We start from the raw sequence: 56555 nt of genomic DNA on the forward strand, positions 1-56555 counted from the left end.
GGGCGTCGTGGCGGCGTGGTCGAGGTAGACGGGGTCGGGGCGGGGCATCGAGCACCTCCTGACCGGGAACCGGTTCCCCACGAACTACTGTAGTTCGCATGTCCCCGCCCGATCCGCTCCGCGACCTCGGCGTGCGCACCGGCCCGGGCGAAGGGACGATCCGGGTCTGGTCCGAGCACGCGACCTCCGTGGACCTCGAGGTCTTCGGCGCGGAGGACCCGGACTGGGCGATCGAGCGGGTGGCGCTCGAGCGCGACGCGCACGGCGTGTGGGAGGCATCCTCGCGCGCGCTCGTCCCGGGCGCGCTCTACGGCCTGCGCGTCGACGGGCCGGTGGGCCTCGAGTACGCCTTCAACCCGGCGCACACGCTGCTCGACCCGTGGGCGAGGGGCCTGCATGCGGCGGCCGACGGGTCGTGGCGCGGGGTCGTGCTCGACTCGCTCGCCTCGGAGGGGTTCGACTGGGGCGGCGCCCGCAAGCCCCGCGTGCCGCTCGATCACACCGTGATCTACGAGACGCACCCGAAGGGATTCAGCCGCCTCAACGAGCGCATCCCCGAGGCATTGCGCGGCACGTACGCCGGGCTCGCGCACGACGCGTCGCTCGAGTACCTCACCGGCCTCGGCGTCACGACCGTCGAACTGCTTCCGGTCCAGGCGTTCGTCGCCGAGGAGCGGCTCGTGCGCCAAGGGCAGGTCAACTACTGGGGCTACAACACGCTCGGCTTCTTCGCGCCGCACGCGCCCTACGCGAGCGCGGAGGCGCAGGCCGCCGGACCCGCCGCCGTCCGACGCGAGTTCGCGGGCATGGTCAAGCGCCTGCACGAGGCGGGTCTCGAGGTCGTGCTCGACGTCGTCTACAACCACACCGCGGAGGAGGGCCGGCAGGGGCCGACGTACAGCTTCCGCGGGATCGACAACGCGACGTACTACCGCCACGACGCGCACGGCCGGTACGTCGACACGACCGGCTGCGGCAACACGCTCGACTTCGGGCGGGATGCGCCGGTTCGGCTCGTGCTCGACTCGATGCGCTACTGGGCCGAGGAGTTGCAGGTCGACGGGTTCCGCCTCGACCTCGCGGCGACGCTCGGCCGCGACGCGCTCGGTGCCTACTCCCCCGACCACCCGCTGCTGCGGGCCATGCTCGCCGACCCCGTGATCGGGGCGTCGAAGCTGATCGCCGAGCCGTGGGACGTCGGTCCGTTCGGCTGGCAGACCGGCAACTTCGCGCCCGGCTTCAGCGAGTGGAACGACCGCTACCGCGACCGCATGCGCGACTTCTGGCTCGGCGACCTGCGCCGCGAGCGCCACGGCGAGCAGGGCAGCGGCATCGGCCGCTTCGCGACGCGCCTCGCGGGGTCGTCGAACACGTTCGCCGCCGAGCGCGGCCCGCTCGCGAGCCTGAACTTCATCACCGCGCACGACGGCTTCACCCTCGCCGACCTCACCGCGTACGACGTGAAGCACAACCTCGGCAACGGCGAGCACAACCGCGACGGCTCCGACCACAACAACTCCTACAACCACGGCGTGGAGGGCCCCACGGACGACGCCGCGGTCGGCGCGGCGCGCCGCCGCAGCATCCGGAACCTGCTCGGCACCCTGCTGCTCTCGGCCGGGGTCCCGATGCTCACGGCGGGCGACGAGTACGGCCGCAGCCAGCGCGGCAACAACAACGCGTACTGCCACGACTCCGACCTGACCTGGCTGGCCTGGGACGCCGCGGGGCGCGACGCCGCGCTCGAGGCGACCACCCGGCACCTCGTGCGGCTCCGCCGCGAGAACCCGGCGCTCAGGCCCGTGCGCTACGGCCGCTTCGGCGAACGCGTGCCGAGCGCCTCGCAGATGGACTGGTACAACGCCGCGGGCGAGACCATGACCATCGAGCACTGGCACGACCCGTCGCAGCGGACCCTGCAGTTCCTCGCGGCGTCGACGCCCGAGTTCGAGGACTACAACCGCATCCTGCTCGTCGTGCACGCCTCCGAGCGGGACGTCGAGGTGATGCTCCCCGCACACCCGGGCGTCGACGGCTACGAACTGCTGTGGGATTCCGCGATCGAGGAGCCGGGCGATGAGCTCGGCGCCCGTTACGAGCCCGGCACGCGCCTGGCGATGACGCCGCAGTCGATGCGGCTCTACCGGGCGTCGGGCGAACCGGCGCCGGTGCTGGTGGACGCCGCGGCCGGCTCGCTCGGCGCCGGGGCCGACGAGGCCGACGTCGCGGACGACGGGCGGCAGGCGACCGGGCCGGCGCGGCCCGACGCCGGCGCCGTCCCCGGCCACGCCGGCGCAGCCGAGGCTCCGGCCTGATGGCGAAGCGAGCGGATGCCTCGGCCGGCACGCCCGCGACCGTCGCGCTGACGCGCGCGGGCGTCCGCTTCACGGTGCACCCGTACGAGCACGACCCGCGCGCGGCGGCGTACGGGCTCGAGGCGGCCGAGAAGCTCGGGATCGAGCCGGAGCGCGTGTTCAAGACCCTGCTCGCGAGCGTCGACGGCGCGCTCGCCGTCGGCATCGTCCCGGTCGCCGACCAGCTCGACCTCAAGGCGCTCGCCACCGCGCTCGGCGGCAAGCGCGCCGAGCTGGCCGACCCGTCGGTCGCCGAGCGGAAGACGGGCTACGTCGTCGGCGGGATCAGCCCGATCGGGCAGAAGGTCGCGCTGCCGACCGTGCTCGACGAGACCGCGATCCTGTTCGAGACGATCCTCGTCTCGGGCGGGCGTCGGGGCCTCGACCTCGAACTCGCGCCCGACGACCTCGTCGCGGTGACGTCCGGCCGCTACGCGCCCATCGCCCGGGCGCGCTGATGCAGTTCGTCGTCGACTTCCTGTCCTGGAGCCTGGTCGTCGGCATCGTGCTCTGCATCCCGCTGTTCATCCGGGCATGGCGCGCCGAGGTGGTCCGCGGCGACGACCCGCAGTTCCGCCCGACCGGCGTGTTCCCCCGCCTCGTCCGCGCGCTGCGTCGCGGGCGCTGAACCGCGGCGGCCGTCGGCTCAGCCGGCTGCGGCGACCAGCCCGAGTTCGGCCGGCGAGACGAGCAGCGGATGCCGCGGCACGACCCGCACGGTGTAGCCGAACGCTCCGGCGCGGTCGAGCGTGACCGTGCCGACGTAGACGCGGGTGGCGGCATCCGTCGTCGATGCCCCGTCGGGCACGAGCTCGTCGATGCGCGCGTCGTCGATCCGGTCGTCGCCGTGCGAATGGCCGGAGACGACCTCGACCGACACGTCGGCCTCCGTCAGCGCGCCGAGCGCGACGTGCGCGCGCAGGTGCAGTTCGTCGCCGACGTGCGGGGTCGACTCGAGACCGCCGGACTCGACGTGCGCCACCTGCACGCCGGGCCAGCCGGCGCGCACACGCGCGCCCCACGCGGCGAGCTCGCGTGCGGGCTTCGCGCCGTCGGCGCCCACGCGCGCCGCCTGCTCGGCAGCGGGGCGGTACAGCCGCTCGACGTACTCGCGCACCATCCGGTCGGCGCCGAGCTCCGGCGAGAGGTGCGCGAGCGTGCGCCGCACGCGCGACATCCACTCGGCGGGCACGCCGTCGCGGTCGCGGTCGTAGAAGAGGCGCGTGATGCGGTGCTCGAGGAGGTCGTAGAGGGCGGATGCCTCGAGGCGGTCGCGCTCGGCCTGGTCGCCCGCGGCATCCGCCGTGGGGATCACCCAGCCGTGGTCGTCGGCCGCGTACTCCGCCCACCAGCCGTCGAGGATCGACAGGTTGAGGGCGCCGTTCATGGCCGCCTTCATACCGGAGGTGCCGCAGGCCTCGAGCGGGCGGAGCGGGTTGTTCATCCAGACGTCGCAGCCCGGGTAGAGCCGCTCGGCCATGCCCATGTCGTAGTCCGGGAGGAACACGATGCGCTCGCGGAGGTCGGGTCGCTGCGCGAACTGCACGAGGCGCTGGATGAGCCGCTTGCCCTCGTCGTCGGCCGGGTGCGCCTTGCCGGCGATCACGAACTGCACCGGGCGGTCGGGGTTCGTGAGGATCGCGGCGAACCGCTCCGGGTCCTGCAGCATGAGCGTCAGGCGCTTGTACGTCGGCACCCGGCGCGCGAACCCGATCGTCAGCACGTCGGGGTCGAGCACGCGACGCACCCAGTCGGGCGCGACCGCGCCGCCGTGCTGGTCGGCCCAGGCCACGCTGAGGCGGCGGCGCGCATCGTCGACGAGCTGCAGTCGCATCGCGCGCTTGACGCCCCAGAGCTCGGCGTCGCTGACGGCGGGGCTCAGCCAATCGGCGTGCTCGGTGTCGCCCGTGCCGAGTCGCTCCTCGGCGAGCGCGAGCAGTGCCGGGTCGGTCCACGTGGGCGCGTGCACGCCGTTCGTGACCGAGGTGATCGGCACCTCGTCGGCGTCGAAGCCGGGCCAGAGGTCGCCGAACATGCGCCGGCTGACCTCGCCGTGCAGCCTCGACACGCCGTTCGCCCGCTGCGCGAGCCGGAGGCCCATCATGGCCATGTTGAACGCGCTGTCCTCGGCCGGGACGCCCGGTTCGAGTCCGAGCGGCAACGCGTCGGACGGATCGATGCCGGGCAGCAGTCCCGACTCGAGGTAGCTCGCCACGAGCGCGCGGTCGAACCGATCGATGCCGGCCGGCACCGGCGTGTGCGTGGTGAACACCGTGCCGGCGCGCACGAGCTGCAGCGCCTCGGCGAACGAGAGCCCGTCGCCGATGCACGCCGAGATGCGCTCGAGGCCGAGGAACCCGGCGTGGCCCTCGTTCATGTGGAAGACGTCGGGGAAGTGCCGGCCGGACAGCTCGCTCCACGCGCGCAGCGCGCGCACGCCCCCGATGCCGAGGAGCAGCTCCTGCTGGAGGCGGTGCTCTCCCCCGCCGCCGTAGAGCCGGTCGGTCACCTGACGGAGGTCGTCGTCGTTCGCGGGGATGTCGGTGTCGAGGAGGAGCAGCGGCACGCGGCCGACCGCCGCCTGCCAGACGCGGGCGTGCAGGCTCCGTCCGCCGGGCACGGCCAGCGTGACCTGGACGGGCGCGCCGTCGGCTCGGCGCAGCACCGACAGCGGCAGCCCGTCGGGATCGAGCGCCGGGTAGCGCTCCTGCTGCCACCCGTCGGGCGCGATCGCCTGCGAGAAGTACCCCGCCTTGTAGAACAGCCCGACCGCGACGAGCGGGACGCCGAGGTCGGAGGCGGCCTTCAGGTGGTCGCCGGCGAGGATGCCGAGGCCGCCGGAGTACTGCGGCAGCGCCTCGGTGATGCCGAACTCGGGCGAGAAGTATGCGACGGTCCGCGGCGTCTCGGCCTCGAGCGACTGGTACCAGCGGGGCTCGGCGATGTAGGCGCGGAGCGCGTCGCGCTCCCGTCCGGCCCATCCCGTGAAGCCGTCGTCGTTCGCGAGCTCGCCGAGGCGACGCGGATCGACGTCGCCCAGGAACGAGATCGGATCGCGCCCGGACCGCCGCCAGCCGACGGGATCGATGTGCTCGAACAGGCGACGCGTGGGTTCGTGCCACGACCAGCGGAGGTTCGCGGCGAGCTCCTCGAGGGCACCGAGCTGCGGCGGGACGACGGCCCGGACGGTGAACTTGCGGATCGGCTTCACGGGTCCACCCTACGCAGCGTCGTGTGTCCGGAAGATGAACGGATGCCACGGGGCGGGACGCGCGCGCAGCGCCGCGCAACCCGGTGTCGATCGCACCCCATCCGCGCTACGGTCGGAACGTGACGAGCCGACCAGTCCGTGCCGGCCGGATCCCCGTGACCCGGCTCACGCCCGCCCTGCCTGATCCGCGATGGAACCCGAAGGCGTTCTCCGGGGAGGTGGTGCCGTTCCGCGCCACGGTCTTCCGCGAGGGGCACGACCTCGTCGGCGCGATGCTCGTCCTCACGAGCCCGTCCGGCGTGCGGCAGCGGCACCGGATGACGGCGCTCGCCGCGGGCACCGACCGATGGGAGGCGAAGGTCCGGCTGGACGAGCTCGGCACCTGGCGCTGGCGGGTGACGGGCTTCGGCGACGAGGTCGGCACGTGGGTGCACGACGCCGAGCTGAAGATCGACGCCGGCGTCGACGTCGAGCTGATGTACGAGATCGGGGCGCGGCTCGCGGAGCGCGCGGCGAAGGAGGCCGGGCGACCTGCGGCGGTGCGCAAGCGCCTGAAGGCGTACGCGGCGGCGCTTCGCGACACGGAGGCCGCGGCATCCGATCGTCGTGCCCTCCTCGAGGACCCGCTGCTCGAGGAGTTCCGCTCGCGCCCGCTCGCCCGGCTCACGACCGACTCGGAGGAGCACGACATCCTCGTCGAGCGTCGCCGCGCCGGCGTCGGATCCTGGTACGAGTTCTTCCCGCGCTCGGAGGGTGCGCGGCAGCTGAAGAAGGACGGATCGTGGCGGTCGGGGACCTTCCGCACCGCGCAGCGCCGGCTCGACGGCGTCGCCGCGATGGGCTTCGACGTCGTCTACCTCCCCCCGATCCATCCGATCGGCTTCGCGTTCCGCAAGGGCCCGAACAACACGCTGACGCCGGGGCCCTTCGACCCCGGGTCGCCGTGGGCGATCGGCGCGGCGACCGGCGGGCACGACGCCGTGCATCCCGATCTCGGCACGCTCGCCGACTTCCGCGCCTTCGTGCGCCGCGCCGCCGCGCTCGGCATCGAGATCGCGCTCGACCTCGCACTCCAGGCCTCCCCCGACCACCCGTGGGTGACCGAGCACCCGGAGTGGTTCACGACCCTCCCCGACGGCACGATCGCCTACGCCGAGAACCCGCCGAAGAAGTACCAGGACATCTATCCCGTGAACTTCGACGACGACTTCGAGGGCCTGGTCGCCGAGGTGACCCGCATCGTGCGGCACTGGATGAAGCAGGGCGTGCGGATCTTCCGCGTCGACAACCCGCACACCAAGCCGCTCGCGTTCTGGGAGCGGCTGATCGGCGACATCAACGCGACCGACCCCGACGTGGTCTTCCTCGCCGAGGCGTTCACGCGCCCGGCGATGATGCAGGCGCTCGCGATGGTCGGCTTCCAGCAGTCGTACTCGTATTTCACGTGGCGCAACACCAAGGCGGAGCTCGAGGAGTTCCTCACGAGCGTCTCGCAGGAGACCGCCGACTTCATGCGGCCGAACCTGTTCGTCAACACCCCCGACATCCTCACCGAGTACCTGCAGTTCGGCGGGCCGGCCGCCTTCACGGTGCGCGCGACCATCGCGGCGACCGCCGGTGCGACCTGGGGCGTCTACTCGGGCTTCGAGCTGTTCGAGTCGGTCGCCCGGCCCGGCGCCGAGGAGGCGATCGACAACGAGAAGTACGAGTACAAGCCCCGCGACTTCGAGAAGGCCGAAGCGGATGGCAGGTCGCTGGCCCTCTACCTCGGCATCCTCAACCGCATCCGCGCCGACCATCCCGCGCTCGGCCAGCTCCGCAACATCCGCTTCCACTACAGCGACGACGACTCCGTGCTCGTCTACTCCAAGCACCTCGAGGGTCGCTTCATCGAGGGCCACGGCCCCGACGACCACGACACGATCCTCGTCGTCGCGAACGTCGACCCGCACTCGGTCCGCGAGACGACCGTGCACCTCGACCTGCCGGCGATCGACCTGCCGGAGGGCGCCGCCTTCGACGTGGAAGACCTCGTGACCGGCGAGCGCTGGCAGTGGGGCGAGCACAACTACGTGCGCCTCGACGCGTTCACGCAGCCGGTGCACATCCTCCGAGTGATTCGAGGCGCGGCATGACCGACACGACCCCCGTCCAGGCCCCGCCCGTCTCCGACGAGCTCCTCCGCGCCGTCGCGGAGGGCCGCTACCACGACCCGCACCGGGTGCTCGGACAGCACGGGTTCGACGCCCCCGGCGAGGGCGGCGCCCGGACGGTGATCCGCGTGCGGCGACCGCTCGCGGCATCCGTCACCGCGGTGCTCGACGACGGCGGCGAGCTCGCCCTCGAGCACGCGGGCCACGGCGTGTGGGCCGGCGCGGGCGCGTTCGGACCGACCGGGTACCGCATCCGCGCCCGCTACGACGACGGCGCCGAGTGGCTCGCCGACGACCCGTATCGGTACGCGCCCACGATCGGCGAGCTCGACCTGCACCTCATCGAGGAGGGCCGGCACGAGGAGCTCTGGACGGTGCTCGGCGCGCACCACCGCGAGTACCCGTCCATCACCGGCCCGCTCCGCGGCGTCTCGTTCACCGTCTGGGCGCCCCGCGCCCGCGCGGTGCGCGTCGTCGGCGACTTCAACCGGTGGGACGGCGTCGGGCACGCGATGCGCAACATGGGCTCGAGCGGGGTCTGGGAGCTGTTCGTCCCCGACGTCGAACCGGGTGCGGCGTACAAGTTCGAGATCCTCGCCCAGTCCGGCGCGTGGCTCATGAAGGCCGACCCGATGGCGCGCCGTGCCGAGATCGCCCCGGCGACGGCGTCGATCGTGACGACGAGCGCGCACGACTGGGCCGACGGCGAGTGGATGTCGGGGCGTGCGCACCGCAATCCGCACGAGCTGCCGATGAGCATCTACGAGCTCCACCTCGGCTCGTGGCGTCCGGGCAAGGGATACCGCGACGTCGCCGACGAGCTCATCGAGTACGTCCAGTGGCTCGGGTACACGCACGTCGAGTTCCTGCCGCTGGCCGAGCACCCGTTCGGCGGTTCGTGGGGGTACCAGGTCACGGGCTACTTCGCGATCACGTCGCGCTTCGGCAGCCCCGACGACCTGAAGTACCTGATCGACCGGCTGCACCAGGCGGGCATCGGCGTGATCATGGACTGGGTGCCCGGCCACTTCCCGAAGGACGAGTGGGCACTCGCGCGCTTCGACGGCGAGCCGCTCTACGAGCACCCCGACCCGCGGCGCGGCGAGCAGAAGGACTGGGGCACCCTCGTCTTCGACTACGGCAACCCGCGCGTGCGGAACTTCCTCGTCGCGAACGCCCTGTTCTGGCTGGAGGAGATGCACGTCGACGGCCTGCGCGTCGACGCCGTGGCATCCATGCTCTACCTCGACTACTCGCGCGAGGAGGGCGAGTGGCTGCCCAACTGGTACGGCGGCCGCGAGCACCTCGAGGCGATCGGATTCCTGCAGGAGGCGACCGCGACCGCGTACAAGCGCAACCCCGGCACCGTCATGATCGCCGAGGAGTCGACCTCGTGGCCGGGCGTGACGGCCACGACCTCGTCGGGCGGGCTCGGGTTCGGCTACAAGTGGAACATGGGGTGGATGCACGACACCCTGCAGTACCTCCAGCGCGACCCGATGTACCGCTCGCACCACCACGGCGAGCTCACGTTCTCGTTCCTGTACGCGTTCAGCGAGCACTTCATCCTGCCGATCAGCCACGACGAGGTCGTGCACGGCAAGGGCTCGCTCGTGCGCAAGATGCCCGGCGACCACTGGCAGCAGCTCGCGAACACGCGCGCCTACCTCGCCTACATGTGGGCGCACCCGGGCAAGCAGCTGCTCTTCATGGGGCAGGAGTTCGGGCAGCTCTCCGAGTGGAGCGAGGAGCGCGGCCTCGACTGGTGGATCCTCGACCAGCCGAGCCACCGGCAGCTCGCCGAGCTCGTCGGCCGGCTCAACCGCACGTACGCCGAGACGCCCGCGCTCTGGCAGCTCGACGACGACTCGGCCGGGTTCGACTGGGTCGAGGGCGGCGCCGCCGACCTGAACGTGATCGCGTTCCTCCGCTACGACCGCGACCGCCGGCCGCTGCTGTGCGTCGTCAACTTCGCGGGCACCCCGCACGAGGGCGTGCGCCTCGGACTCCCCACGGCCGGCCGCTGGCGCGAGGTGCTCAACACGGATGCCGCGGAGTTCGGCGGGTCCGGAGTCGGCAACCTCGGCGGGGTCGACGCGACCGACGAGCCCTGGGCCGGCAAGCCCGCCTCGGCGACCTTCACCCTGCCGCCGCTCGGCGCGCTCTGGTTCCAGCCCGAGTGACCCCCCGCCGTCGAGGAGCACCGGCGAAGCCGGAGCGTATCGAGACCTAGTACAACAGCATCGCCAGCCGCCGCCGTGCCGCGGCGACGCGCGGGTCCTCGACGCCGGCGACCTGGAACAGCTCGAGCAAGCGCTCGCGCACCCGGTTCTTCCCCGCGGCATCGAGCGCCGGGAAGAGCTCGAGCAGTCGCGAGAACGCGTCGTCGACGTGGCCGCCGGAGAGGTCGAGATCGGCGACGTCGAGCTGTGCGTCGAGGTCGGAGGGCGCGGTCGCCGCACGGTTGCGGATCTCATCGAGCGTCTTGCCCTGCAGTCGCCCGAGCAGGTTGGCCTGCGCGAGCCCGGCCACCGCGAGGTCGTCCCGCGGGTCCTGCGCGATCGCGGTGCGGTACGCGGATGCCGCGGCGTCGTAGTCGCCGCGGCTGATCGCGTCGAACGCCTCCTGGTGCAGCGGCGGCAGCGGCTCCTCCACGGGCTCGCCGGCAACGCCCTCGCCGTCCTCCGCACCCTCGGCGCCGGGCACGCGCCCGGTCACGCCGTTGCGTTCGGCCACCTCGAGCAGCTGGTCGAACACCTGCTCGATCACGTCGTCGGGCTGCACGCCTTGGAAGAGCGGAACCGGCTGGCCGGCGACGAGCGCGACCACCGTGGGGATGGCCTGCGCCTGCAGCGCCTGGACGAGCTGCGGACTGCGATCGGCGTCGGCCGGGGCGAGCACGATGCGGCCCTCGCGCGCGTCGACGAGCCGCTCGAGCGATGCCACGAGCTGGGTCGACTGCTCGCTCCACGATGCCCAGAGCGCGAGCACGACCGGGACCGTGCGCGAGAGCTCGAGCACCTGGCCGAAGGTCTGGTCGTCGACGGCCGCGACGTAGCCGCCGGTCCCGCCGACGGCCGGCGCCGCGGCATCCGTCGCCCGGCGCTCGTCGCGGTGGACGAGCGAGGACAGGTCGACTGCACCGCGAAGGCTCGCGGGCTCGTGGGGTGGGAACGCGTTCGTCACTTGACCTCCGATGCGCCGATCAGGGATTCGGACCATCCGAGCAGGCGGATCTGCTCGTCGGAACCGACCGCGGGAACGTAGAACATGAGCTGGATGCCGATGACGCGCTGGACGCCCTTGGCGCTCTTCTCGTCGAACCCGGAGAGCGCCGCGCCGGGCTGACCCTCCTTGAAGCCGATCGTGCCGCCGTCGTTCGGCGTGACCTTCTCGGTCTGCGTGATCGAGACCGTCACGAGCGCGCCCGAGTCGTTCGTGGCGAGCGCGACGGTCGGGCTGTCGCCCGGCTCGTTCGAGAACGCCACGTCGGCGGTATCCGGGAGGTCGGCGGCGATCGCCTTCTGCCCCTCGACGCCGAGCTGCTGGCGGATGACGTCGCCCTCCGGGTCGAAGAACTCGGCGTACTCGGACTCGTCGCCCTTGAGCAGCACGTCGGCGTACGCCGGCGCCACCTGCCCGGTCGGCATGATCAGGCCCTTGAACTCGGGGTTGATGGGCGGCGCGCCGATCGAGGCCGGGGCGACCTCCGGCACGTCGGCGTCGGGGACGAGCGCGGTCGCGTAGAGCACCTTGTAGTTCTCGCGCGGCGACTCCTGGCGGAGCACGAGCGCGGTGGGTGCGACCGTCTCGTCGTCCTCGTTCTTCGCGATCGTGAGCACGGTGCGCGGCCAGCCCGTGACCTGCTGCGGCAGGGTCAGCGTCAGCGGGGCCGCCGGGATGGCGGGCAGTGCGGCGTGGTCGGGCAGGGACTTCCGGATCGCGTAGTTGGCCTTGCGGGCCTCGTAGGCCGGGCCCGTGAAGCGCTCGGCGAGCCGCTTCGCGTCGGCGTCGGCGTCGACCTCGGTGGTGAAGACCGCGATGCGGCGCATGATGCGCTCCATCTGCGGCACGGTGACCGCGGGGACCACCGCGGGCGTCTCGGACTCGGCCGGCTCGGCCTCCTCGCCCTCGGCGTCGCCGGCGGCCGTCTCGACGGGGGTGGCGGGTGCCGTCGTCTCGGGGGCCGACGAGAGGTCGGGCCAGTAGTCGGCCGAGCACCCGGACAGGGCGATCGCCGGCACGAGCAGGGCGGGCACCAGTGCGACGCGCCGGGCGCGGCCCCGGGACCGGCCGGGCGAACCCGAGCCGAGGGCGGCACGCTGCGATCGCGGCTTGGGCGCGCGCATGAGCTTGCCCTTCGGCCCCTTCGGGAGGTTGCGGCGCGGACCGCGCGAACGGCGGTGGGCGAAGACCCCGGAGATCACGAGGATGATGCCCGCGAGGAAGAGGGCGGCGCCGCCGGCGATGAGCGGACCCGCCCACGGCGTGGCATTGTCGAGCGGCCACGCGACGACGATCCGGCCGGGGGCGGGCGCGGTGCCGTCGGAGGCGATCAGCACGGCGATGCCCTCGGGGACGTCGACGGTGGTCGTGAGCGTGCGGTCGCCCGTGAACTCGTCGAGCCACAGGTCGCTCCCCGCGGGCGACGCGGCGGGGTCGGGCTCCGCCTCGGCGCCCTCGGACTCCTCGTCGCCCTCCGGCTCCTCGGTCGCCGGGGTCGTGGGCGTCGAGTCGTCGACCGGCTCCGCCACGACGACCTCGCTCGTGAGCTCGACCGTCTCGGCGTCGTAGCCGACCGAGACGTAGGGGTCCTCGCCGATCCAGCTGAGCACGTCGTCGGTCCGCCCATAGGAGAGGTAGACGGGACCGCCGCCGGAGACCGTGATCGTCTGCTTGCCCTCGTTGGCGGCCAGCGCCTCGGGGGTGAGCACGGTGTAGCTCGCCTGGTTCTCGACGACCGTCCCGAGCGAGACCCGGTCCGGCTCGAGGAAGACGGTCCGTTGGGCGATGCCGATGCCGACCAGGACGGCGGCAGCGGCGAACGCCAGAATGGCGAGGACGAATCGCACTCGGTTAACCTCCAGGCCGTGGGGGCGGCATCCGACAAAGACACCCCACACTACCGACGGTGTCTGGGAGTCTCCTAACCGATGTCTGGATGACATCCGCCTCCTGACGCGAGGCGCCGGGCCGTATGATCGGAGGCGACCCGCGCGCCCCCCACAACCCCCCACAACGCGGGACACGGACCCCGGAGGAAGAATTGGCCGTCGAAGAGACCGAGTTCACGCAGGTGTTCCGCGGATACGACAAGGACGAGGTCGACCGCAGCATCAACCAGCTCCGTCGCGAGATCATCGCGGCGAACAACGCGTCCGGCGACGCGCAGAAGGAGAACAAGCGGCTCCTCGCGCGGATCGAGGAACTGACCGCCGAGCTCGAGGAGGTCGGCAGCCCCACGTTCTCCGGCCTCGGCACGAAGCTCGAGAACACGCTCCGCGTCGCCGAGGAGCAGTCGACCCGCCTCATCGCCCAGGCCGACATCGACGCGGAGAAGCTGCGTCGCGCCGCCGAGGATGAGGCGCACCTCATGCGCTCCGACGCGCACGAACTGGCCGAGCGCACCCTGAGCGAGGCCCGCGCCCAGGCGAACCGCCTGCTCGAGAACGCCCGCGCCGAGGCCGACGACATGGTCGCCCGCGCACACGAGTCGAGCGAGCAGGCCCGCGACGACGCGAACCGCGACGCCGCGTCGATCCGCGGCACGGCGTCGACCGAGGCCGCCGAGGTGCGAGCCACGGCCAAGCGCGAGTCCGCCGCGGTCGTCGCAGAGGCCGAGCGCAAGGCGGCCGAGATGCTCGTCGCCGCGAACACCGAGGCCAACGAGGCCCGCGCGGCCGCGGCCGGCCTGCAGGAGGAGACCGAGCAGACCCGCGCCGAGGTGGCCATCGAGCTCGACCAGAAGCGCGCCGAGCTCGCGAAGGAGACCGAGCAGGCCCGCATCGACCTCGCCAAGCAGACCGAGCAGGCCCGCCTCGACCTCGAGCGCGAGACGGCCGAGGCCCGCGCGGCGATCGACGCCGAGATCGAGGAGCGCCGCGCCGTCCTCGAGCACGAGCTCGAGCAGGCCCGCACCGACCTTCACCGCGAGCTCGAGTCGGAGCGCGCCAAGCTCGCGCAGGAGCGCGAGCAGGTGGCCGTCGACCTCGAGCGCGAGTCCGAGACCACGCGCCTGAAGCTCCAGCACGAGCTCGACCGCATGCGCGCCAAGCACGCCGCCGAGCTGGAGCAGATGCGCGCCGACCTCGCACTCGAGCAGGAGCAGGCCCGGGCCGACTTCGAGGCCGAGGCCGAGCAGGCGCGCATCGACCTCGACAACCAGCTGACGTCGATGAAGAAGAAGACGACGCACGAGGTCGACCGGATGCGCCGCGAGATCGAGCGTGCCCGCATGGACCTCGAGTCCGAGCTCGCGACCAAGCGCGACGAGGCCGAGCAGGAGCTCCTCGCCGCCCAGCAGGAGGCCGCGGACCAGACGAAGAAGTTCCTCGAGGACGCCAACGCCGAGCTGGCCGAGGCCGTCGCCCGCACGACCGAGGCCCGCGCCGAGGCCGAGCGGCTCGAGACGCAGGCCCGCACCGAGATCGCCGACGCTCGGGACAAGGCCGACGAGGAGGCGCGCGAGCGCGTCGCCGCGGCCCACTCGCAGGCGCGCAAGCTCATCGCCGACGCGGAGGAGCGCACGCGCGCCCTCGTGGCGGACGCCGAGGACCGCCTGGCCCAGATTAGGATCGAGCGAGACGCCGTCGCCGGCTACTTCGAGAGCCTGCGCGGCGTGCTGACCCAGGCGGAGCAGGTGGCGAACAAGTAACGCGAGACGAGGGAGCGCGGGGATTGAAGATCCAGAACGCGTTCCGCATCGCGCTCGTCGGCACGCTCGGCGTCGGCACGGGGCTCGTGATCCTGTCCGCCGTGTCGAGCCTGTCGACGATCCTCACCTACATCGGAGCAGCACTGTTCCTGGCCCTCGGCCTCGAGCCCGCCGTGAGCGGGCTCGAGCGCCGGGGGCTTCCGCGTTGGGGCGCCATCCTGCTCGTCATCGCGGCGGTCGCCGCGGTCGTCGCCGCCCTGCTCGTCGCGGTGATCCCGATCATCGTCGACCAGGTGGCCGAGCTCGTCGCGCAGATCCCGGGCATCATCGCCCAGATCAACCGCGTCGACTGGATCGCCTGGCTGCAGGAGCAGTTCCCGCTGCTCAGGATCGAGGAGATCAGCGAGCAGGCCGGGGCGGCGCTCACCGACTTCTTCACCAACCCCAATCGGCTGAGCGAGTTGCTCGGCGGCGTGTGGGCGGTCGCGATCGCGATCGGCGGCGGGGTCTTCGCGGTCATCGTCGTCGCGGTCCTCACGATCTACTTCACCGCGTCGCTCGACACGATGAAGCGCGCGACCTACCAGCTCGTCCCTGCCTCCCGGCGGGCCCGGTTCGCCGACCTGACCGAGCAGATCACGCAGTCCGTCGGTCGCTACGTCATCGGACAGGTGTCGCTCGCGGCCGTCAACGGGTTCCTGAGCTTCACGTTCCTGTCGATCATCCGGGCGCCCTTCCCCGCCGTACTCGCCTTCATCGCCTTCCTGTTCTCCCTCGTGCCGCTCGTGGGCACCCTGACGGGTTCGGTGATCATCGTCCTGCTCTGTCTGATCCCGGGCCTCGGATCGCCGCTCACGGCCCTCGTCGCGGCGATCTACTACCTCGTGTACATGCAGGTCGAGGCGTACGTGCTCTCGCCGCGCATCATGAGCCGGGCCGTCAAGGTGCCCGGCGCCCTGGTGGTCGTCGCGGCACTGGCCGGCGGTGCGCTCCTCGGCATCCTCGGCGCACTCGTGGCGATCCCCATCGCGGCGGCGATCCTGCTCCTCATCAAGCAGGTCGTCATCCCGCGCCAGAACGAGCGCTGAGGGCCGCTCAGGCCTCCGGGGCCGAGACGGATGCCGCGGGCCACTCGCTCGCGAGCGGCAGCGCGCCGGGGTTCACCGCGCGCACGATCTCGTCGAGCACGCGTCGCGTCTGCGACTCCCCCACCCACAGGTGCTTGCCGCCCTCGACGTCGATGCGCGTGAGGTTCGGCAGCCCCGCGAACCGCTGGGCCGCCTCGGCGGGCTTCAGGTAGTCGTCGTGCTCGGGGATGAGTGCGACCATCGGGACCGTCGCCGACCGCCACCGCGCGAGCTCCTCGTCGCTCGTGCGGTGCAGCGGCGGCGAGAGCAGGATCGCACCGGCGATGCCGTGCTCCAGGCCGTACTTCAGCGCGAGCTCGGTCCCGAACGACCAGCCGACGAGCCACGGGTTCGGCAGTCCGCGTTCGGCGACGAAGCGCATCGCCGCCGCGACATCCGATCGCTCGGTCACGCCGTGGCCGAACTCGCCCTCGCTCGTGCCGCGGTCGGAGCTCGTGCCGCGCGTGTTGAAGCGCAGCACCGCGAGTCCGGCGAGCGCCGGCAGCCGTGCGGCCGCCTTCCGGAGGATGTGCGAGTCCATGAAGCCGCCCGCGGTCGGCAGCGGATGCAGGGTGACGAGCGTCGCCACGGGCGCGCTGTCGAGCGGCGTCGCGAGCTCGCCCACGAGGCGGAGCCCGTCGTCGGTGCGCAGCTCGATCTCCTCGCGATGCGCGGGCAGCAGCACGCCGGCGCGGATCTCGGTCGTCTCGGTCTCGGTCTCGGTCTCGTCGGTCATGGTCTCGTCGGTCACGTCGGTCCGATCCTCCAGCAGTGGGTGTGCCAGTGCCGACGCGAGGCCAGGTCGGCGGCGTCGCCCAGGACGCCGTCGGCCCGCCAGGCCACGAGGTGCGCGACACCCGGGTCGATCTCGAGTCCGCAGCCGGGACAGAGGTAGGCCTTCACGGCCTGCGCCTCGGACACCGGCTGCACGTTCCATTCCCGCCCCGCGCGCACCTCGGTGCGGCGCCACCCCGCCGTCATGCGGGCGACGTCGAGCTCCGGGTGCGGCTCGCGCGCCTTCGCGGCGCGACCACGGGAGCGGTTCGAGCGGGCCATCGGTCCAGTCTACGGTCGGGGCGGAGTCGGGCTCGGGCGGCGGCTTCAGTACCAGCCGACGCTCTGCGAGTGCGCCCAGGCGCCGCAGGGCGTGCCGTAGCGTCCCTGGATGTAGCCGAGGCCCCACTCGATCTGCGTGGCGGCGTTCGTCTCCCAGTCGGCTCCCGCGGTGGCCATCTTCGACCCGGGGAGCGCCTGCGGGATGCCGTACGCCCCGCTCGACGCGTTGTAGGCGTTCACGCGCCACCCCGACTCCTTGTTCCACAGGGCGACGAGGCAGTCGAACTCGGTCGTGGGCCAACCGCGCGCGGCGACCGCCTGCGCTCCGTACGCCTGCGCACTGCCCGGGTCCGGGACGACCGCGGGCGGCGCCCAGCCGGCGGCGGCCGCGGGCTCGGGCTCGTCGGGCTTCGCCTCGACGACGTACCCCTCGGACGCGACGGCGAGCGACGAGTACCCGTCGGCGAGCTCGACCGCCTGGGTGGCCTCGCCGCCGAACCGGTCGACGGGCGTGTACGTCGAGGTCGCCGTGGCACCCGAGTACGGGTCGACGACGTTGACGAGCAAGAAGCTGACGGATGCCGCGAAGGCGAACACCACGGTCGCCGCCTGCTTCACCGGACCCGTGACGCTCCGTCGCTCGGCCGCGCGCGGGGACGGGAGCGGCGATCGGGGCGCCGTCGAGGTCGGCATCGGCCGGGCGGTCGGCTGCGCCGCCCGGAACGAGCGTGCCTCGGCCGCAGCGTCGTCGCGGGCCCAGCGCTCGCGGACGGCATCCATCGGCATCTCGTCGTATCCATCCGAATGCCTGCCCACGATTGGTCGAGTGTATCCGAGGGACTCCCCCCGGGCGAACCCCCGGCCGCTCAACGGACCGCGAGCATGACGTCGACCACGGCGTCGAGCACGAGGTCGACCTGCGCCTCGCGATACCCGCCCCGCTGTGCGGAGAACACGACCGAGCGCACGTCGTCGATCGCGATGGGCCAGCCGTCCCGGAAGTAGCGGGTCAGCCGGTCGGCGAACGCGTCGACCTCGTGCACGTCGTAGCCGACCGCGAGGCGGCTCACCCGGTCGAATCGGGCACCCTCCGGGCGCGCGAGGCGATTCGCGACGACCTGGGCCGTCGTCCGGGCCTCGGCGAGCCAGGCCTCGTCGCCGTGCAGCCGCGACGCGATCTGGCGCTCGCGGAACGCGAAGGCGTCCTCGAGTCGCTCCATCGCCGCATCGACGTGCGACGTGGAGTAGCCGCCCTTCTGCATCGAGAAGGCCGTCAGTCGGATGCGCTCCGCATCCAGGCCCTCGTCGTCTGCTGCAGCGCGGCCGTCGTACGCGCGGCGGGCGCGCTGGAGGAACTCCTCGACCTCGGCGGTCTTGTAGCCCAGCTGGTTCCTGCGGGCACGGGGGAACGTGGCATCCACCGCACCAGTATCGCGCACGCCCAGCGCTTCGCCGCGCACGCTCAGCCGAACAGCTGGAAGGCGGCGAAGGCGACCGCCGCGGACGGGAGGATGGAGTCGAGCCGGTCGAGGAAGCCGCCGTGTCCCGGGAGCCAGGAGCTCATGTCCTTGATGCCGAGGTCGCGCTTGATCAGCGACTCGGCGAGGTCGCCGAGGGTCGCGGAGAGGAAGATCGCGACACCGAAGACCATCCCGAACCACCAGGGTTGACCCAGCATGAACAGCGCGAGCAGCACGCCGGCCACGAGGCTCGCGAGCGCGCCGCCGGCGAATCCCTCCCAGGTCTTCTTGGGACTGATCACCGGCGCCATCGGATGCCGGCCGAAGGCGAGCCCCGAGGCGTAGGCCCCGGTGTCCGCGGCGACGGCCGTGATGATGAACGCGAGGGTCCACCACTGGCCGCCGTCGGCGGCGGTGAGCACGACGGCGAACGTGGCGAGGAAGGTCACGTAGCCCTGCACGAAGACCCCGGCCGCCAGGTCGCGCGCGAGGCCGGAGGTCTCGGCGCGCACGGTCGCCGATGCCTGCTCCGCGAGTCGCCAGACGGCGACGAGCAGCATGCCGCCGAGGACGGCGACGAGCTGGCCGGACGGCCCGCCGTAGTACGCGACCGGGACCGCCACGACGGCCGCCACGACGGTCGGGATGCGCGGGACCCGGTAGCCGCCGTGCTTCAGCGCCGTCGCCAGCTCGGAACTGGAGAATCCGGCCACGACGACCGCGAACACCATGAAGAGTTCCTTGAACACCAGCAGGCTGAGCAGCAGCGTGCCGCCGAACGCCAGGCCGATCAGGATCGCGAGGAGGAGGTTGCGCCCCGTCCTGGCGTTGATGCGCTCCTGCGCCTCGTCGAACTGCGCGCGGGACGCCTCGAACTGCCGTTCGAGATCCACCCGCCGCGCATGCATCTGCGCGCGGAGCTCATCGCGCGTCGAATGCCGCTGGTCGTCGGCGTCCGACCGTTCGCCCTCGGGGACGCCCGTCATCGTGTCGCCTCAGACCTCGAGGAGTTCGGCTTCCTTGCGCTTCAGCGCCTCGTCGATCTGGTCGACGTGGGACTTGGTGACGTGCTCGAGCTCCTTCTCGCCGCGAGTCACCTCGTCGTCGCCGACCTCGCCCTTGAGGGCGTCGAGGTCGTCCTTCGCCTTGCGACGGATGTTGCGCACGGACACCCGCGCATCCTCCGCCTTCGCGCGCACGATCTTCACGAACTCCTTGCGGCGCTCCTCGGTGAGCTCGGGCAGCGTGACCCGGATGATGTTGCCGTCGTTCGACGGGTTCGCGCCGAGGTTCGGCGTGTCGCGGATCGCCTGCTCGATGTCCTTCATGGCGCCCTTGTCGTAGGGCGTCACGACGAGCGTGCGCGCCTCGGGGTTGGCGAGCGAGGCGAGCTGCGCGAGCGGGGTCGGCGTGCCGTAGTAGCTCACCATGATCTTCTGGAAGAGCTGCGGGTTGGCACGGCCGGTGCGGACCGAGGCGAAGTCGTCCTTGGCGACCTCCACGGCCTTCTGCATGCGTGCACTTGCTTCGGACAGTACATCCGCGATCACGGGGACTCCTTCTCTCGGGCTCGGGACAGTCTATCGATCGGCGGTCGGCTCGCCGTTGCTGACGACGGTGCCGAGCTGCTCGCCCAGGATGGCCTTGGTCACGTTGCCCGCGGGCTGCATGCCGAAGACCTGCATGGGCATGCCGTTGTCCATGCAGAGGCTGAAGGCGGTCGAGTCGACGACCTTCAGGCCGCGCTGCAGCGCCTCCTGGTAGCTGATCCGATCGATCTTGTGCGCATCCGGGTTGGTGCGCGGGTCGTCGGAGTAGACGCCGTCGACGCCGTTCTTCGCGACCAGGACGACGTCGGCGCCGATCTCGAGCGCGCGCTGCGCGGCCACGGTGTCGGTCGAGAAGTACGGCAGACCGGCGCCGGCGCCGAAGATGACCACGCGGCCCTTCTCGAGGTGCCGCTCGGCACGGCGGGGGATGTAGGGCTCGGCGACCTGCGTCATCGAGATCGCGGACTGCACGCGGGTCTCGGCACCCGCCTGCTCGAGGAAGTCCTGGAGTGCGAGCGAGTTCATGACGGTGCCGAGCATGCCCATGTAGTCGGCACGGCCGCGGTCCATGCCGCGCTGGCTGAGCTCGGCGCCGCGGAAGAAGTTGCCGCCGCCGACCACGATCGCGACCTCGACCGTGCGGGCCGCGTCGGCGATCTCACGGGCCAGCGAACTGACCACGTCGGGATTGACCCCGAGTGCGCCGCCGCCGAACGCCTCGCCCGACAGCTTCAGCATCACCCTGCGCGTGTGTTCCGTCATCCCCGACCGATCCTTCCCCTCTGGGAGTCAAAACTAGTGGTTCCCGGCCCGCGCCGCAGTGCAGGCGGGTCCGTGCCGCGCCCGGGACGCGTCGCCGCACATCCGGACACAGCAAAGGAGTCCGGACCGCGCGAAGCGGTCCGGACTCCCCTGGCACGTGTTACGCGCCGACCTTGAATCGAGCGAAGTCGCTCACGGTCAGGCCGGCGTCCTGGACGACCTTGCCGACGGACAGCTTGTTGTCCTTGGCGTAGTCCTGCTCGAGCAGCGCGACCTGCTTGAAGAACGCGCCGAGGCGACCCTCGACGATCTTCGGGAGGGCGGCCTCGGGCTTGCCCTCCTCGCGGGTGATCTGCTCGACGAGCGCACGCTCCTTCTCGACCGCCTCGGCCGGGACGTCCTCACGGGTGAGGTACTCCGGCGCGGCGAACGAGATGTGCTGCGCGATCGAACGCGCGGTCTCGGCGTCGTCGCCCGCGTAGCCCAGGACCACGCCGACCTGGGGGGGCAGGTCCTTCGAGGTCTTGTGGAGGTAGATCGAGAAGTGCTCGCCCTTCACGAGGCGGACGCGGCGGAGCTCGACCTTCTCGCCGAGGATCGCGGCCTCGCCGTCGATGAGCTCGGCGACGGTCCCGCTCTCGGCCGGCGCGGCCAGGGCGGCCTCGACGGTCTCGGCGCGCGACGCGGCGACGGCCGCAAGCACGCGGTCGGCGAGGCCGACGAACTTCTCGCCCTTGGCGACGAAGTCGGTCTCGCAGGCGAGCTCGATGAGCGTCGCGGTGCCGTCGCCGTTCTCGACTGCGGCGACGAGGCCCTCGGAGGTCGAGCGGTCGGCGCGCTTGGCGTTGCCCTTGGCACCCTTCAGGCGGAGGATCTCGGTCGCCTTCTCGATGTCGCCGTCGGCCTCGACGAGCGCGTTCTTGGTGTCGGTCATGCCGGTTCCGAGCTGCTCGCGGAGCGCCTTGATGTCGGCGATGCTGACGTTGGCCATGTGGAATGGACTCCCTGTCGTTTCGGAGTTGGGGTGAGGGGTGACGATTACTCGGCGGCGGCCGCGGCCGCGGCGTCGGCCTCGGACTCGGTCGCGGCGACCTCGGTGGCCGCCTCGTCGACGACCTCGGCGGCCTCGGCCTTCGCCTCGGTCTCGCTCTCGGCGACCTTCTCGGTCTCGGCGGAGGACTGCTCCGGCGTGGTCTCCGAGCCGGCCTTCAGGAGCTCCTGCTCCCACTCGGCGAGCGGCTCCGCCTCCTGGCCCTCCTCGGGCTTCTGGTGGCGCTGGATGAGGCCCTCGGCCGCGGCGTCGGCGACGATGCGGGTGAGCAGGCTCACCGAGCGGATCGCGTCGTCGTTGCCCGGGATCGGGTACTGGACCTCGTCGGGGTCGCAGTTGGTGTCGAGGATGCCGATGACGGGGATGCCGAGCTTCTTGGCCTCGTCGATCGCGAGGTGCTCCTTCTTGGTGTCCACGACCCAGAGCGCCGACGGCGTCTTCGAGAGGTTGCGGATGCCGCCGAGCGACTTGTGCAGCTTGTCGAGCTCGCGCTTCTTGAGGAGGAGCTCCTTCTTGGTGAAGCCCGAGGTCGTGCCCTCGAAGTCGAGCTCCTCGAGCTCCTTCATGCGCGCGAGGCGCTTGGAGACGGTCGAGAAGTTGGTGAGGAGGCCGCCGAGCCAACGCTGGTTGACGTACGGCTGGCCCACGCGCGTGGCCTGCTCGGCGATCGACTCCTGCGCCTGCTTCTTGGTGCCGACGAAGAGGATGGTGCCGCCGTGGGCGACCGTCTCCTTGACGAAGTCGTAGGCCTTGTCGATGTAGGCGAGCGACTGCTGGAGGTCGATGATGTAGATGCCGGAACGCTCGGTGAAGATGAAGCGCTTCATCTTCGGGTTCCAACGGCGGGTCTGGTGCCCGAAGTGCACGCCGCTGTCGAGCAGCTGGCGAATGGTGACGACGGCCATGGCCGTTCTCCTTCTGTTCTCAGTTGACGCTCCGACCGGCGGCCGGAAGCCCTGGTGCCCGGCACGGCTCCGCCGGCTCGCGCTTCGATGAGCGCGAGCTGGACTGAGTGGAGTCGGTGGCCGAATGGGCACGCGTAGTCGCCCCGACAGGCGGGGCGCTCCGGACATGCTATCACGGCGGTGCCGCGCGGCCCTCCTCCCCAGCCGTCGTGCGCACGCCGGACCGCACGTCTCCGGCGCCCGGCGGCGTGCCGCCGTCGTGGTCCGGGATGCTCGTCGCATGCACTCGCCTCCCCCGCCCGACCGGGTCGTCACCGCGGTGGCGGCGGGCCTGCTCACGGCGCTGCTCATCGCCCTCGGACCGGCCGCCTCGGCCTCTCCCGCCGTCCCGGTCCCTGCCGACGCCGTCCCGGTCGAGCGCTGGGCCTGGCCGGTCGGCCCGCCGGTCGTCGTCATGGCGCCGTTCCGCGCACCCCCGACGCCGTACGCGGCCGGGCATCGCGGACTCGACCTCACGGCGACGGCAGGCGACGTCGTGGTCTCGCCGGCCGACGGCGTGGTGTCCTTCGCCGGACCGGTCGCCGGGCGCGGCGTGCTGTCGATCGATCACGGCGACGGGGTGGTCAGTTCGATCGAGCCGGTCGCGGCCGACGTTGCGACGGGCGACTCGGTCAGGGCCGGCGAACGGGTCGCGACGGTCGGCGCCGGAGGGCACTGCGACGCCGCCTGCGTCCACTTCGGGGTGCGCGTCCACGGCGAGTACGTCTCGCCGCTGCTCATGTTCGGCGGCGTGCCGCGCGCCGTCCTGCTGCCGATGGGGCGGTGACCACGGGCTCGCCCCGAGGCGGCTCGCGGCGCGAGGCCGTCCCGACCCGGACGCGTCCACCGCCGGCGCCGCGGATCAGGCCCGCGGGTGCGCAGTGCGGTAGGTCTGCTTCAGGCGCTCCGCCGAGACGTGCGTGTAGATCTGCGTCGTGCCGAGGCTCGCGTGCCCGAGGAACTCCTGCACGGCGCGCAGGTCGGCTCCGCCGTCGAGCAGGTGCGTCGCGGCGCTGTGGCGGAACGCGTGCGGGCCGGCGGGACCCGACCCCGGCAGGTCCGCGAGGAGTGCGGCGACGAGGCGGTGCACGCTCCGGACGCCGAGCCTCCCGCCGCGGACGCCGATGAAGACCGCGCGTCCGGCTTCCGCGCTCCGCGGGCCGATCGACGTGGCCGGGTCGCCCGCGCCCGAGGGGGACGCCGCCGTCAGCAGCTCGGCCCGCGCGGACGCGAGGTACCGTTCGAGCGCCGCCGCGGCCGGCGCGCCGTACGGCACGACGCGCTGCTTCGAGCCCTTCCCGGTGACGCGCACCGTCCGGTTGCCCCGATCGACGTCGTCGACGTCGAGGCCCACGAGTTCCGACACCCGGAGGCCGCACGCGTAGAGCAGCTCGATCAGCGCGAGGTCGCGCACCGCGACCGCATCGCCGTCGTCGGCGCGCGCCTGCAGCGCGTCGAGGAGCGTCGCGACCGCCGGCGCAGCGACGACGCGCGGCAGCGTGCGCTTCGCGCGCGGTGCGCGCAACCGGGCGGCGGGGTCGGTCGGCAGCGCGCCGGTGCGTTCCAGCCAGGCGCAGAATCCCCGGGCGGATGCCGCGCGCCGCGCCACGGTCGCACGTGCCAGCCCGCGCTCGGTGCCCTCCCACAGCCAGTCGCGCAGGAGGTCGAGCTCGAGGTCGTCGACGCCGGACGCGGTGCGCGACTCGGCGAAGCGCGCGAGGTCGGCGAGGTCGGATCCGTACGCCGCCGCCGTGTGCTCCGAGTAGCCGCGCTCCAACCGGACGTGCTCGAGGTACCCGTCCGCTGCGGCACGGATCCGAACCGGTCGGGCGCCGCCGTCCACCAGCGGGCCCGGGCGTGCGGACGGCGCCAGATCAGCCATCCGTCACCCACTCGCGCTTGCGCGAGAACCGGTCGAGTCGTCCCTCCTCGTCGAGCGCCTCGACCTCGGCGAGGAACCGCTCGCCGAAGCTCGTGATCTCGCCGAACGACCCGACGGGCACGACCGAGGTGACGACCGCGTCCTCGAAGCAGTGCACGAGCGAGAACGACCGGCCCCCGTCGATGCCCACGAGATGCCGGGGCGGAGCCGAGAGGTCCATCGTGTAGGCGAGCGAACCGGCCACCGAGACCGGGATCCCCGCGAAGGCGCCCTGCGTCGGGTAGTGCAGGTGGCCGCCGAGGATGGCGCGCACGTCGCGGTCGCGCACGACGTCCGCGAACTCGTCCTGTCGGCGCAGCTCGAGCACGTCCATGAGGGCGAGCGGGGTGGCGATGGGCGCGTGGTGGAGTGCGACGATCGTCCCGTTCGGCGCCGGCTCCGAGAGCACCGCGTCGAGCCACTCGAGCGTCTCGGCCTCGAGGATCCCGTGGTGGTAGCCGGGCACGCTCGAGTCGACCGTCACGATGCGGAGCCCCTCGAGGTCGATCACCTGGTTCACGGGTCCGTCGTCGCCGCTGTCGTCGTCGAGCAGCACCCGCCGGAACGGCACGCGCTCGTCGTGGTTCCCCATCGTCCAGATGATGCGCGCGCCGGTGCGCTCCGCGACCGGCTCGAGGGCGGCACGGACCCGGCGGTACGCGTCCTCCTCGCCGAGGTCGGCGACGTCCCCCGTGACGAGGATCGCGTCGAGCCCCCCGGTCATCCGCGAGAGCTGCTCGGCGGCACGATCCAGGGTGGAGACGGTGTCGGCGCGCCCGCCGAGCGGCGCGCCGCCGTCGAGCAGGTGCGTATCGCTGAGATGCGCGATCACGTGGCGTGCCGCAGGGTACCTGCCGAGTCGAGGATGATCCATGTCTGCCTCCGCGGCCAGCCTAGGACCACGACCCGCACCGTGCCGAGTGCCTCATTCGGGGCGTCGCCGAACCCAGCCCTCCCCGGAGCGTGCGGCGAGGCCGGTGGCATCCAGCGCGCCGAGGCCGCCGAGCACGTCACCGGCGGTCAGTCCGGTGGTGCGCACGAGTTCGGCCACGGTGCGTGGGCGACGGATCCCGAGGGCGTCCAGGACGCGCTGCTCCTCGATCGTCAGGACCTCGAGCGTCCGGGTCGGCGCCGTGGCGGCCGGGTCCGAACCGCCGTCCGGGCCGCCCGTGCCGTCGAACTCGACGAGCTCCGCCATCTGCGCGGCACTTGTCACGCACACCGCGTCGAACTCCCGCAGCAGGCGATGGCACCCCGCCGAGGACGGGCTCGTCACCGGACCGGGCACGGCGCCCAGCGGCCGACCGAGTGCGGCGGCGTGACCCGCGGTGTTGAGCGATCCGGACCGCATGCCCGCCTCGAGCACGACCGTCGCCGCCGCCGCGGCGGCGATCAACCGGTTGCGCTGGAGGAACCTCCAGCGCGTCGGCGCCGCCCCGCACGGGAGCTCGGACACGACCGCACCGGTCGCCGCGACCCGCGCGAGGAGCGACTCGTGTCCGGCCGGGTAGAACCGGTCCACGCCGCCGGCCAGGAAGGCGACGGTCGTCCCGTTCGTCGCGAGCGCGGCGCGATGCGCGGTGCCGTCGATCCCGTACGCGCCGCCGGACACGACCGCGAATCCGCGATCGACGAGGCCGGCCGACGACTCCACGGCCACGTGCTCGCCGTACCCCGACGCCGCCCGCGCGCCGACGAGCGCGATCGACGGCGATTCGACGAGCGCCGACGGCCGCCCCCGCACCCAGAGCGCGAGCGGCGCGTGCACGCCGAGGTCGTCGACCCCGACGGGCCAGGCGGGGTCGCCCGGGAGGAGCAGGTGCGCGCGCACGCGCGCCGCCTGCGCGACCGACCGCACGAACGCGTCGCGATCGAGGCGCGGTCGCCAGCGCGCGAGGCCGGCCGCGAGTTCCCGTGCGCTCGGCGCATCGGCGCGGCCGCCCGCCCGGGCGGTCCGTTCCACGAACTCCGTCGCCGACCACCCGTCGAGCAGGCCGGTCGCCACGTGACGAGCACCGAGGCCGGACACCAGCCGTCCGAGCACGCCGTCGCCGGGTTCGGCGACGAAGCCGAGCAGGATCGACGCCAGGGCGTCGGTCGGCTCGACCGCTGCCGGGCCACGGTCAGCCCCGCCGGCGCGCACGGCGACCAGGTCGGCCGCGGCCCGCCGCGCGAGATCGTCGAGTTCGTGGCCGCTCACGCCGCCACTCCGCGTCGCATCACGAGCGCACGCCCGACGTGCCGGTGGTCCGGGCGCTCGGCGCCCTCGAGGTCGGCGATCGTCCACGCGACCTTGAGCACGCGGTCGTAGCCGCGCATCGTCACGCCCCCGCGCTCGAGCGACAGGTCGAGCGCGCGGGTCGCCTTCGACCCGGGATGCAGTCCGCCCGCTCCTCGGAGCCACGGGCCGGGCATCTCGGCGTTCGTGCGCCACGGCGTCCCGGCCAGGCGCTCGGCCGCCTTGGCCCGAGCGACGACCACGCGCTCGCGCGCCTCCCGGGAGGTGAGCGTCGGAGGCGTGCCGGGGTGGAGCGACCGATCGCGCTCCATCGCCAGACGCGAGGGCGTGACCCGGTCCACCCACAGCCGCAGGTCGACGCGGTCGAGCAGCGGTCCCGAGATCCTCGCGAAGTAGCGGCGCTTCGTCGCGGGCGGGCAGGCGCATGCCGCCTCCGGCGAGTCTCCGCCGCCGCACGGACACGGGTTCGCCGCGAGGACGAGCTGGAACCGCGCCGGGAAGGTCGCGACCGAGTTCGCGCGGTGGATGCTGATCGAGCCGGACTCGAGCGGCTGGCGCAACGCGTCGAGCACGGCGGCGGGGAACTCGGGCGCCTCAGCAATACAACCATCTTCAAACCTTGTATTGTCAACCTCGAGACGGAGGACGCCATGACAACAGCCGCCATATACACGCGAATCTCAAAGGATCGCGAGGGCCGCGAGCTCGGAGTCGACAGGCAGGAGAACGACTGCCGCGCCCTTGCTACCCGACTTGGCTACGACAGCGTCGTGATCTTCCGCGACAACGACGTATCCGCGAGCACCCTCAGCCAGAAGCTACGCCCTGAGTTCGAAGACATGATGAGGCGCACGAGGTCCGGCGAGTTTGCCGCGCTGATCGCGTACTCCAACAGCCGCCTGACTCGGCGTGTGGTCGAACTTCAAGCGATCGTCGATGTCGTTCGCAGTCGAAAGGTCCGTATCCACACGGTGGTCTCCGGCCAGCACGACCTCGACACGGCGGATGGGCGGGCGGCGATGCTCACCATCGCGGTGTTCGACCAGGCCGAAGCTGAGCGCACTGCCGAGCGCATTCGACGCAAGCAGGCCGAGAAGCGGTCCAACGGTGAGTGGCACGGTGGCGCGCTCCCGTACGGGTACACCACGAAGGATGGCGCGCTGGTTCCCGTCGCCGCCGAGGTCAAGGTGATCAAGGAGGCGATGAAGCGTGTCGTCGCTGGCGATTCCATGGGTTCAATCGCTCGGGACTTCAACGAGCGGGGCCTGCGTACGAAGAAGGGGAACGCATGGCGGCAGGTGAACCTCCGTGCCATCCTGCTGAACCGCTCGCTGATTGGCGAGACGAAGGCGGGCGTGAAGGGTTGGGATCCGGTGGTTGACCGGATGACGTTCGAGAAGGTGACGGCGATCCTGACTGACCCTGCCCGGAAGTCCACCCAGTCCCCCGGCGTGAAGGGCGGCAAGTACTCGATGGGCGGCGGCCTCACGGTCTGCGCGATCTGCGGATGCAACCTCATCACCCACGGCAAGCGGGGCGAGGTCGCGCTCGCATGTCTGAAGAGGGTCTACCCGGGCAAGGCTTGCGGCGGCGTGACCATCAAGCACGAGGCGCTGGAGCGGTATGTGTTCGACAGGGTGTTCGAGCGGCTGGCCGTGTCGCCCGACTGGGAGACGGAACTGCGCAAGCCTCAGCCCGCGGACGAGTCGAAGGTGGCCGAGCTGGACAACGAACTCGCGGACCTCGCCGCGAAGCGCGTTCGCGTGCAAGACGGCTACGAGGACGGCGTGTACACGCGGGACGAGGCGCGCGAGCGACTGGACCGGCTGGACGGCCTGAAGAAGGTAGCCGAGGACACGCGGTCCAAGCTGCTCGGCACCTCCCAGATCGCAGACACGCTCGCCGACGGGATGGACTGGACGAAGTGGCCCGCGATGCGTCGTCGCACCTTCCTGCGGTTCTTCATCCAGCGCGTCGAGGTCGGCAAGTGGCCGGCTGGTCACGCGCGCTCCGCGTTCCGTCGCATCGGTGACACGGACGAACAGCACGCGGAGCGACAGCGGGACCGCTACGCAGCTACCTTGCCCGAGCGGGTCAACATCATCTGGTCTTGACCCCCAGATGGGGGCCGGGGTATCGTCATTCTCGTTCGTAAGACACTCGGAGGTACCGAGGCGAAAGCCTTGGTACCTCTTTGCATGTCCGGGCTTCGCCTCGGTCCTCCCCCATTGAAGGAGGACAACATGCAGTTGCTCACGGAGCCCGTTCACACGAAGGACGGCGGCGCGGTCTCAGCGGGCCAGTCGCTTCTGAAGATCAACGTCTGGCGGGCTGAGGATGGCGACGGTCGCGAGTGTGACTGGATCGTGGACATCTACCCGCGCGGCGTCGAGAACGACGAGGGAAACGGACACGTTCGGCAGTACCTGAGCCACGTCGAACTCCTCGAAGAGTACGGAGATGCGGTCCCGGTGCTGCACGAACTCGTCGACGTTCCCAAGACGTCGGAGGTGTCGAAGTGAGGACCATCAACCGCAACGGCGAAGAGTACGAGTCGTTCCAGATCCCGGGCCCGATCGAACCCAACGTCTATGGCCACCTCAAGCCGCTCGGCAGAGGGAAGTGGTCGTTCCACTGGGAGATCGACGCCGGGCCCGAGCCCTACGACCCGGTTATCCTGCCGTGGTGGCGCGCGCTCGCCATGCGCATCGGGCACGACGTGTTCGGGCGTCGGGGTCGTTCTTTCCTGTGGCCCAACGAAGGACTTCGGAGGTTCGAGATGCAGGGTCAGTACTTGGAGAACCGCCGCGAGCGGGAAGCTCTGGCGGAGGTCGTTAGCACCGCGTCGCCGCATCATCACATCGACGGCGCCGTCTCGTGGCGCGTGATCGAGCGCGGTATGGAGACCGGCGGCGTCTACCGCGAAGTCTGGAAGTGCGACGCTTGCGGCGCTCTCGAAGAATGGACGGTCCGCACGGCTGAGAACCAGCGCGCCTACCTGCCGCTCGTGGGCATCGACCCGGACGAGTTCTTCGCCCGCATCCCGTGACGATCTGAGATGAGGATCTAGCGTCCTGGCACAACCGGGCAGGGGTCGGGCGAACGATGCCGAGAATGGCATCTGGTGTCGCTCGGCCCGGCCCGCGCAGCTCCCAGCGATGTCTGAGGGCTTCGCGAGGATGGAGTCATGACGGATGAGCCCGAGAAGACGATCGGCTACCAGTCCGCGATGGACATCCCTCGATTCGCGGAGATGAAGCGGACGGCAGACGGCTTCAAGGTATTCGGGGTGTTCCTGTCGGCCGAGGACCGACAGAAGACGCGTGAGCTGACGGCGCAACTGCACGAACTGGCCGCAAAGATCGACCGGTTCTACGAGCTGCTCGGAGAGCGTCACTGGATCTTCCACGAGCAACTTCCGACCGCCATCCTGGACGACGCCACGACGGCTGACGAAGCGGAGAACAGGCTCTGCGCGTTGTACCAGGACGCCGACCGCCTGAGGCGAATGGTGCAGGCAACGATGCGCTTCCCCGGCATGCGAGCACGCCGAGCGCTCATCGAGAAGGCGATGACCGACTTTACCGATGAGCGGTTCTACGCGGTGGTGCTCGTCCTCTTGACCATCATGGATGGATTCGTGAACGAGGTACGCAACGAAGGGAAAGGCCTCCACGCGCGCACGCCCGAGGAAGTCGAGTCTTGGGACACCGCGGTGGGGCATCACATGGGCCTCACCAACGCGCAGGTCGCGTTCCGGAAGTCGTACAAGAAGCGCGTCGACACGGAGCACTTCGAACTGGGCCGTAACGGCATCCTTCACGGCATGGTCACGAACTACGACAACCTAATCGTCGCGAGTAAGGCATGGAACCGGCTGTTCGCCGTCGTTGACTGGGCGGCGTCGTTGGAGAAAAGGGAGAAGCCCAAGAAGCCGGAGCCAACGTGGCCCGAGTTGATCGAGCAGTGGCAGGACCTCGACAGACAGAAGAAGGCGAACGAACAGTGGCGACCATCATCCGGAGTCGCGAGTTCTCCAGAGGACTACTCGTCGCACGCAGTGATGGTCGCCGCGTCGGAGTTCTTGGAGCTATGGAGGAAGTCGAACTGGGGGCACCTCGCGGCCCGGTTCATGCCCATTGGTACGGGCGCCGGAGCGTGCCCAACTCCGAAGGAAATCAAGCAGTCGTTCGAGCCCTACAAGGTCGAGGGCTACCGCATCGTGGGGTACGAAACGAAGGCACCCGCGCGGGCCGAGGTCCGGGCAGAGCTTGACTTGGCGGGTCAGACCTTCCAAGCGACACTTGCGATGAACTACGTAGACCTGAACGGTGAGCCACGCGTCGAGGGCATTCAAGATGGCGAGTGGAAGGTGTTCGGACGGTCGCCAGAGATGTTCAGCAGTGAGATTTGGAGGGTAGCGAAGTTCCGCTAACCCTCACGCAAGAGTCATCAGGAGATTCACGAACGCCGAGCAGGTGACGAGGAAGTAACGCGCATCAGCCTGAGTGACATTCGGACCGGTCAGCCCACCGTGGCGAACGCCTCCGGCATTGCTCGTGTATCCGTAGAGCGACTTCCACCCTGAGACGAGCGCGCCGTCCAGGTCCGGACGCTGCCGCCTGAGTTCGCTCAGGCCGTCTCCGAGCGGGGACTTCCCGGTGAGTTCCTTCACCATCGCCTCGACCGCACTTATGGACTCCTTGATGGAGTTCGCGTAATCCGGGCTCTCGAGCCTCGAATAGAGCGTCAGCGCCGACTTCAGATGATGATTCGCACCTGCGAAACGGCTGGTGTCAGTGATCGCGTCTTCCACCGCGGCCACCTCCGCTGGAGAGGTCAACGGGGTGACCTCGGTTCCGACGATTCGATAGCCCGCCAGATGGATTTCGAGAACTCGGTTGTACGCCTCGATGAGTGTTGATTCAGGCTTAGCCCCAACGATGACCTGGATGAGGTCATATACCTCGTACCACTCGTCCTCTTCGAAGTTCTTCCGCAGCATCGCCGCCGCTCGCACTTCCTCCACGGGGACAGTTCGCAGATCCCGGTGGAAGTGGGACGCCCAGAGGAACTTCACAAGCCACAGACCGTACGCGTGCAAGTAACGGTCGTAGCTGGAGAAGAAGCGCTCATACGTGACGTTCCAAAGCGCGGTCCGGAGCGGAGCGTCCATCGACTCGACCTGAGCCACCGTGCGCGCCTGCGTGTAGCCGTACTTCTCGGAAAACTTCACCCGGTCAGGCTCTCACGAACCGGCGACGCGTTCAGGCAACGCTGCGCGTGATCCCGGCAGTGGTGGCGACCTTCGCGAGGTTCTGACGTGACCAGGACTTGCCCGCCCGCGTGAGCCTGCCCTCTTCGTTGAGGGTGCGCGCCGCGGCGTCGTAGGAGAGCCCGTCCACGGCAAGGAGTTCGCGCATGCGCTTGAGGGTCTTGAGCTCGTTCGGAATCGGGCCGTCCTTGGAATAGCCAAACGGGTATGCGCCCTCGGCCTTGCCGCCGTCCTGCTTCTTCTTGCGACGGCCGGCCATCATGCGAGCGGTGATCATGGAACGGTCGAGTTGGGCGACGGCTCCCATCACCTGCCGGATGAATGTGCGCATCGGGTCGTCGGGGTCGTCCTCCGGCACGAGCCCGAAGTTGGCGGCGTGGACCTCAGCGCCGATCTGCCATGCACGGGCAAGCAGGCCCTCCTGCACGGTCAGGGTGCGCGCCAGACGGTCCAGCGAGGCGAACACGATGCAGTCAGCGTCGCCGTCCTCGATCATCACCAGCGCCTCAGCGAACCGGGGCCGGTCGTCGGTCTTGCCGGTGGTCGCTTCCTCGTGCAGCACGGCGACGATCTCGAAGCCCATCGACTCGGCGTAGGACCGGCAGGAGTCTTCCTGCACCTTCGGCCCCTGCTTGTCCACCTGAGCCTCGGTGGAGGTCCGGATGTAGACGGCTGCGCGCATGTCGGTCCCTTCGGGTTGGATGATGGAGGACGGGGACCGGGGCAATTCGGCTGCTCCGGTCCCCTCCGTCCTCACGCCGCGTTCTCTTCGATGTACTGGCGGATCGCCTTGAGGTCCGACAGGGCAGAGATGTCGGTGAGCGCCTGCTGGTAGCCCTGCTGGTACTTGGTGAGCGCCTTCGGCTTGGTCGGCTTGACCGGCTTAGCCTCCGGACGGACGGCGAACACGAACCCGGACGGGACGCCGGTCGCGTTGGCGGCGTCTCCCCCGGCCTCGAGCCATGCCAGGGCGACCTTCAGGTCGCGAGCGGTGAACGAGGTCGGTCCGGTGTAGCCGGCCTTCGCGAGCTGGTCGAGCAGGTCGGCCCGCGTCGGCTCCTTCGCCTTCTCGGCAGGGGTAGGGGTGGTGGTCTTCTTGGTGGCCATGATCTGGAACCTTCCTGCCGGGGCACCTCCCCGGCTCGACGGCAACAATTGCCCAGTTCCTCACCTTGTGCAACCGTTTTGCCCAAATCAGTTGCAAGTCATTCTATGGCCTTCTACGGCCTCCGTCCGGTCCGGTGGTCGACAACCCGTGTCAACCGTCGAAGAGGTCGAGAACGTCATCTGGCATCTCTCGGAGGCAGCAGGATCCGACCTTCTAACAGGGATCGAGAACTCTCCCTGTCGTACGAGAAAGCCGAGGCAATCCCTCTCGGTCATGCCTCGGCCCTCGGTGCGCCTGTCGATATCTACCCGACGCCCAGCGACTTCATCACCTCGATGAACCGCTCCTGGCTCATCACCTCGCTGTAGTCGACACGTCCACCATCAGCCGATCCCGCCGACTCGAAGTGCATCACCGTCTGGACGTCCCACGACCCGCCGCGCGTCTCGTCCGCCTTGACGACCAGTCGCACCCGCTTCGCTGCCATGACGCGCTCCTCTCCGTTCAACCGTTCCCCGACAATCTCGATGCTCATCCGCTCTCACCTCCTTTCCCTACGACCTGCGCCTAGGGTCAAACCGCCGTTCTAGATACGGCGGGTTTGACCCTTGGCTAGGGACCTGGGCCTGACCCTTGGCCGACCCGAGGCCTCGACCCTTGGCGAATCCGTTGCGATTGTTGGGGTTCGCCCGAGCCAAGAGACCTCCCCTCCGCCCGTGACCCTTGGCTTCGACCGTTGGCACGTGTCCGTAGGCCCGACCTTTGGCTCTCACGCCGACACCGCGCCGAACCGCCACTGGTACTTGGCCGCCGTGCGACCCGCCGAGGTCAACCCCGCCGGAGCCGTCTCGATCACCGAGCCCTGTTCCACGAGGCGCTTGACCTCGGCACGCGCCGCCTTCTCGCCCTTGTTGACCGCCTCGCCGCATTCCTTCGCGGTGAACGCTTCGCCGAAGTGCGTCTGCAAGAACTCCTCGACGGTGCGGTAGGTGATCAGGAGGGTGCTCGTGCCGGCCGCGTGGTCGTGCTCGACCGTGAGAGGGCCGACGAACTCGGCGGGAGCCTTCAGGTGGTGCAGCGTGACGGTGGGTTCCTCACGCTTGCCGATGATCTGCACGACCGACCCGAGGCCCGACGTAAGCCACGTCGAACCGTAGATGTCGTCCAACGCGGCGGCGCGCGACGGCTGGCCATTGCCGTTCTTGCGCTCGTGATGCAGGAGCAGCAACTGGATCCCCCGCGCGATCAACTCCTGCCATGCCGAGTTCAGCCCCGCGCCGACCTCATCCGAGGACAGGCCCGGTGCGAGGTCCTTCACCGAGTCGACCACCACGAGGTCAATCGCGGGATCGACCTCCTGCACCCAGTCAGCGAGCGCCTGCGGCGATTCGAGCACACTCACCGGGAGCGGCCCGCGCCACACGATCACGCGCTCGTTCAGACGCTCATGGTGGGAGGGCTCCACCATCCGCTTGAACGACCGTGCCGCCTGACGGGGACGGTCCATCGCGAGGTAGAGCACGCGACCCGGCGACTGCTGCACAGGAAGTCCGAGCATCCGACCCTCACGGATCGCGATCCGCGACAACACGAGCTGCTGCGCGATCGTCGTCTTGCCGAGTCCCTGGCTCCCCGCGATCATCAGGCCCTCGCCCTCTGCCCACAGGACCCGCTCACCGGTCCCCCACACGGCGGGAATCTCATCCGGCTCGCTGAAGATGAACTCACCACCCGGCATCAGGCGCTGGACAGCGTCACGACGCTCCGACTGCTCGATGCGCTCACGGCGCATGACTTCGCGTGTGGCGGCGCGTCTGCGAAGCCCCTGCCGCACCTCCTCTTCAAGAAGCAGCGATTCCAGCTCGTCGTCTGACATCTGCGGCCCGTCCATGAGGCTCATCGGGCACCTCCGCTCAGCGCCCGAATTGCCGCGACCTCTTTGCTCCGCTCGCCCTTGATGAACCGGCGCGCCGATTCGATCGCTCCGACCAGTTCGAGCTCATCCAGACCGCTGGTGTCCGGGGTCGCCGCGATCGCGCGCCGCGCGAGTTCGTACACGATGTGATCCGCGTCCGTGCCGTACTTGCGCCACCACCTCGAGGCGAGCCGGTGCATAGTGTCGTTGCGCCCACCAGCGCCGCCGAGGCCCGTCACCATCGCCTCCGCGTCGGTGACGTTGAACGGAGTCGACGCGGGACCGCTGAGGTTCGATCCGGCCGCGTTGCGAACGAGGTTCAGAAGAGCACTCGACGCAGGCAGCGGACGCGTTCCAGTCCGGCGCCAGAGGTAGCGACCGCCTGAGATGTGGTTGCTGGGCGGCAGGAGGACGTAGCCACCATCACCGCGAACGTCCAGACCGGGAAGCACGTTCACGCGGTTCCCGATCCGACCGCCCGGGTGCTCGAAGTAGTAGTGCAGTCCGCCGCCACCGGTCTGGGCTACGAGCGTCGGAGGGACGGTCTCCCCTGCCTGAGCGACGATGCGTCCGACCTCATCGAGCGAATCGAGCCCGCCCTTACCCGCGTCGGCGTCGAGTACCCAGACCTTCGACTCGGCTCCGGTCGCCAGCGCCCAGTTGACCTGCCGGTTGGCGTCGTACCAGGCGAGGATCTGGCCACGGTCACTGGTCGCGTCCTTGACACCGTGCTTGGTGCGGGGGTGCTTGCCGGGCGAAGCGCACGCGCCGTTCCCACAGGAGCAGCGCCCCTCGTCGTTGATGTAGTGACAGGGCAAGCGCCGCCAGTGCGACGGCAATTGCTCGAACACATCCGGCCTGTCAATATCGATCTGCTGTCGCGCATCGATGGTCTTCTCCCCGTCGAAGTCAGGGCGGCCACTTCCTCGACGGGTGGCCGCCCTTTCACTCGCCTGATTCGCCATTGCGGCTCACCTCCGGCTCCGTGGCACGAAGGAACGCGACGGCCCGACGGATCTGGTCGGCGCTGAACGGCTGGGGCGCTTCGCGATCAGCCACGACGACCACCGCGCTCAGCACCGCGAGGACCGGTGTACTCGCCTTCGAGGTGTTCGGGGTCGAACATGATGTTCACGGGCAGCCCGTGGAACAGTTCGGGCAGCTTCTCGCGCACGAGGTCGCTCGGGTACGCGTGCCCGCTGATGACACTTCTCAGATGCGAAGTGGTGCAGCCGATGAATCTCGCTGCCTCGGTGATCTTGATTCCGTGGACGGTGAGCAGCCTGCGAAGGGGCTGCTTCCGATGAGTGAGCGGCATGACCGGGAGTCCTCTGACTCAACCGGAGTACTTTCCCGCCAGTGTCTGCTGCGCCCTATGGGCCGTGAAGATTCGTTGTGAGCGGTGTGCCGTACTCGCCCGCCTTGTCCCTGCTGGGAATGCGGTCGTTCTTGCTTCGGTAATCTCAAATATTGCCGGGCGGGACTTCGATGTCAAACCTCGGAGCCCGATTCGTTCAGGAGGCTTCTACAGCGTCCCACTGGCCATCCGCGGCAACCACCCGCGACTGTCGCGAACGCCGCTTCTCGGGCCTCTCAGCCGCGGTCTGGGACTGCTTGGCGTGCTTCTTGCAGAGGTCGGCGCCGTCGCGCAGACGACTTCCGCACGGCTCGCCGCGATACGTCAGCGCGGGGCAGCTTCCGGGATCGGCAGCGGGATCGGTCGCGATGCCGGGAACCTGAGCCTCCGGACGCACCCCGGTGAAGAGATACCGCAGATCCGAGTGCGAGAGCGAAGCGATGCGCTCGACCTGCTCGGGCAAGTCCTGCGGATCGATCCTCCACGGCCACTCACCCTCTGACTGCCACACGTAGCGGCACATGAACGTGAACCTCCACACGCCGTCCAACATGACCTTGGTTCGACGGACGAGGATCACCGGGTGTCCGGGGCTCTCCATGATGATGTCGCCGATGCGCAGGCGCTTGGCCGGTACTCGTTCGATGGTGATACTCACTCGCGATTCCTCACAGGGTCGGACGGGAAATGCACGACGTTGTCGGGCACGTGGACAGGTTCGACCTCGGTGACCTGCGGGGGTACGTCCTCGACCACCTCGGCATCAACGACGTCGTCGTCATCGCTGGCCGGGGCTTCGATCTCTTTGCGACGGCGCTTCTTGTTGAAGAGCGGCTGGCCCCCTTCGTACCGCTCGACCAGCACCCGCTCCAGCGCAAGGTAGCCGGGCGTCTTCTCTTCGACTTCAAGGGTCGCCTTCGCGCCGTAGCCGGTGCGGTCGAGCACCATCGCGATTGCCTTCAGGCGGTCCGCGTCGGACGTGTCGGCCTTCTCGATGATGCGGTTCAACTGGACGACCGCGGGGTCGACCATCTCCATCAGTCGTTCGCGTGCCTTCTTCCGAACCTGCGGGGTCGAGCCACCGTGAGCACGGCAGACGGTTGCGCCCTTGATCGCGTAGGCCTTGCACTGCTCGCCGTCCTGCTTGATCCGGGTGCATCGCAGCCCAGGCTTTTCGCGTCGGACCGCCTCGGGGGTCTTGGTGTCTTCGAGCCCTCCGTGCCGGTTGCAGTACTCCGAGCCACGGACGGCAGGGAGGCCGCAGGGCTCACCGAAGTTCGTCTTGTGCTCGGTCGTGACGGTTCCCTTGCAGCGTGCCATCAGAACGACACCTCCGGTCGCTGGTCGCTGCGCGAGCCGAACTCGGAACGCCCCTCGTGCGGCGCGCCATGATGCGTGCAGACGCTCCAGCCGGTCGGCGTGGGGCGACCACACCTGCGTCGCGTCGGCTGGGCTGGCATGGCTTGCTGCGCGCCCGGGATCCGTTCACGCGCAGACACCCACACCTCTGCCTGACACCTAGCCATGAGTCACCACACGGGCAGCGGGTTCGGGTCCACAGCGTGGGTCGTCCACGCGAGGTTCGGGTAGCGGTCGTTGAGGTCGGTGTAGCAGTCGAAGCAGACGTGCAGCTCGATCACGGTCGCTCCCGCAGAACAGCGGACGCTGCCGGTCGCCATCTTGACGCGAGACGCGCTCAGCGTGCAGCGATCGCAGGGGCCAGTGATGGGGAACTGGCCCTCGCTCAACGGGTGCGAGAAGGGACCGTAGCCCTTCACCAGAATGGCGACGTCCATGACGTTGTCGAGCGTGGCACGGCTGGTGGCGTAGTGCATCGCGTTGGCGATGGTGTCCTCCAAGAGCGCGTCGCCAAACAGGCGGTCGTTCGCCTCGGGGGCGGCTGCTTCGCCGTCCCGGATGGCTGCCATGGTCTGGTCAGCCCCGGCGATGATGAACGGGTTGGTGGATGCATACATTGGACGATCTCCTTCGGGAGTTGGGACGAGTGTGGACGAGAGAGCCGATGCCGCCGCCGCTCGTCCAACGACGACGGCACCGGGGTCGAGTCCCAGCGCGGTGAGTTGAGCGACGCCCCGCGCTGGGACGGTCTAGATGCTCGGGTTGGCGTACGAGCCCGACGCCGTGATCTGCATCACAGCGGCGGCACCCCGGAGACGGACGCCGAAGCCGACACCCCGCGAGTAGTACGAGTCGATGATCGGGACGGCGGACTCCGAGCCCGCGATGATCCGGAGGCCACGCTGCTCGGGCCGCACGTGCTCACGCTTGGCCAGCGGAGCGGACGAACCGGTGGCAGTGGCGATCACGTACCCGGTGGGGATGTCGCGGGTCTCCACGACCAGCGCCGAACCGAACTGCCCGATCACCGGCTTGCCCTGGAACTCGGCCGGCGGGCGAGCGCCCACGACGGTTTCGTTCGTGAGGTACGGGATCGTGCTCGTTGCGATGAAGTCGTACGGCGACTCCGCCACCCCGGCCCGGAACCCTCGCACCGTGTCGCCCTGGTCCGGGTGAACGATGATCACGATGCGGTCGCCCGCCGTGTCGCCGTACCCGTGCTCGGTGATCGTGTTGATGAGGTCCCCGAGGTCCTTGCCGTCGATCGTCGCCGCGCCGGACACGAGGTAGTGCGAGTGCGAGTCGGTGAAGTCCTTGCCCGCGTGCGACGGCGGGACCTCGCCGGACGTGCCATCCCACAGGTCGTAGACCGTGTCGCCCTTCTCGTTCGTCCGGTGCTGCTTCGTCAGCAGCGCCCGGAACATGTCGTTCGTGACGGTTCGCTGGTCGGACGTGAGCGCGTGGTTGTGCAGCGAGGCCACCTCGTCGGAGGTCGCGTCACGCAGGTACTTGCGCGTGTACCGGACCGCCGCGTCCTTGAACTTCAGCGGGAAGCCGACGCGAAGCGGCGTGATGTTCGGTCGGATCGACTTCGGGATGCCCATCTCGGACTCGTCTTCGAACTCGTCCGCGTCGACGTTCTGCAGCGAGATGAACGAGCTGTCCGTGGTCGGCGTCGAGAAGAGACCCACCCAGCCGATGCCGTCGCTGTTCCACTGGGCGAGGGTGTCGTTGAACTCCCGCCAGAGGTTCGACAGCGATTCGCCGTCGGTGGTGTGGGTGACGGGAAGATCGCCATGCGTCACGATGCCTCGGTCGGCACCGAACACATCGACGATCCCCAGTGCCGCATACTCGGCGGCAAGGTCGTTGGCCATGAGGCCTCCTTAGGAAAGTGATGTGAAGAGTTCCAAATCACGTACCTGCTCAGTTGTCTCGCCTCCGGCGAGTACTGGTGAGCACCTCGAGGGCCTCCGGCCTAGGTTCGTTCTAGATCGAACCGTAACCAAGGTCGTGGGCGATGTCCACTACAGGATTTGAAACCTAATTTCTTGCATCGTCGAGGAACAGCACGCCGTGCGACGCCCGCGCCGCGGCACCCGGGCGGATGACGCGGCTCCCGCCGCCGACCATCGCCGCGGCGCTCGCCGTGTGGTGCGGCGCCTCGAACGGCGGTCGCACCGACAGCGTCTCGCCGACCGGGTGCCCGGCGAGCGAGCGGAGGGAGGCGACCTCGAGCGCCGCGTCGGGCTCGAGGTCGGGGAGGATCCCGGGCAGGCGGGAGGCGAGCATGGTCTTGCCCGCTCCCGGCGGCCCGGCGAGCAGCAGGTGGTGCCCGCCCGCTGCGGCGACGAGGAGCGCCTCGATCGCGTCCTCGCCGCCGATGACGTCCGCGAGATCGCCCTCCGGCGCGAACGGCGGCGAGGTCGCCGCCTCGCTCGCCCCCATCCGGTCGGCGTCGTGGTCGGATCGGGAGGGCGCCGGCCCGGGCGCTCCGCCGTGCCGCTCGACGGCCTCGCGGAGGGTGGCGACGGCGACGATGTCGGCGCCGGGGACGAGCCGGGCTTCGGCGGCGTTCGCGACCGGCACCATGATGCGCTCGTGCCCGGCGCGCACTGCCGCGAGGACCGCGGGAAGGATGCCGTGGGTCGGACGGAGTCGTCCGTCGAGGCCGAGCTCGCCCAGGTGGACGAATCGGGCGACCGACTCCGGGTCGACGGCGTCCGCCGACGCGAGGCAGGCGAGGGCGATCGCCAGGTCGAACGCCGACCCGTGCTTCGGCAGGGCCGCGGGCGACAGGTTGACGGTCAGGCGGCGCGAGGGCAGGGCGCAGCCGGCGTTCGTCGCCGCGGACCGCACGCGTTCGCGGGCCTCGCCGAGTGCCGCGTCGGGCAGGCCGATGATGACGAAGGCCGGCAGCTGGCTGGAGAGGTCGGCCTCGACCTCGACGATCGAGCCGGCCAGGCCGACGAGCGCCACGGCTCGGGTGCGCGCGACCGTCATCAGCCGATCCCCTCGAGGTGCTCGACGATCGCGGGCGAGGTCGACGGCGCGTGCACCGCGACGGCGTCGATGCGGATGCGCCCGGACGGCGCATCGTGCGCGTCGCACCACGCGAGCGCGAGCCGGCGCAGCCGGGCGAGCTTCAGCGCGGTGATCGCCTCGAACGGGTGCCCGAAGGCCGGTCCGGTGCGCGTCTTCACCTCGACGAAGACGGTCGCGTCGCCGTCGCGCAGCACGAGGTCGAGTTCACCCTGCGGGCAGCGCCAGTTGCGGTCGAGGACGCGCATGCCGCGCGCCTCCAGGTGCTCGGCCGCGACCTGTTCGCCGCGTCGTCCGAGTTCGATGTTGTGGGCCATGGGCCCAGCGTCGCGACCGCGGAGGACGACTCGACGCGACCGGCGGGACTCCGGGGCGGGGCGGCGCCGGAACGCACCGGTGGAGGACGGGTGGCTCCCGCCCTATTCCTCGAGCGCGAGGTCCTTCGGCAGCTCGAACTCTCGCGTCGCGAGCTCCTCGACGTTGACGTCCTTGAAGGTGAGCACGCGCACCGACTTCACGAACCGGTCGGCGCGGTAGACGTCCCACACCCAGACGTCCTTCATCGAGAGCTCGAAGTAGAAGTCGTGCTCCGTGTCACGGCGCACCAACTCGACCTCGTTCGCGAGGTAGAACCGTCGCTCGGTCTCGACCACGTACTTGAACTGGGAGACGATGTCGCGGTACTCGCGGTACAGCGCGAGCTCCACTTCACGGTCGTAGTCGTCGAACTCGTCCTCATCCATCGTGGTTCATCCTACTTCGAGGTCGAACAGCGACGGCGCCGGTTCGGGAGACCGGTCGTGCAGCCACGTGTGCCGGTGCAGCGTGCTGGGCCCGTGCTCCGCGATCGCGGCGAAGTGGGCGGCGCTCGAGTAGCCCTTGTTCTCGTGCCAGTGGTAGAGCGGCGTCTCGTCGTGGGCGCGCCGCATGCCGCGGTCGCGGTGCACCTTGGCGATGACGGATGCCGCGGAGACCGACGCGCAGTCCCGGTCGGCCTTGATCCGCGTGATGACCTGCGCCCGGTGCTCGATCGACGGGCTCAGCCAGTCGTAGTTGCCGTCGAGCACGAGCGGGGCGCCCGCCACGAGTCCGCGATCGACGGCGAGTGCGGCGAAGGCGCGCGCTCCGGCGAGGCCGAGGCAGGCCATGATGCCGAGCCGGTCGATCTCGTCGGCGCTCGCCTCGCCGACCGCCGAAGCCAGGACCCAGGAGGCGGCGCGCGGTGCCAGCAGCTCGCGCTTCGGCTCCGGCAGCAGCTTCGAGTCGCGCAGGCCCGCAGGCATCCGCTTCACCGTCGCGTCGATCACGACGACCCCGACGGTCACCGGTCCGGCGAGCGCCCCGCGCCCGACCTCATCGCACGCGAGCACCACGGGGGCTCCGCCGGCCAGCAGGTCGCGCTCGAACTTCAGCGTCGGCACCCCGGCGGGCGGCACGTCAGCCGGTCCCCTCGTCGACGCCCGAGAACACCTCGGGGTAGTTGTCGAGCCACGCCCAGTTCGAGATCGGCCAGCTCACGATCACGGCCCGGCCGACCACGTTCTCGATCGGGACGAACCCCTCGAGCGGCGTGCCGGTGTTGTAGCGCGAGTCCTTCGAGTTGTACCGGTTGTCGCCCATGACCCAGAGGGAGTCGTCGGGCACGGTCGTGTCGAAGTCGTCGCGCGAGACCTTCGTCTCGCCGGGCGGCAGCGCCACGTAGGGCTCGTCGAGCGGCACGCCGTTGACGGTCATCTGGCCGAGCGCGTTGCAGCACACGACGTGGTCGCCGGGCAGGCCGATGACCCGCTTGACGAGGTGGTCGTTCGAGTCGGGCGCCGACAGGCCGACGAACGCGAGGAAGCCGTCGATCACCGCCACGAGCGGCGGCCGCGCCTCCTCGGAACGCGCGGGGAGCCATCCGCCCGGGTCCTTGAACACGACCACGTCGCCGTGCTCGATCGGCGTGACCTCGGGCACGAGCTGGTTGACGATGATGCGGTCGTCCTGCATCAGCGTCTCCTCCATCGACTGCGACGGGATGAAGAACGACCGGATCAGGAACGTCTTGATGAGGAACGAGACGAGCACGGCGACCAGGAAGATCACCACCAGGTCGCGGAGGAACAGCAGGGCGCTCCGGCGGCGCGACGGCGCCCCGGAGGTGGCGCGTTCATCGCGCTCAGTACGTGTGTCTTCAGTCATGAAACGGCTCGAGCTCCCCGCCCCAGTCTAGGGGTGAGGAGCTCGAGCGGATGACGCGACGGACGCGGCGCAGGCCGGTCAGTTCTCGCGCTTCTCCTTGATCTTCGCCTTCTTGCCGCGGAGCTCGCGCAGGTAGTAGAGCTTGGCGCGACGGACGTCACCGCGGGTGACGACCTCGATGTGGTCGATCACCGGCGAGTGGACCGGGAACTTGCGCTCGACGCCCACCTGGAAGCTGATCTTGCGGACGGTGAAGGTCTCGCGCACGCCCTCGCCCGAGCGGCCGATGACGACGCCCTGGAAGACCTGGATGCGCGAGCGGGTGCCTTCGACGATGTTGACGTGCACCTTGACGGTGTCGCCGGGGCGGAAGTCCGGGATGTCGGATCGCAGGCTCGCGGCGTCGACGTGGTCGAGGATGTGCATGATGGTTCGCTCTCTGCGCCCGCCACCGGTCGAACGCGGATCTGAATGGAAGAAGAGTTCGGTGCCGTTCGCGCGATCACTCGCGGCGTGCGGGCTCCCCGGAGGCAGAGCCATGCGACGGCACGATCAACCATTCTGCCAGATCGAGGGCCGACCGGCCAAAAGCGCTGAGCGGATGCCTCGGTGCGGCGGCGCGCACGTCGGTGCGGGTCAGCCCCGCCGCTCCTCCCAGCGCCGTTCCTCACGGACGACGATGACCTCGCCGGCGTCGTCGGTGGACCGCGTCGCGCGGCCGTCGACGCCCTGCGCCGGCGAGCCCTCGGCGACCAGTCGCTCGTACTCGTCCATGGTCGCCCGCACGCGCCGCGCGCCGTCGCGGATGAGCCGCCAGACCGCGTACCAGAAGGCGGCGATCGCGCCGACCATGGCGAGGATCGCGAAGGTGATGCCCGTCGGCCCGTAGAAGCCCGCGGCGACGATCAGCAGGTGCCATGCCCCGAGCACGGCGACGTCCGACCAGGCGACCGCCGTGTCGCGACGGACGTCCGGTCGGGCGGCGACGAGGAGCGCGACGACGCCGAGCGTGATGAAGGCGATCGGGGTCACGAACATCAGGCCCACGACGCCCCACCCGCTCGAGCCGAAGATCGCGTAGCCGAGAAGCAGCCAGACCGGCAGCACGATCGCGGCGGCGAACTGCCACCGGTAGAACCCCCGTCGGATGAGCATGCGCCCAGCGTACTTCGGGCGACTGTGGGCCGGCCGGGTGTTCACTCAGGGCGGAGCCGACAGAATGGGGTGCGGAGAGGATGAGCGTGATCGAACTGAGGACCCCGGCCGAGATCGAGGAGATGCGTCCCGCGGGCCGCTTCGTGGCCAGCGTGCTGGAGGCGACGTCGAAGGCCGCGGCGGTCGGCGTGAACCTGCTGGAGCTCGATGCGCTCGCGCACGAGATGATCCGGAATGCCGGCGCGGAGAGCTGCTACATCGACTACCACCCGTCGTTCGGCGCGAGCCCGTTCGGCAAGGTCATCTGCACCTCGGTCAACGACGCGGTCCTGCACGGCCTTCCGCACGACTACCGGCTGCAGGACGGCGACCTGCTGAGCCTCGACTTCGCCGCGTCGGTGGACGGCTGGGTCGCCGACTCGGCGATCTCCGTGGTCGTGGGCACGCCGCGCGACGAGGACGTCCGCCTCATCGACACCACTCGTCGCGCGCTCGACGCGGGCATCGCGGCGGCACGGCCCGGCAACCGCATCGGCGACATCTCGCGCGCGATCGCCGACGTGGCCAAGGCCGAGGGCCTCTCGATCAACACCGACTTCGGCGGTCACGGCGTGGGCCGGACCATGCACGGCGACCCGCACATCCCGAACAACGGCCGCCCCGGGCGGGGACTCCCGCTGAAGCCGGGACTCGTGATCGCGATCGAGCCGTGGTTCCTGCACACGACCGACCGCATCTTCACGGACCCCGACGGCTGGACCCTGCGGAGCGTCGACGGTTCGCGCGGCGCGCACTCCGAGCACACCGTCGCGATCACGGACGGCGACCCGATCGTGCTCACGCAGCGCGGCTGACGGCCGGTTCCCGCCCGGACCCCGACGCCGCCGGCGCGAGCCGGTCAGGCGTCGAACTCGACCTGGATCATGCCGCCGACCACGCGCGTGCGGTAGGTGCGCAGCCCCAGCGACGGATCGGTGAAGCACTCCCCCGTGCCGAGGTCGTAGACCTCCTTGTGCAGGGGCGACGCGATCGTCGGTCGTTCGCCGCGCGAGCCGACGATGCCGCGCGCCATCACGGGCGCGCCCGTGTGCGGGTCGTGGTGGTCGACCGCGTACACCTCGTCGCCCTCCACGCGCACGAGCGCCACCATCCGGGCGCCGACGAGCGCGACCTCGCCCCACCCCGGCTCGAGGTCGGCGACCCCGCACGCGGGGATCCAGTCGGTCGTGAGTTCGATGGTCGACGTCATCTGCGGCTTCCTCTCCTCGGTGCGACGACGCTACGCACGGGATGTTTCCCCTGCCGCTCCGGCGGTGTTTCGCCCGGGTGAAACCCGCCTCACACGACGCACGGCGTCATGCAAGGTCTCGGAGCGCTGGTGTTACGGATCCGAAACAGGGGTGAAACCGCGTCGCCGTACGCTCGCCGGCAACCCCAGGACCGGAGGAGCCATGAACGACACCGAGACCGACGCCGTCGCCCAGCGCGACGTGCTCGTCGTCGGCGGCGGCCCCGCCGCGCACCGCCTCGCGGAGAGCCTGCACGCCCGCGACGGCGGCCGCACGCTCCGCGTGACCGTCGTCGCCGACGAGGTGCACGCGCCGTACGACCGCGTGGCCCTCAGCACCCGGCTGGCCGACACCACCGCCGACCTCGCGCTGCCTGCGGGACCCTGGACGGAGGGCTCGGTCCGCCTGGTCACTGGCGAGCGCGTGACCGACGTGGATGCCGCGGCCGGCGTCGCGACGACGGCGGGCGGCCTCGAACTCCGCTTCGACGAGCTCGTGCTCGCGACCGGCTCGAGCGCCCCCGTGCCGCCGATCCCCGGCAGCGAGCACATCCGCGTGTACCGCACGATCGACGACGTCGACGCGCTCGTCGCCGAGACGCGCGACCTCGCCGAGCGCCTCGGCCGCGCCCCGCGCGTCGTCGTCGCCGGCGGCGGGCTCCTCGGCCTCGAGGCCGCGGGCGGCCTCGCGAAGCTCGGCGCGCACGCCGCGATCGTGCACTCCGGCTCCTGGCTGATGTCGGCGCAGCTCGACGAGGGCGCCGGGCGCGCCCTCGGGCGCATCATCGCCGGCCGGGGCATCGACCTGCACCTCGGGGTCCGGCCCGCGAAGGTGCTCACCGGCAGCGGCGGCGTCGTGGGGGTGGAGCTCACCGACGACCGCCGCGTCGACGCCGACCTCGTCGTGTTCGCGATCGGGATCAGGCCACGCGACGAGCTGGCTCGGGCGATCGGGCTCGAGCTCGGACCGCGCGGCGGCGTCGCGATCGACACGGGCTGCGCGGCATCCGCCCCGCACGTCTGGGCGATCGGCGAGGTCGCGAGCTTCGAAGGCCGCTGCACCGGCCTCGTCGCCCCCGCGAACGCGATGGCCGAGGTCGTCGCCGACCGCCTGCTCGGCGGTGCGGCCGAGTTCACGACGATCGACGACGCGACGAAGCTGAAGCTCGCGGGAGTCGACGTCGCGAGCTTCGGCGACGCCCTCGCGCGCACCGAGCAGGCCCTCGAGATCGTCTACGCCGACCCGGCACGCGGCATGTACCAGAAGCTCGTCATGACGGACGACGCGAAGACCCTGCTCGGCGGCGTCTTCGTGGGCGACGCCTCGCCGTACGCCTCGCTCCGGCCGCTCCTCGGCACCGAGCTGTCCGGCGAGCCGGTCGCGTACCTGTCGGCGTCGGGCATGGAGGCACCCTCGGGCGACGAGCTCCCGGCATCCGCCCTCGTCTGCGCCTGCAACAACGTCGCCGCAGGCACGATCCGCGATGCGGTGAACGGATCGCACGGGGAGCACCGGGAGGGCTGCGCCGAGCTCGGACCGCTGAAGGCCTGCACGCGCGCCGGCACGCAGTGCGGGTCGTGCGTGCCGCTCGTGAAGAAGCTGCTCGAGGCCGAGCTGAAGAAGTCGGGCAAGACCGTCTCGCGTGCGCTGTGCGAGCACTTCCCGATCTCGCGGCAGGAGATCTTCGAGTCCGTGCGGGTGCTCGAGCTCGGCTCCTTCGAGGAGATCATCGGCCGGCTCGGCACCGGGCGCGGCTGCGACGTGTGCAAGCCCGTCGTCGCCTCGGTGCTCGCCGCGCAGCACGGCTCGTACATCCTCGACGGCGGCCGCGGCGGCCTGCAGGACACGAACGACCGCGCCATGGCGAACATGCAGAAGGACGGCACGTACTCGGTCGTGCCGCGCATCCCCGCCGGCGAGATCACGCCGCAGAAGCTCGCCGTGATCGCGCAGGTCGCCACCGACTTCGGGCTCTACACGAAGATCACGGGCGGCCAGCGGATCGACCTGTTCGGCGCACGGCTGGACCAGCTGCCCGAGATCTGGAAGCGGCTCATCGACGCCGGCTTCGAGTCCGGGCAGGCGTACGGCAAGGCCCTGCGGAACGTCAAGAGCTGCGTCGGCTCGACCTGGTGCCGCTACGGGGTGCAGGACTCGGTCGCGATGGCGATCCGCCTCGAGCTGCGCTACCGCGGTCTGCGGTCGCCGCACAAGCTGAAGTTCGGCGTCTCGGGCTGCGCGCGCGAGTGCGCCGAGGCCCGCGGCAAGGACGTCGGCGTGATCGCCACCGACCATGGGTGGAACCTCTACGTCGGCGGCAACGGCGGCTTCCAGCCCGCGCACGCGCAGCTGCTCGCGAGCGACCTCGACGACGAGACCCTCATCCGCTACATCGACCGCTACATGATGTACTACATCCGCACCGCCGACCGGCTGCAGCGGACGGCCCGGTGGATCGAGGACCTCGAGGGCGGCCTCGACCACGTCCGCGACGTCGTCGTGCACGACTCGCTGGGGCTCGCCGATGAGCTCGAGGCCGCGATGGCGGCGCACGTCGACACGTACGAGGACGAGTGGGCGGCGACCCTCGCCGATCCCGAGCGGCTGCGCCGCTTCCGTCCGTTCGTGAACGCCCCCGGCCCCGACGACCCCGAGGCGGCGTCGGTCGCGGCGCTCGCGCGCGTCGAGGAGCGCGGCCAGCTCCGGCCGGCCCGACCCGACGAGATCGCCCGCGGCGAGGCCGTCCTCGTCGCCGGCCCGACGATCCCGGTGCGGGGGGCCGACGCATGACCGGCCGCGTGACGCTCGTCGGCGGCGGCCCCGGGCAGGAGGAGCTGCTCACCGTGGGAGCCGTGCGGGCGCTCGGCTCGGCGGACGTCGTGCTCTACGACCGCCTCGCCCCGCACGCGCGACTGGCCGAGCTCGCGCCCGACGCCGAGCTCGTCGACGTGGGCAAGCAGCCCGGCCATCACGCGCTGCCGCAGGAGGAGATCGAGGCGCTCCTCGTCGCGCACGCGCTCGCCGGCCGGAACGTCGTGCGCCTGAAGGGCGGCGACCCGTACGTGTTCGGACGCGGCGGCGAGGAAGTGCTCGCCTGCCACCGGGCCGGCGTGGCGGTCGAGGTCATCCCGGGCGTGACGAGCGCGGTCGCGGTGCCCGGCGCCGCCGGCATCCCGCTCACGCACCGCGGGGTCAGCCGCCTCTTCACCGTCGTCTCGGGGCACGCGCCCCTCAGCGACGACGAGCTCCGCCACCTCGCCGGCCTCGGCGGCACGATCGTGGTGCTGATGGGCGTGAACACCCTGCCGCAGCTCGTCGCCGGGCTCGCCCGCCACGGCATGTCCGCAGCGATGCCCGTCGCGATCATCGAGCGCGGGTTCCGCTGCGACCAGCGCACGACCGTCGCCGACCTCGCGAGCATCGTGACGGCGGCCGGACTTGCGGGCGTGAGCTCGCCGGCGGTGATCGTCGTCGGGGAGGTCGTCCGCCTCGCGCACGACGGCGAACGCACCGCCGCCGAGCTCATGGAGCGGGCGGCCGGGTTCGCGGCGGTGGCCACGTGACCGACCAGGTCGAGTCCGCGATCGGGTTCCGGCCCGACCAGCTCGAGGGGTTCCGGATCGGCGTGACGAGCGACCGCCGTTCCGCGGACCTCATCGACGCGTTCGTGCGCCGCGGCGCGCAGGTCGTGCACGCACCCACCATCCGGATGGCGAACGCGAGCTCCGACGAGCCCGTCATCGCCGACACCCGCGCCATCATCGCGGCCCGCCCCGACGTGCTCCTCGCGACGACCGCCTACGGCGTGCGCCGCTGGTTCGAGGTGGCGGATGCCGCGGGGCTCGGCGACGACCTCCTGTACGCGCTCGGGCGCACCGCCATCCTCGTCCGCGGGCCGAAGGCGCGGGGGGGCATCCGCGCCGCGGGTCTCGACGACGTCGGGATGAGCGCGGAGGAGACCACCGAGTCGCTGATCGACGAGGTGCTGGCGACGCATCCGCCCGGCCTCACCGTCGCGGTGCAGCTGCACGGCTACCTGCCGCCCGAGGCGCTCGACCGCCTCCGGGACGCGCACGACCGCGTCCTCACCGTCGAGCCGTACCGCTGGATCGACCCGGACCTCACGGACGAGCGCGTGGACCGCCTCATCGAGGCCGCCTGCACCGGCGGCCTCGACTGCATCACGTTCACGAGCGCGCCCGCCGTGCACGCCCTGCTCATGGCCGCCGAGGCGCGCGGTCGGTACGACGACCTCGTCGACGCGATGCGCGGACCGGTCGTCGCCGCGACGGTCGGCCCGGTGACGTCCGCGCCGCTCGTGGCCGCGGGCGTCCACCCCCTGCAACCCGACCGGTACCGGATGGGCGCGATGATCCGCCAGGTCTGCGAGCACCTCGAGACCGCACGCGTCATCCGCCTCGAGACCCAGCACGGCACCCTCGCGCTCCGCGGCTCGGTCGTCGAGGTGCGCGGGCGCCGCGTGGCGCTGCCGCCCGTCGCGCTCTCGATCCTCCGGCCGCTCGTGCAGGCGCGAGGCAACGTCGTCGCCCGCGACCGCCTCGCCGCGGCCATGCCCGGCACGGCCGACGAGCACGCGCTCGAGGTCGCGCTGAGCCGCCTCCGGCAGACGCTGAAGGTGCCCGGCCTCATCTCCACCGTGGTCAAGCGCGGCTACCGGATCGACGTCTGACCATGACCTCACATCGGTCGGCCGGGGAGGTGAGCAGGTGGGAACACGAAGTTCACCGCGGGCGCCGGTCGGGGAAACACGCCGCGAATAGCGTCGCCTCACGAGCTCGACCCGTGACCGACACCACCCGGAGGCACCGATGACCGAGACCCTCTCCGCTCCGCCGCCCGCGGCTCCCCACACCACCGCACCGGCGGGCGCCGCGTCCGCCGCCCCGACCGCTCCCCCCGTCGCGATTGGCGCGCTCACCGTCCGCCCGGGCCGGTGGATCGACGGCTGGGACCCCGAGAACCCCGTCCAGTGGGAGCGCGAGGGCCGCCGCATCGCCGCCCGCAACCTGCGCTGGTCGATCTTCGCCGAGTTCCTCGGCTTCGTCGTCTGGCAGCTCTGGTCGATCGTCGTGGTGGCGCTGCCCGCGGCCGGCTTCGCCTTCGACACGGGCCAGATCTTCTGGCTCATCTCGATCCCCGCGCTCGTCGGCGCGACGCTCCGGATCCCCTACACGTTCATGGTCCCCCGCTTCGGCGGCCGGAACTGGACCATCGTCTCGGCGGCGCTCCTGCTCATCCCGGCGATCGGCCTCGCGATCGCGGTCTCGAATCCCGAGACCCCGTTCGGCGTCGTGCTCGCGGTCGCCGCGCTCGCCGGCTTCGGCGGCGGCAACTTCGCCAGCTCGATGGCGAACATCACCTACTTCTTCCCGCAGCGGGAGAAGGGCTGGGCGCTCGGCCTGAACGCCGCCGGCGGCAACCTCGGCGCATCGGTCGCGCAGTTCGTCGTGCCGATCGCGATCACGATCGGCGCGGCCGTCACGCTGAACCTCCCGCTCGCGGGCTGGATCTGGGTGCCCTTCATCCTCATCGCGATGGTCGGTGCGGCGCTCCGCATGGACAACCTCTCGAACGCGAGGGCGGACGTCGCAGCCTCCCTCGCCGCGCTGAAGGAGCCGCACCTGTGGATCCTCGCGGTGCTCTACATCGGCACGTTCGGCTCCTTCATCGGGTTCGCGGGCGTCTTCCCGAAGCTCATCGCCGACCTGTTCCCCGACTTCTCGACGTTCGCCGTGGGATCGGCGACGCTGACGCTGGCCTTCCTGGGCGCGCTCGTCGGCTCCCTCGCCCGTCCGTACGGCGGCCGCCTCGCCGACCGCTTCGGCGGCACGCAGATCACGATCGCGGCGTTCGCCGTGATGGCGGTCGGGGCGCTGGCCGTGGTCCGGACGCTCCCCCTCGGCAACTTCTGGCTGTTCCTCGGCCTCTTCCTCGTGCTCTTCACCGCGTCGGGCATCGGCAACGGTTCGACCTACCGGATGATCCCGACGGTCTTCGCCCTCCGAGCGGGTGCGCGGAACGCCCACGAATCGGCCGGCGACGTGAGCTCGCAGCGGAAGGCCGCGGCGGCCCTGGGCATCATCTCGTCGGTCGGTGCATACGGCGGCTTCGTGATCCCGCAGCTGCTCGGCCTCTCGAAGACCACGTACGGCGACTACACGACCGGCCTCAGCTGGTTCGTGTGGGCGTACGCGGTGATGCTCGTCATCACGGCGGGCGTGTACCTGACGCTCGCCAGGCGATCCGGGCACCGGATCTGACCGGAGCGGGCCGGGCGCCCTCACCGCCCGGCCCCTCCCGCTCCCCAGCGCACACGACACCGCCGCACGTCAGGAGGACGACATGGGAACCGACACCCACTGCCCCTACTGCGCGCTGCAGTGCGCGATGTCGCTGACGGCGACGGATGCCGCGGGCTCGCCCTCCGCGGCGGGCGCACCCGCGACTGCCGCCACCGTGCCGGCCGCGCCACCCGTCACGGTCTCGGGGCGCGACTTCCCGACGAACCGCGGCGGCCTCTGCAAGAAGGGCTGGACCTCCGCGGAGCTGCTCGCCGCACCGTCACGGCTGACCGCCCCGCTCGTGCGCGGCGCGGACGGCGTGCTCCGCGAGTCGACGTGGGACATCGCCCTCGACCTCGTGGCCGACCGGCTCCGCGGCATCCGCTCGGCTCACGGCGCCGACGCCGTCGGAGTCTTCGGCGGCGGCGGACTCACGAACGAGAAGGCGTACCTGCTCGGCAAGTTCGCCCGGCTCGCCCTCGGCACGAGCCGCATCGACTACAACGGCCGGTACTGCATGTCGTCGGCCGCCGCCGCCGGCAACCGCGCGTTCGGCATCGACCGGGGACTGCCGTTCCCGCTCGCCGACCTCGACGACGCCGAGACGATCCTGCTGCTCGGCACGAACGTCGCCGAGACGATGCCCCCCTTCATCGGCCACCTCGCCGGGGCGCAGGCGGCCGGCGGCCTCGTCGTCGTCGACCCCCGACGCACGGCCACCGCCCGCCTCACCGACGACGCACGGGGCGTGCACGTGCAGCCGGCGCCCGGCACCGACCTGATGCTGCTGCTCGGCCTCGCGCACGTCGTGGTCGCGGAGCGGCTCGTCGACGGGGCCTACGTCTCGGCTCGGACGAGCGGATACCCCGCGCTCCGGCGGAGCGTCGCCGCCTGGTGGCCGGAACGCGTCCAATCGGCGACCGGCGTCCCGGCGACGACGATCCGGGCGATCGCCCGCCGGCTCGCCGCGGGAGGGCGGACCTTCATCCTCACCGGTCGGGGCGTCGAGCAGCACGTCGACGGCACCGACACCGCGACGGCCGCGATCAACCTCGCGCTGCTGCTCGGGCTTCCCGGGCGTCCGGGCAGCGGCTACGGCACGCTCACCGGCCAGGGCAATGGCCAGGGCGGTCGGGAGCACGGCCAGAAATGCGACCAGCTGCCCGGCTACCGGAAGATCACCGATCCCGCCGCCCGTGCGCACGTGGCCCGGGTCTGGGGCGTGGACCCGTCCGAGATCCCGGGCCCCGGCCTGCCGGCGATCGAACTGCTCGGCTCGCTGGGCCGCCCCGGCGGGGTGCGGGCGCTGCTGGTGCACGGCTCGAACCTCGTCGTCTCCTCGCCGAACGTCGCCGACGTGCGCCGCGGCATCGACCGCCTCGACCTCCTCGTGGTGTGCGACTTCGTCCTCTCGGAGACCGCGGCGCTCGCCGACGTGGTGCTGCCCGTCCTGCAGTGGGCCGAGGAGGAGGGCACGATGACGAACCTCGAGGGTCGCGTCATCCGCCGTCGCCGTGCGCTCACCCCGCCCGAGGGGGCCCGCGACGAGCTCTGGCTCCTGCACGAGCTCGCACGCCGGCTCGGCTCGACCGCGCGGTTCGACACCGGGCCCGAGGCGGTGTTCGAGGAGCTGCGCCTGGCGTCGGAGGGCGGCATCGCCGACTACTCGGGCATCGACTACCCGATGCTCGACGAGGGAGCCGAGGCCTACTGGCCGTACCCGCGCGGCAGCGCGGGCACCCCGCACCTCTTCGCGGACCGGTTCCACCACGACGACGGGCTCGCCCGTCTCGTCGCCGTCGCGCCGCGCACGGGCGCGCGCCCCGCGCCATCCGCCGACGAGCTCACCCTCGTGACCGGGCGGCTGCTCGAGCACTACCAGAGCGGCGCGCAGACCCGTCGCGTGCCCGAGTTGCTCGACGCGCAGCCCGACGCCCGGGCCGCGCTCCACCCCGCGACGGCCGCGCGGCTCGGCATCGCCGACGACGAGCCGGTCGAGGTCGCGAACGAGCGCGGCACCGTGCGCTGCCGTGCACGATTGACCACCGACATCCGCACCGACGCGGTCTTCCTGCCGTTCCACTACGGCGACGAGCAGGCGGCGAACCTGCTCACCTCCGACGCGGTCGACCCGATCTCGTCGATGCCCGAGTTCAAGGCCAACCTCGTGCGCGTCACGCGCCTCGTCGAAGCGGGAGCCGATTCATGAGCCCACTCCGGATCGTCCTCGTCGGCTACGGCCCCGTGGGCGCGCGCCTCGTGGAGGAGCTGCTGCCGTCGGTGCGCGCCGGCACGGTCGCCCTGACGGTCGTCGCCGGCGAGCCCGTCGAGGCCTACAACCGGGTGCTCGTCGCCGAGTACGCGGTCGGCAACGCCGAGTTCGACGCCATGCTCGTGGGCGACCGCGAGGGCGCCGAGGCCGCGGGCGCGTCCGTCCTGCTCGGCGTCCGGGCGACGCGGATCGATCGCGGCGCGCACCTCGTGCACCTCTCGACGGGCGAGACGCTCCCCTACGACCGGCTCGTGCTGGCCACCGGCTCGCGCGCGAACGTGCCGACGCTCGACGGCGTCGAGCGCCCGCGCCGCGACCTCGCCGACCTGGAGCGCCATCCGTCGACGCTCGTCGCACGCGACGACGAGCTGCCCGCGGGGGTGACCGCGCTGCGCGACCTCGACGACGCCGAGCGGGTGCTCGCGGCCGTCCGCGGCCGGCGGCGGATCGTCGTGCTCGGTGCCGGCGTGCTCGGCCTCGAGCTGGCGCTCGCCGCCGCGCACGCGGGCGCCCAGGTGTGCGTCGTGCACCACGGCCCGCACCCGATGCCGCGCAACCTCGACCGCGGCGCCGGACACGTCCTGCGCTCGGCGCTCCGTCGCACGGGGATCACCGTGATCGCGCACAGCCGCGCCGAGGCGATCGGGTTCCGCACCGACGACGACGGCACGCGGCGCTTCGACATGCTCGTCACGGCCGACGGCAAGCAGGTGCGCGGTGATCTCCTCGTGCTCTCCTGCGGCGTGAGCCCGCGGAACGAGCTCGCGACGCTCGCCGGGCTCCGTACCGCGGTGGGCGTCGTCGTCGGACCGGACCTCCGGAGCTGGACCGATCCGGATGTGTTCGCGATCGGCGACTGCGCGCAGGTCGTCGAGCGCACCGAGGAGACCGCCGGCCGCCGCGTCCTCCCCGGCGCCCCGTCCGGCCTCATCGGTCCCGGCTGGCGGCAGGCCGAGCACCTCGCCGACCGGTTCGCCGCCGAGGCGGAGGGACGCGATGCCGGGGTCGTGCTCGCACCCGAACCGGACGCCATCGTCATGCTCAAGGCCGAGCACGTCGACGTCGTCGCCGTCGGCGACGTCTCGGCCGACCCGTGGGACGACGACGCGCTCGCACCGCGCCGCCGGGTCGCCCAGTGGGCCGATCCCGAGCACCTGCGCTACGTGAAGATGGTCACCGAGGGCGGCATCCTCACCGGGTTCGCGAGCGTCGGGATGCCGAGGACCGCGGCCGAACTGACGCTGCTGTTCGAGCGCCGGGCCGAGCTGCCCGCCGACCGCTCGCTGCTGCTGCGCTTCGACGGACCCGATGACGACCCGTCGGCGAACGCCGACGCGTTCGCGCCGGAGACCACGGTGTGCTGGTGCAACGGCGTGACCGTCGGGCGCATCGAGGAGTCGCACGCCTGCGGCAACGTCACGGTCGAGTGCGTCGGGCGCGACACCCGGGCCGGCACCGGGTGCGGCGGATGCCGCGGGCGGATCGCCGAGATCCTGGCCCGCGCCGCCGAGTCCGACGGGGCGCCGAGCCTCACGGCCTGACGGGAGCACGGCGCGCGGGGCGCGGCATCCGCCGTCAGCGCACCTCGAGCGCACGCAGCGCAGCCGGTCGCCGGATCGGCGGCGGGTGCATCTCACGATCACGATCGCGACGCACCCGGCCGCGTTGCCGTCAGGCGTGCTCGCGCTGCTCCAGCTCGACGGCCGCGTAGCGGTCGAGGACCAGGTCGACGAGTGCGGGCGGCGGCGGCGACGACGGGACGAGCAGCGGGTCCGCGATGGCGTCGGCGCCGGCCGCCACGGCCTGGTCGTAGAAGGTGCCGGGTGCCAGCAGGTAGGGCCCCACCACGATCCGCGAGCCGGGGTGCACCTCGCGGATCATCTCGATCGCGTCGGGCAGGCGCGGGATGGCGGCGGCGATGAAGCCGACCGTGACGGACCGTCCGAGGCGCTGGCCGAGCCGGCGCGCGGTCTCGAAGCACTCGCGCACGGCGCGAGGGTCGTTGGAGCCCGCCGCGGCCAGGAGCACGGTGTCGCCGTCGTCGACGCCGACGGCGGACAGGCGGTCGGCCAGGACGTCGACGAGTCGCTCGTCGGGACCGAGCTCGGCGGCGAGCCGCGCCGACCCGCCGATGCGGTCGAGGCCGAGCGAGAGCCCCGTGCGCACGTGGAATCCCGCCGAGAGCACGAGCGGCACGATCACCGCGTCGGGCTCCGCGGCGGCCTCGAGCGCGGCGCCGATGTCGGCGTTGCTCGCGTCGACGAACGTGATCGACACGTCGAGATCGGGTCGTGCCGATGCGACGCCGTCGATGAGGCGGATCACCGCCTCGCGGTTGGCGGTCGACGGGGTGCCGTGGGTGACGGCGACGAGGCGGAGCGGCGGGCGACGGACCGGTTCCGACACGACTCCGGCATCGCTCGTCCGACCCATCTCACGCCCGCACCTTCCGGCGGAATCCGGTCTCACCCGCCGATCCGACGGTATTCAGACCGTGTTTCGCCGAGCACACCCGCGTGTTTCCGGCGCGTGAAGAGTCCCTCACGCGCGACGCGCGGACCTTCGGTCAGTCGGCGCCCGGCGCACCGGCGCCGG

At 71.1% G+C, this 56555-nt stretch carries 56 protein-coding genes and 1 pseudogene (2 of these 57 only partly in view); 19 read left to right on the top strand and 38 right to left on the bottom strand.

The window, feature by feature from the left end:
* Window positions 1–48: the 5' end (the start) of a cysteine desulfurase family protein gene (locus tag ACQ393_RS03250; RefSeq protein WP_430645395.1), read on the bottom strand. It extends 1188 nt beyond the left edge of the window; the window shows 48 of its 1236 coding nt (coding positions 1–48); the start codon lies at window positions 46–48; its stop codon lies beyond the left edge, outside the window.
* Between the two features lie 50 nt (window positions 49–98).
* Here ACQ393_RS03250 and glgX point away from each other — a divergent pair, with 50 nt between their 5' ends.
* The 3 genes from glgX to ACQ393_RS03265 are packed head-to-tail and all read left to right on the top strand — an operon-like array spanning window position 99 to window position 2982.
* Window positions 99–2315 (top strand): glycogen debranching protein GlgX, encoded by a 2217-nt coding sequence (gene glgX / locus ACQ393_RS03255; RefSeq protein ID WP_430645396.1) that lies wholly within the window; start codon window positions 99–101, stop codon window positions 2313–2315.
* Window positions 2315–2812, top strand: coding sequence for a Cys-tRNA(Pro) deacylase (gene ybaK / locus ACQ393_RS03260; RefSeq protein WP_430645397.1), 498 nt, complete (start codon window positions 2315–2317; stop codon window positions 2810–2812). The genes glgX and ybaK overlap by 1 nt, the downstream gene beginning before the upstream one ends.
* Window positions 2812–2982 carry a hypothetical protein gene (locus tag ACQ393_RS03265; protein WP_430645398.1) on the top strand — a complete coding sequence of 57 codons (171 nt, stop codon included), beginning with the start codon at window positions 2812–2814 and terminating at the stop codon, window positions 2980–2982. The genes ybaK and ACQ393_RS03265 overlap by 1 nt, the downstream gene beginning before the upstream one ends.
* An 18-nt stretch (window positions 2983–3000) precedes the next feature.
* On the opposite strand, the gene glgP is transcribed toward ACQ393_RS03265, so the two are convergent.
* On the bottom strand, window positions 3001–5565 hold the full coding sequence (glgP, locus tag ACQ393_RS03270) for an alpha-glucan family phosphorylase (protein WP_430645399.1): 2565 nt from the start codon (window positions 5563–5565) through the stop codon (window positions 3001–3003).
* 119 nt (window positions 5566–5684) lie between these two features.
* Here glgP and ACQ393_RS03275 point away from each other — a divergent pair, with 119 nt between their 5' ends.
* Both ACQ393_RS03275 and glgB read left to right on the top strand, forming a co-directional pair.
* Window positions 5685–7700, top strand: coding sequence for a maltotransferase domain-containing protein (locus ACQ393_RS03275; RefSeq protein WP_430645400.1), 2016 nt, complete (start codon window positions 5685–5687; stop codon window positions 7698–7700).
* Window positions 7697–9901 carry a 1,4-alpha-glucan branching protein GlgB gene (gene glgB, locus ACQ393_RS03280; protein ID WP_430645401.1) on the top strand — a complete coding sequence of 735 codons (2205 nt, stop codon included), beginning with the start codon at window positions 7697–7699 and terminating at the stop codon, window positions 9899–9901. The genes ACQ393_RS03275 and glgB overlap by 4 nt, the downstream gene beginning before the upstream one ends.
* Before the next feature lie 46 nt (window positions 9902–9947).
* Here the strand turns inward: glgB and ACQ393_RS03285 are convergent, their stop codons facing one another.
* Both ACQ393_RS03285 and ACQ393_RS03290 read right to left on the bottom strand, forming a co-directional pair.
* Window positions 9948–10904, bottom strand: a complete 957-nt coding sequence (locus tag ACQ393_RS03285) for a co-chaperone YbbN (protein WP_430645402.1) — start codon at window positions 10902–10904, stop codon at window positions 9948–9950.
* Window positions 10901–12790, bottom strand: a complete 1890-nt coding sequence (locus ACQ393_RS03290; protein ID WP_430645403.1) for a hypothetical protein — start codon at window positions 12788–12790, stop codon at window positions 10901–10903. Before ACQ393_RS03290 ends, ACQ393_RS03285 begins: the two co-directional genes overlap by 4 nt.
* Before the next feature lie 194 nt (window positions 12791–12984).
* Here ACQ393_RS03290 and ACQ393_RS03295 point away from each other — a divergent pair, with 194 nt between their 5' ends.
* Window positions 12985–14592: a DivIVA domain-containing protein gene (locus tag ACQ393_RS03295; RefSeq protein WP_430645404.1), complete on the top strand. Its 1608-nt coding sequence runs from the start codon at window positions 12985–12987 to the stop codon at window positions 14590–14592.
* 23 nt (window positions 14593–14615) lie between these two features.
* On the top strand, window positions 14616–15680 hold the full coding sequence (locus ACQ393_RS03300; RefSeq protein WP_430645405.1) for an AI-2E family transporter: 1065 nt from the start codon (window positions 14616–14618) through the stop codon (window positions 15678–15680).
* Window positions 15681–15687: 7 nt separating this feature from the next.
* Here ACQ393_RS03300 and ACQ393_RS03305 read toward each other — a convergent pair whose 3' ends face one another.
* The 9 genes from ACQ393_RS03305 to rpsB all read right to left on the bottom strand — a co-directional run bounded on the left by ACQ393_RS03305 (window position 15688) and on the right by rpsB (window position 22503).
* On the bottom strand, window positions 15688–16455 hold the full coding sequence (locus ACQ393_RS03305) for an alpha/beta hydrolase (protein ID WP_430645801.1): 768 nt from the start codon (window positions 16453–16455) through the stop codon (window positions 15688–15690).
* Window positions 16456–16466: 11 nt separating this feature from the next.
* Window positions 16467–16775: a hypothetical protein gene (locus ACQ393_RS03310; protein WP_430645406.1), complete on the bottom strand. Its 309-nt coding sequence runs from the start codon at window positions 16773–16775 to the stop codon at window positions 16467–16469.
* 45 nt (window positions 16776–16820) lie between these two features.
* Window positions 16821–17591, bottom strand: a complete 771-nt coding sequence (locus ACQ393_RS03315; protein ID WP_430645407.1) for a lytic transglycosylase domain-containing protein — start codon at window positions 17589–17591, stop codon at window positions 16821–16823.
* Between the two features lie 50 nt (window positions 17592–17641).
* Window positions 17642–18196 carry a DivIVA domain-containing protein gene (locus ACQ393_RS03320; protein ID WP_430645408.1) on the bottom strand — a complete coding sequence of 185 codons (555 nt, stop codon included), beginning with the start codon at window positions 18194–18196 and terminating at the stop codon, window positions 17642–17644.
* A gap of 41 nt (window positions 18197–18237) precedes the next feature.
* Window positions 18238–19221 (bottom strand): phosphatidate cytidylyltransferase, encoded by a 984-nt coding sequence (locus ACQ393_RS03325; RefSeq protein WP_430645409.1) that lies wholly within the window; start codon window positions 19219–19221, stop codon window positions 18238–18240.
* Between the two features lie 9 nt (window positions 19222–19230).
* Window positions 19231–19785 carry a ribosome recycling factor gene (gene frr, locus ACQ393_RS03330; protein WP_430645410.1) on the bottom strand — a complete coding sequence of 185 codons (555 nt, stop codon included), beginning with the start codon at window positions 19783–19785 and terminating at the stop codon, window positions 19231–19233.
* 30 nt (window positions 19786–19815) lie between these two features.
* Window positions 19816–20547, bottom strand: coding sequence for a UMP kinase (pyrH, locus tag ACQ393_RS03335; protein WP_430645411.1), 732 nt, complete (start codon window positions 20545–20547; stop codon window positions 19816–19818).
* A 160-nt stretch (window positions 20548–20707) separates the two neighbouring features.
* The gene (gene tsf / locus ACQ393_RS03340; RefSeq protein WP_430645412.1) at window positions 20708–21538 is read right to left on the bottom strand and encodes a translation elongation factor Ts; all 831 of its coding nucleotides are present in this window, start codon (window positions 21536–21538) and stop codon (window positions 20708–20710) included.
* Window positions 21539–21585: 47 nt separating this feature from the next.
* Window positions 21586–22503, bottom strand: a complete 918-nt coding sequence (rpsB, locus tag ACQ393_RS03345; protein WP_430645413.1) for a 30S ribosomal protein S2 — start codon at window positions 22501–22503, stop codon at window positions 21586–21588.
* A 280-nt stretch (window positions 22504–22783) separates the two neighbouring features.
* Here rpsB and ACQ393_RS03350 point away from each other — a divergent pair, with 280 nt between their 5' ends.
* Complete coding sequence (locus tag ACQ393_RS03350) at window positions 22784–23329, top strand: murein hydrolase activator EnvC family protein (RefSeq protein WP_430645414.1); 546 nt, start codon at window positions 22784–22786, stop codon at window positions 23327–23329.
* A gap of 75 nt (window positions 23330–23404) precedes the next feature.
* On the opposite strand, the gene ACQ393_RS03355 is transcribed toward ACQ393_RS03350, so the two are convergent.
* The 4 genes from ACQ393_RS03355 to ACQ393_RS03370 are packed head-to-tail and all read right to left on the bottom strand — an operon-like array spanning window position 23405 to window position 27304.
* Window positions 23405–24424 (bottom strand): tyrosine recombinase XerC, encoded by a 1020-nt coding sequence (locus ACQ393_RS03355; RefSeq protein WP_430645415.1) that lies wholly within the window; start codon window positions 24422–24424, stop codon window positions 23405–23407.
* Window positions 24417–25337, bottom strand: coding sequence for a metallophosphoesterase (locus tag ACQ393_RS03360; RefSeq protein ID WP_430645416.1), 921 nt, complete (start codon window positions 25335–25337; stop codon window positions 24417–24419). Before ACQ393_RS03360 ends, ACQ393_RS03355 begins: the two co-directional genes overlap by 8 nt.
* Before the next feature lie 51 nt (window positions 25338–25388).
* Window positions 25389–26663 (bottom strand): DNA-processing protein DprA, encoded by a 1275-nt coding sequence (gene dprA, locus ACQ393_RS03365; RefSeq protein ID WP_430645417.1) that lies wholly within the window; start codon window positions 26661–26663, stop codon window positions 25389–25391.
* On the bottom strand, window positions 26660–27304 hold the full coding sequence (locus ACQ393_RS03370; protein WP_430645802.1) for an ATP-binding protein: 645 nt from the start codon (window positions 27302–27304) through the stop codon (window positions 26660–26662). The genes dprA and ACQ393_RS03370 overlap by 4 nt, the downstream gene beginning before the upstream one ends.
* A 48-nt stretch (window positions 27305–27352) precedes the next feature.
* Here ACQ393_RS03370 and ACQ393_RS03375 point away from each other — a divergent pair, with 48 nt between their 5' ends.
* The 4 genes from ACQ393_RS03375 (at window position 27353) to ACQ393_RS03390 (ending at window position 31137) form a co-directional block, all read left to right on the top strand.
* On the top strand, window positions 27353–28816 hold the full coding sequence (locus ACQ393_RS03375) for a recombinase family protein (protein ID WP_430645418.1): 1464 nt from the start codon (window positions 27353–27355) through the stop codon (window positions 28814–28816).
* 129 nt (window positions 28817–28945) lie between these two features.
* On the top strand, window positions 28946–29224 hold the full coding sequence (locus ACQ393_RS03380) for a hypothetical protein (protein ID WP_430645419.1): 279 nt from the start codon (window positions 28946–28948) through the stop codon (window positions 29222–29224).
* Complete coding sequence (locus ACQ393_RS03385; RefSeq protein ID WP_430645420.1) at window positions 29221–29751, top strand: hypothetical protein; 531 nt, start codon at window positions 29221–29223, stop codon at window positions 29749–29751. The genes ACQ393_RS03380 and ACQ393_RS03385 overlap by 4 nt, the downstream gene beginning before the upstream one ends.
* A gap of 138 nt (window positions 29752–29889) precedes the next feature.
* A complete protein-coding gene (locus tag ACQ393_RS03390) occupies window positions 29890–31137 on the top strand; it encodes a hypothetical protein (protein WP_430645421.1) in 1248 nt (415 codons plus the stop codon).
* 3 nt (window positions 31138–31140) lie between these two features.
* Here the strand turns inward: ACQ393_RS03390 and ACQ393_RS03395 are convergent, their stop codons facing one another.
* The 18 genes and pseudogenes from ACQ393_RS03395 to ACQ393_RS03480 all read right to left on the bottom strand — a co-directional run bounded on the left by ACQ393_RS03395 (window position 31141) and on the right by ACQ393_RS03480 (window position 44097).
* Window positions 31141–31938, bottom strand: a complete 798-nt coding sequence (locus tag ACQ393_RS03395; protein ID WP_430645422.1) for an AbiJ-NTD4 domain-containing protein — start codon at window positions 31936–31938, stop codon at window positions 31141–31143.
* A gap of 31 nt (window positions 31939–31969) precedes the next feature.
* A complete protein-coding gene (locus ACQ393_RS03400; RefSeq protein WP_430645423.1) occupies window positions 31970–32659 on the bottom strand; it encodes a recombinase family protein in 690 nt (229 codons plus the stop codon).
* Window positions 32660–32730: 71 nt separating this feature from the next.
* Entirely contained in the window at window positions 32731–33084 is a 354-nt protein-coding gene (locus tag ACQ393_RS03405; protein WP_430645424.1) for a hypothetical protein, read from the bottom strand.
* Between the two features lie 305 nt (window positions 33085–33389).
* Window positions 33390–33572, bottom strand: coding sequence for a hypothetical protein (locus ACQ393_RS03410; protein WP_430645425.1), 183 nt, complete (start codon window positions 33570–33572; stop codon window positions 33390–33392).
* A gap of 282 nt (window positions 33573–33854) precedes the next feature.
* Complete coding sequence (locus tag ACQ393_RS03415; protein WP_430645426.1) at window positions 33855–34985, bottom strand: AAA family ATPase; 1131 nt, start codon at window positions 34983–34985, stop codon at window positions 33855–33857.
* A complete protein-coding gene (locus ACQ393_RS03420; protein WP_430645427.1) occupies window positions 34982–35965 on the bottom strand; it encodes a bifunctional DNA primase/polymerase in 984 nt (327 codons plus the stop codon). Before ACQ393_RS03420 ends, ACQ393_RS03415 begins: the two co-directional genes overlap by 4 nt.
* Window positions 35966–36051: 86 nt before the next feature.
* Window positions 36052–36318, bottom strand: coding sequence for a hypothetical protein (locus tag ACQ393_RS03425; protein WP_430645428.1), 267 nt, complete (start codon window positions 36316–36318; stop codon window positions 36052–36054).
* Window positions 36319–36514: 196 nt separating this feature from the next.
* A complete protein-coding gene (locus ACQ393_RS03430; protein ID WP_430645429.1) occupies window positions 36515–37015 on the bottom strand; it encodes a hypothetical protein in 501 nt (166 codons plus the stop codon).
* Entirely contained in the window at window positions 37012–37677 is a 666-nt protein-coding gene (locus ACQ393_RS03435) for a hypothetical protein (protein ID WP_430645430.1), read from the bottom strand. Before ACQ393_RS03435 ends, ACQ393_RS03430 begins: the two co-directional genes overlap by 4 nt.
* A 209-nt stretch (window positions 37678–37886) precedes the next feature.
* Window positions 37887–38333 carry a hypothetical protein gene (locus ACQ393_RS03440; protein ID WP_430645431.1) on the bottom strand — a complete coding sequence of 149 codons (447 nt, stop codon included), beginning with the start codon at window positions 38331–38333 and terminating at the stop codon, window positions 37887–37889.
* A 132-nt stretch (window positions 38334–38465) separates the two neighbouring features.
* Window positions 38466–39593, bottom strand: a complete 1128-nt coding sequence (locus tag ACQ393_RS03445) for a hypothetical protein (RefSeq protein ID WP_430645432.1) — start codon at window positions 39591–39593, stop codon at window positions 38466–38468.
* Between the two features lie 175 nt (window positions 39594–39768).
* Window positions 39769–40719 (bottom strand): annotated as a pseudogene (locus tag ACQ393_RS03450) (YifB family Mg chelatase-like AAA ATPase); the annotation flags it as partial.
* Window positions 40719–41075, bottom strand: coding sequence for a YraN family protein (locus ACQ393_RS03455; protein ID WP_430645433.1), 357 nt, complete (start codon window positions 41073–41075; stop codon window positions 40719–40721). The gene ACQ393_RS03455 and the pseudogene ACQ393_RS03450, both read right to left, overlap by 1 nt.
* Window positions 41076–41177: 102 nt before the next feature.
* On the bottom strand, window positions 41178–41501 hold the full coding sequence (locus tag ACQ393_RS03460; RefSeq protein ID WP_155052215.1) for a DUF2469 family protein: 324 nt from the start codon (window positions 41499–41501) through the stop codon (window positions 41178–41180).
* 6 nt (window positions 41502–41507) lie between these two features.
* Complete coding sequence (locus tag ACQ393_RS03465) at window positions 41508–42194, bottom strand: ribonuclease HII (RefSeq protein WP_430645434.1); 687 nt, start codon at window positions 42192–42194, stop codon at window positions 41508–41510.
* Between the two features lies 1 nt (window position 42195).
* Window positions 42196–42942, bottom strand: coding sequence for a signal peptidase I (lepB, locus tag ACQ393_RS03470; protein WP_430645435.1), 747 nt, complete (start codon window positions 42940–42942; stop codon window positions 42196–42198).
* 78 nt (window positions 42943–43020) lie between these two features.
* On the bottom strand, window positions 43021–43368 hold the full coding sequence (rplS, locus tag ACQ393_RS03475; RefSeq protein WP_353814318.1) for a 50S ribosomal protein L19: 348 nt from the start codon (window positions 43366–43368) through the stop codon (window positions 43021–43023).
* A 210-nt stretch (window positions 43369–43578) separates the two neighbouring features.
* Window positions 43579–44097 (bottom strand): hypothetical protein, encoded by a 519-nt coding sequence (locus tag ACQ393_RS03480; RefSeq protein ID WP_430645436.1) that lies wholly within the window; start codon window positions 44095–44097, stop codon window positions 43579–43581.
* 86 nt (window positions 44098–44183) lie between these two features.
* Between ACQ393_RS03480 and map the strand changes: the two genes are divergently transcribed.
* Window positions 44184–44951 (top strand): type I methionyl aminopeptidase, encoded by a 768-nt coding sequence (map, locus tag ACQ393_RS03485; RefSeq protein ID WP_430645437.1) that lies wholly within the window; start codon window positions 44184–44186, stop codon window positions 44949–44951.
* Window positions 44952–44995: 44 nt separating this feature from the next.
* Here the strand turns inward: map and nirD are convergent, their stop codons facing one another.
* A complete protein-coding gene (gene nirD / locus ACQ393_RS03490) occupies window positions 44996–45346 on the bottom strand; it encodes a nitrite reductase small subunit NirD (RefSeq protein ID WP_430645438.1) in 351 nt (116 codons plus the stop codon).
* 202 nt (window positions 45347–45548) lie between these two features.
* Between nirD and nirB the strand changes: the two genes are divergently transcribed.
* From nirB to ACQ393_RS03520, 6 genes are all read left to right on the top strand, one after another.
* Window positions 45549–48176 carry a nitrite reductase large subunit NirB gene (nirB, locus tag ACQ393_RS03495; RefSeq protein WP_430645439.1) on the top strand — a complete coding sequence of 876 codons (2628 nt, stop codon included), beginning with the start codon at window positions 45549–45551 and terminating at the stop codon, window positions 48174–48176.
* Complete coding sequence (cobA, locus tag ACQ393_RS03500; protein WP_430645440.1) at window positions 48173–48949, top strand: uroporphyrinogen-III C-methyltransferase; 777 nt, start codon at window positions 48173–48175, stop codon at window positions 48947–48949. Before nirB ends, cobA begins: the two co-directional genes overlap by 4 nt.
* A complete protein-coding gene (locus ACQ393_RS03505; RefSeq protein WP_430645441.1) occupies window positions 48946–50076 on the top strand; it encodes a uroporphyrinogen-III synthase in 1131 nt (376 codons plus the stop codon). Before cobA ends, ACQ393_RS03505 begins: the two co-directional genes overlap by 4 nt.
* 139 nt (window positions 50077–50215) lie before the next feature.
* Window positions 50216–51667 (top strand): MFS transporter, encoded by a 1452-nt coding sequence (locus ACQ393_RS03510; RefSeq protein WP_430645442.1) that lies wholly within the window; start codon window positions 50216–50218, stop codon window positions 51665–51667.
* An 82-nt stretch (window positions 51668–51749) separates the two neighbouring features.
* A complete protein-coding gene (locus ACQ393_RS03515) occupies window positions 51750–53897 on the top strand; it encodes a molybdopterin oxidoreductase family protein (RefSeq protein ID WP_430645443.1) in 2148 nt (715 codons plus the stop codon).
* Window positions 53894–55501 carry an NAD(P)/FAD-dependent oxidoreductase gene (locus ACQ393_RS03520; protein ID WP_430645444.1) on the top strand — a complete coding sequence of 536 codons (1608 nt, stop codon included), beginning with the start codon at window positions 53894–53896 and terminating at the stop codon, window positions 55499–55501. The genes ACQ393_RS03515 and ACQ393_RS03520 overlap by 4 nt, the downstream gene beginning before the upstream one ends.
* 130 nt (window positions 55502–55631) lie before the next feature.
* On the opposite strand, the gene ACQ393_RS03525 is transcribed toward ACQ393_RS03520, so the two are convergent.
* On the bottom strand, window positions 55632–56366 hold the full coding sequence (locus tag ACQ393_RS03525; protein WP_430645445.1) for a sirohydrochlorin chelatase: 735 nt from the start codon (window positions 56364–56366) through the stop codon (window positions 55632–55634).
* 160 nt (window positions 56367–56526) lie between these two features.
* Window positions 56527–56555: the final stretch of a tRNA (guanosine(37)-N1)-methyltransferase TrmD gene (gene trmD, locus ACQ393_RS03530; protein WP_430645446.1), read on the bottom strand. Its footprint extends 688 nt past the window's final position; the window shows 29 of its 717 coding nt (coding positions 689–717); the start codon falls outside the window, past its right edge; its stop codon occupies window positions 56527–56529.

The organism is Agromyces sp. GXS1127, from assembly GCF_050565425.1.
Lineage (GTDB): Bacteria > Actinomycetota > Actinomycetes > Actinomycetales > Microbacteriaceae > Agromyces.

Coding starts and splice junctions, on each gene's coding strand:
- glgX (WP_430645396.1), top strand. CDS start 99: ATGTCCCCGCCCGATCCGCTCCGCGACCTCGGCGTGCGCACCGGCCCG.
- cobA (WP_430645440.1), top strand. CDS start 48,173: ATGACCGGCCGCGTGACGCTCGTCGGCGGCGGCCCCGGGCAGGAGGAG.
- rplS (WP_353814318.1), bottom strand. CDS start 43,368: ATGCACATCCTCGACCACGTCGACGCCGCGAGCCTGCGATCCGACATC.
- nirD (WP_430645438.1), bottom strand. CDS start 45,346: ATGACGTCGACCATCGAACTCACGACCGACTGGATCCCCGCGTGCGGG.
- ACQ393_RS03355 (WP_430645415.1), bottom strand. CDS start 24,424: ATGGCTGATCTGGCGCCGTCCGCACGCCCGGGCCCGCTGGTGGACGGC.
- ACQ393_RS03405 (WP_430645424.1), bottom strand. CDS start 33,084: ATGGCCACCAAGAAGACCACCACCCCTACCCCTGCCGAGAAGGCGAAG.
- nirB (WP_430645439.1), top strand. CDS start 45,549: ATGAACGACACCGAGACCGACGCCGTCGCCCAGCGCGACGTGCTCGTC.
- ACQ393_RS03420 (WP_430645427.1), bottom strand. CDS start 35,965: ATGGCGAATCAGGCGAGTGAAAGGGCGGCCACCCGTCGAGGAAGTGGC.
- ACQ393_RS03445 (WP_430645432.1), bottom strand. CDS start 39,593: ATGGCCAACGACCTTGCCGCCGAGTATGCGGCACTGGGGATCGTCGAT.
- ACQ393_RS03400 (WP_430645423.1), bottom strand. CDS start 32,659: ATGCGCGCAGCCGTCTACATCCGGACCTCCACCGAGGCTCAGGTGGAC.
- ybaK (WP_430645397.1), top strand. CDS start 2,315: ATGGCGAAGCGAGCGGATGCCTCGGCCGGCACGCCCGCGACCGTCGCG.
- ACQ393_RS03380 (WP_430645419.1), top strand. CDS start 28,946: ATGCAGTTGCTCACGGAGCCCGTTCACACGAAGGACGGCGGCGCGGTC.
- ACQ393_RS03515 (WP_430645443.1), top strand. CDS start 51,750: ATGGGAACCGACACCCACTGCCCCTACTGCGCGCTGCAGTGCGCGATG.
- ACQ393_RS03375 (WP_430645418.1), top strand. CDS start 27,353: ATGACAACAGCCGCCATATACACGCGAATCTCAAAGGATCGCGAGGGC.
- ACQ393_RS03360 (WP_430645416.1), bottom strand. CDS start 25,337: ATGGATCATCCTCGACTCGGCAGGTACCCTGCGGCACGCCACGTGATC.
- ACQ393_RS03425 (WP_430645428.1), bottom strand. CDS start 36,318: ATGCCGCTCACTCATCGGAAGCAGCCCCTTCGCAGGCTGCTCACCGTC.
- ACQ393_RS03460 (WP_155052215.1), bottom strand. CDS start 41,501: ATGGATGAGGACGAGTTCGACGACTACGACCGTGAAGTGGAGCTCGCG.
- ACQ393_RS03520 (WP_430645444.1), top strand. CDS start 53,894: ATGAGCCCACTCCGGATCGTCCTCGTCGGCTACGGCCCCGTGGGCGCG.
- lepB (WP_430645435.1), bottom strand. CDS start 42,942: ATGACTGAAGACACACGTACTGAGCGCGATGAACGCGCCACCTCCGGG.
- glgB (WP_430645401.1), top strand. CDS start 7,697: ATGACCGACACGACCCCCGTCCAGGCCCCGCCCGTCTCCGACGAGCTC.
- rpsB (WP_430645413.1), bottom strand. CDS start 22,503: ATGGCCGTCGTCACCATTCGCCAGCTGCTCGACAGCGGCGTGCACTTC.
- ACQ393_RS03415 (WP_430645426.1), bottom strand. CDS start 34,985: ATGAGCCTCATGGACGGGCCGCAGATGTCAGACGACGAGCTGGAATCG.
- ACQ393_RS03440 (WP_430645431.1), bottom strand. CDS start 38,333: ATGTATGCATCCACCAACCCGTTCATCATCGCCGGGGCTGACCAGACC.
- ACQ393_RS03455 (WP_430645433.1), bottom strand. CDS start 41,075: ATGGCCCACAACATCGAACTCGGACGACGCGGCGAACAGGTCGCGGCC.
- ACQ393_RS03390 (WP_430645421.1), top strand. CDS start 29,890: ATGACGGATGAGCCCGAGAAGACGATCGGCTACCAGTCCGCGATGGAC.
- ACQ393_RS03510 (WP_430645442.1), top strand. CDS start 50,216: ATGACCGAGACCCTCTCCGCTCCGCCGCCCGCGGCTCCCCACACCACC.
- ACQ393_RS03410 (WP_430645425.1), bottom strand. CDS start 33,572: ATGGCAGCGAAGCGGGTGCGACTGGTCGTCAAGGCGGACGAGACGCGC.
- ACQ393_RS03435 (WP_430645430.1), bottom strand. CDS start 37,677: ATGGCACGCTGCAAGGGAACCGTCACGACCGAGCACAAGACGAACTTC.
- ACQ393_RS03480 (WP_430645436.1), bottom strand. CDS start 44,097: ATGCTCATCCGACGGGGGTTCTACCGGTGGCAGTTCGCCGCCGCGATC.
- ACQ393_RS03325 (WP_430645409.1), bottom strand. CDS start 19,221: ATGACGGGCGTCCCCGAGGGCGAACGGTCGGACGCCGACGACCAGCGG.
- ACQ393_RS03350 (WP_430645414.1), top strand. CDS start 22,784: ATGCACTCGCCTCCCCCGCCCGACCGGGTCGTCACCGCGGTGGCGGCG.
- ACQ393_RS03310 (WP_430645406.1), bottom strand. CDS start 16,775: ATGGCCCGCTCGAACCGCTCCCGTGGTCGCGCCGCGAAGGCGCGCGAG.
- ACQ393_RS03265 (WP_430645398.1), top strand. CDS start 2,812: ATGCAGTTCGTCGTCGACTTCCTGTCCTGGAGCCTGGTCGTCGGCATC.
- pyrH (WP_430645411.1), bottom strand. CDS start 20,547: ATGACGGAACACACGCGCAGGGTGATGCTGAAGCTGTCGGGCGAGGCG.
- tsf (WP_430645412.1), bottom strand. CDS start 21,538: ATGGCCAACGTCAGCATCGCCGACATCAAGGCGCTCCGCGAGCAGCTC.
- ACQ393_RS03305 (WP_430645801.1), bottom strand. CDS start 16,455: ATGACCGACGAGACCGAGACCGAGACCGAGACGACCGAGATCCGCGCC.